Below are 57671 nucleotides of genomic sequence, written 5' to 3' on the forward strand. Positions count from 1 at the left end.
TTTAATATAGAGCCAGAACATTACTATTATCAAGTACCTACTAAAAAAATATTAGTAGATTATGAAATTGATGATTTAGCCGCTTTCGCGAAAGCGAATTCCATCAACTATAAAATTTTAAAAATTCATAATCCATGGCTGAGAGAAAATAAATTGAATAACAAATCTGGAAAATTATACGAAATTGAAATTCCAGAAAATGGTTACTACGACTAGTTATGTTAGAATGGGTTCTTAGCAATTGGTTTTTAAGCCTGCTTATTATCAATTATGTGGTTGCATTAAGTGCAGCATTCTTTTTGATACGTAGTAATCAGAACCCACGTAAAACCGTATCTTCTCTTCTTTTTTTGGTCGCTTTACCTTTCTTGGGATTAGGCATTTATTATTTTTTTGGTCTTGAGTATCGCAAGTCTAAAATCTTTAAACGTAAAGACCTTAATGCAAATGAATTAATCCAAAACTGGAACAAACGGTTACATATATCAAACGATGATCTAGATAAGTATGAAGAGACTTTTCTAATAGATCGTCTTAAAATGGTAAAATTATTAAGACACAACCAGGCAGCGCCGTTAACCTTGCGCAATAATTTAGAAGTTTTAATAAACGGGAGATCAAAATTTGATCGTGTTTTTGAAGACATTAAAAAAGCACAAAATCATATCCATCTAGAGTATTTTATACTTTGTGACGATCACATAGGAACTGATGTTATCAATGCGTTGATAAAAGCCGCACAGCGCGGTATTGAAGTTAAGATAATTTATGATTCTGTAGGAAGTTCCATTTCTAATGCTACTAAAAAAAGAATGACAACTGCTGGTATCGAGTACGAGGCATTTATGCCTGTACTATTTTCAAAATTTACACGCAAGGCAAACTATAGGGATCACCGTAAAATCTTCATTATAGATGGTAGCATAGGTTATATAGGTGGTGTTAATATTAGTGATGACTATGTGAATGAACCTATTAACCATAATGATCAATACTGGCGTGATACACACTTACGTATAGAAGGACATGCGGTTAAAAGTCTTCAAGCGCAATGGTTGTTGAATTGGTACTTTGTGAAACGACAAGATGAAAACTATGAAATTCCATCGAGTTATTTTCCTGAGATTGATTGCCCTGAAAATAAAGCCGTTCAAATAGCTGCTAGCGGTCCAGATACGGACTGGGCAAACATTATGGAGGCCTTATTTATTGCAATTAATACAGCAGAAAAAAGTATCTATATCACTACACCATATTTTATCCCAAATGAAGCTATTTTAACTAGCTTAAAAAGTGCTGCACGCAGTGGTGTAGAAATACACATTATGGTCCCCAAAAAAGGAGATAGCTGGGCTGCACGATATGCGTCTAGATCATACTTTCAAGATTTGTTAGAAAGTGGCATATATGTGCACTGGTATCATAGAGGTATGTTACATGCAAAGACAATGGTAGTAGATGATATGTTTTGTACCATAGGTACTTCAAATATGGATTACCGCAGTTTTGACATAAATTTTGAGATTAACGCATTGATTTATGATGAAGAAATTTCAAAAGAATTAAACGTTCAGTTCCAGAAAGATTTAAAATACTGTGAGGAAGTATTATTAGATCTATGGATAAAAAGAGATAAAGTAAATAAGTTTAAAGAGTCTTTTTGTAGATTGTGGGCTCCTTTATTATAACTATGAAACCAAAAAAAAAAATGACATTAGAAATTATTTTACTCTTATTGCTATTAGGGTTATTAGCAGGATTCTTAAGCGGTAGTGTAGGAGTAGGTGGTGGCGTTATTATGGTACCACTAGCAATATGGTTTTTAGGTTATAGTCAACATCAAGCTCAAGGATTGAGTCTTGCTGTACTAGCAGTTCCGGTCACTTTTCTTGCAGCATATACTTATCACAAAAATGGTCATGAACTAGACTGGCGATATGCGTTAGTGATCGCTGTAGCTTTTGTATTCGGTGGTTATTTTGGAACCAAACTAGCCATAAGTATAAATCAACAATTATTAAAAAAGATTTTTGGAGTCATTTTGATAATTGTTGCTTTAAAAATGATTTTCTTCTCGAGCGCCAAAGCGTAATGTATTAAGAAAATCCTAACAATAGATCACCTATAAATTCTGTTTATTTACAATTAAATTAATTCAATTTTTTCAATTATGAAATACACATTACTAGCATTTATGTCCTTATTTGTAGCTACAACTCTTACAGCGCAAATAGAAGCTCCACAACCTAGTCCTAGTGCTATGGTTAAACAAACTGTAGGACTTACAGAAGTAACACTGGAATACTCCAGGCCAGCTATGAGAGATAGAGATATCTTTGGCGATTTAGTACCATTTGATAAGATGTGGAGAACTGGCGCAAATGCTAACTCTACGGTTTCTTTCTCTGATGACGTCATGGTTGCTGGTAAAGAATTAAAAGCTGGTACTTATGCAGTATTTACTAAGCCAAGTAAAAAAGAATGGGAAGTCTATTTCTATACAGATCATTCAAACTGGGGAACACCTAGAGAATGGGATGAGTCTAAAGTTGCTGCAATGGTAAAAGTACCTGTAAGCACATTAAAAAATACACAAGAGAGCTTTACCATGGCTATTAATGAAATAAATATGGAAGGTGCTCATTTACAAATCATGTGGGCTAACACGATGGTTGCAGTGCCTTTCTCTGTTCCTACCAAAGCAAAAACAGAAGCCAGCATTGATAAAGTAATGGCAGGTCCTAGCGCAAATGATTACTATTCTGCAGCATCTTTTTATCTTGATGCAGATAAAGATCTAAAAAAAGCACAAGAATGGATTACTAAGGCAACAGAGCTGAGTCCTAAAGCCTTTTGGATGTTCCGTAAAAAATCTCTTATAGAAGCAAAGTTAGGCAATACGAGTGCAGCTATTGCATCTGCAAAGCAGTCTCTAGCATTAGCTACTGCTGCAGGTAATGCTGACTATGTAAAAATGAATAAAGATAGCCTTAAAGAATGGGGCGTTAAGATGTAACAATTATAAATCACATCGCTTTCGCGAAAGCGTATTAAAAAAGCCACTTAAGAAATTAAGTGGCTTTTTATATTTTTAAAATGAAAATGTCATTAACTGGACGGCGCCGAAAATAAATCTAATCATCAAGATTACTGAGATAATAATCCCGATGACTTTAAGAGTTCTATCCTGAATACTTAAAGCGATTAACAACGGTAAGACAGCTGATATTAAGTTAATTACTCCCATAATAATGTATTGATTATTAGAAGAATAACTATAACTAAAAACAGCGCTAACTATAGCATTTAATAACATGGTAGTGAACCATATTATAAGAGATGCAATCAATAATTTATCACTTGATGACTTCTGGGTCGCCGGTCTTAAATTAGTTTGCTTTTGGAAGGTCACATTTTGAACAGCTGCGGCGGGCTTTTTGAATAAAACATCTAATTCTGCAATGCTGGAGGCGGTTGCAACAAAACTTTTATTTTCAGTTCTAATCTTAAAATCAGGACGTAATGCCTTTTCTTTTAACTCATTTAGATTAAATGGGCCAAACTCATTTATGCCGTCTGAGTAATAATAATGTATCATATGATTTTAAAATTTAAACGTCTTGAAAATGTGTAATTTCTTCTGTATCATTTTTAGAACCACTAGATTCTATCAACCATGCTAGTCCTACAGTAATCAATGCGCCCAACGGATTCAACCATAAGAATGGTAATAATTTCACATCAGGAACAAACTCATCTACACAATAGAATGCTATCACAATAGCTTCTGAAATCAACGCGGCAATAAATATAGAACGACCACGTACTTTTTTCAAATAGAAAGCCACTAAGAAAATACCAAGGATAGTTCCATAAAACAGCGAACCTATAATATTTACCAGCTGTATCAAATTATCAAATAACGATACAACACTAGCAAATATAATAGCTATGATTCCCCACATAAGAGTAAACCATTTGCTCATGCGCACATAATGATCATCATCCTTATTATCATTGTGATTAAAACGCTTATAGATATCTATGGCAGTTGTGGAGCTCAAGGCATTCAACTCTGACGCTGTTGAACTCATTGCAGCACTTAAAATTACGGCAAGTAAAAGACCTATTAAACCTTTAGGTAAATGATGTAAAATAAAATGGATAAAGACAAAATCCTTATCGTTAGTTTCGATTCCATCGTCTGCTTTTGCTATTAATTGTCTAGCAGCTTCTCTGTTTTCTTCTTCTGCCTGACGGAAATAATCTAGACGTGTCTCTAATTTATCCTCAGGTGCCAGGTATTGATTATTCAGCTTTTTTGCATAGTTCTCTTGCATGGTTTGCTTTTCGTGCAGGATAGAGTAGTGGCGTTCTTGTAAGGCTTCATAATCTGCTGCATATTCACTTTCCATAACAGCTTTTTCGGCAGCAGGATTAAAGTTCAAAGGTGTATCATTAAATTGATAGAATATAAAAACCATGACACCTACCATAAGAATAAAAAACTGCATCGGTACCTTAAGCAATCCATTAAATAATAAACCAATACGCATTTGTTTAATAGATTTACCAGACAGGTAACGTTGTACTTGCGATTGATCAGTACCAAAATAACTTAACATTAAAAAACTAGCTCCAAAAATGGCACTCCATACATTATAACGATCATTTAATGAAAAATCAAAATCTAGAATTTTCATCTTATCTGCGCTACCAGCCATGGTTAATGCATTGTCAAAGCTTACGTTATCTGGCAATTGTGTAACAATTAGAACAAATGCGGTAATCATACCAGCCATAATAATAATCATTTGCTGTTTTTGGGTAACATTCACCGCTTTAGTTCCACCAGATACCGTGTAAATAATTACTAATATTCCTATAATTACATTGAGATATTTTAGTTCCCAATCTAGTACGGCACTCAGTATAATAGCTGGTGCATAAATGGTAATTCCTGCGGCTAGTCCACGTTGTATAAGAAATAGGATAGAGGCAAGTGATCTGGTTTGAACATCAAATCGCTTTTCTAAAAATTCATAAGCAGTGTATACCTTAAGCTTATGGTATATAGGAATGAATGTGACACAAATTATGATAATCGCAATAGGCAGACCAAAATAAAATTGTACAAATTCTAATCCGTCTGTATATGCCTGTCCTGGTGTACTTAAAAATGTTATGGCACTTGCCTGTGTTGCCATTACCGATAGTCCTACCGTCCACCATCTTGCATCACCACCTTTAATGTATTCTTCGCTAGTTTGCTTACCACGCGTTTTGTAAACTCCATACAACACTATAAAGGCTAGTGTAGATGTAAGAATGGTCCAATCAATTATTTCCATAAACAGCAGTAATTAAGTAAAATACAGCTGCAAAAAATAGATTTGCAACAATGACAAGTATGTAAACACGATTCCATTTTTTAGAACTTTTCATTGCTTTTATTTTTAACCGGTTGATCATCTACACCTATGCTTATCATATTAGCTAACAATTTATATGCTCCAGAAACACCAGCAGGCAATTCTCTAAAAAGGCTCAAACCGGTATAAATGATATGACCATTACCATATCTAGCAACTATTAAACTACCATTAGTCATTTCCTCACCACTATCATTCATTCCTAAAATAGGTGTGAAGGCTGGATCCCATTTTTCTGGAAAGTATAATCCACGTTCTTGTACCCAATTTTCAAAATCAGTACTTGTAATTTTATTAGGCTTATTTAAAATCGCATGGTCAGGTTCTAATAAAGTTACAGCCGCATCTTCATCGGTGACACGCTTTCGCGAAAGCGTAATAGATAAAGGACCTAGTGCATCTGGATCTATGCGTCTACTTGTATTATACTGCATCATTAAGGTTCCACCATTTTTTACATAAGTATCTAAACGTTCCTGTAGCGCAGCCATTTCAACTGGAGCGACGTTAAATGCTCTAATACCTACCACGACAGCATCATATTTTAATAAATCACTAGGAACCTCGCTAGGTTCAAAACGGAATACTTTAGAGCCTATCGCTTCAATTGCTGTTGCAACATCATCGCCAGCGCCGTTAATATATGCAACGGTAGTGGCTTTGTTTTTAAGGTTAGGTTTAACGACTTGAGCCTTATTATTACGCACTAATTGTTGATCTGGTATATGATCATAATCTATAGAAATAACTTCTTGAGAGTAAGAGTTTGCACCTATTTTAACCAGACCACTTACCATTCCACGGGAAGCATTTTTAGGTGGCACAACTTGAAAATTATAAGTGCGTACCGTACCTGTTGATAAAGCATCAAATTTTATTGTAGAAGGTTCAATTGTCCAATCATTAGGGCCACAAAGCTCTATTGTTCCAGCTTTTAAATTTGTATTTGCTGTCATGCTTACCTGTATCATTTGAGGATTCTCATTAAAAATATAAACAGGATTTTGAACACTTACAGATACGGCAGGTACAACATTTAATGGCTCATGTATCTCACCTCGTACAGGATCAGTTGATTTAAATTGAATTTTTAATTCTCTATAGATTTTTATATTCTGTATGGTTACGACTGCCTTTACTGCAAATGGAGATTCAAGTTCTGGTAGGCCTCTTTCATTCATAGCCTTAACAGTATACATACCTAGGGATGCTGGTTCATTAAGGTAATAAGGAGAAGTAGCTTGAAAATATTGAGGTATGGACAGTGTACCTTTTATAATTGCGCTTGAGTTAGGTGTTGTAGTAAGGTCAGATCGTTCTAACTTAATCATACTATTTGCTATTAAAGAAACATCAATAGATTGACTAGATCGATTAGTTACCTCGATATCAATAGGTGTTTTTGCACCATCAGTAATAAATTGCTTATTTGTACTTGCTGCTAGATAAACACCAGTGATTTGTAGTATGATATTTTCTAGTTCCTTTAATTTAATATTCTTCCAGTGCTTATCCTTAAGTGTAGAAATGGATTGATGTAAGGCAGCTAGCGCTGGTAGACTGGCTTCTGGATTTTTAAAATCATAACTCGATAGAATTTTATTGAGTTGAGTTTGAATTTTTGATCCACCAGACACACGAGTCCATGTGGTATTAATGCCAGAGAATAAATCTGACTTATCAGTAGGGAATGACCCATCTAGATATTCTAGATATTCTATTTGTGAACCTCTGGAGCCACTATTACCAAATCCTTGAGATTTATGCTCACTGCGACTTAAGGCGGCGATTTCACTGTTAGATAAACCATTCCATGGATAATATGTACCAGCATCTATTTCTAGCAAATTGGTTTTGTCTGCATTTTCAAAGGCTTCTTCACTTCCATAAAACCACCAGCTAGTATTAAAAAATATGCGTTGAGGTTGCCATGTGTCTAGGCGATTTAACTGACTCGCATATGCTGTTTTAAGTGCGGCACTTTTATAAGCTGTCATGCTTAACATAGCACTAGTAGTATGATGTCCATGCGTGGTGCCAGGCGTGCGATGATTAAAACGATTGATGATGACATCTGGTTTAAACCTTCTTATAATTTGCACCATGTCTTCAAGAACTTCTTGTTGATTCCATATCTCAAGTGTCTCATCAGGATGTTTTGAATAACCAAAGTCATTTGCTCTTGTAAAGAATTGCTCGCCGCCATCTCGATGTCTCGCTTCTAGCAATTCTTGAGTACGTATCATCCCTAGTTGTTCACGTAATTCAGGTCCTATAAGATTTTGACCACCATCACCTCTGGTAAGTGATAAGTAACCAGTACGCGCCATTTTATCATTAGCAAGCCATGATATCAAACGTGTGTTCTCGTCATCTGGATGAGCTGCAATGTATAGTGCCGTACCTAGAAATCCCAGCTTTTCTAGATTGTGATATATCTCACTGGTATTGGGTTGAGTAGGGAATAGTCTGTTTTCTTGAGCCGTAGCGTGACCTATGAATAAAAAGGACGCAATGAATGTAAAAATTTGTTTCTTCATATTGCGTGTGAAGATAGAATTTTCAATTCTTAAAAAATTGTGAAGATTTATAACTTCTTTATCACTACTAGACGTATTTGAGAATGTTCTGATTTATAATCTTTGAACTATCAATGTCTTAATAAATCTTACTAGTAGGATTATATACGCTTTCGCGAAAGCGTATATTCAAATTCTAATAGCGATCGATTCTAGTATCAGGTGAGTAGTAGTTGATTATTTTCTCAAATGTTTCAATATTATAGTTTATAGAGTTTACCAAAAAGCTGTAAGAGTCTTTTGACTGGTCCTTATTTTGATAAGTGATCATATAATCGTGATAGGGAATACCCATCAGTTTTACTTCGGGTTTAGAAAGTCTAACACTAATGATGTCTTGTAATTTTATTTTAATAGTCTCACTTTGATAGCTTAGATATAAGTATTCAGAATCATAATATGCATTAGCATATTTATTATAAGAACGCTTTGCAAATAAATAGCCTATGATCACTGTGATTAGAATCATAGGGCCCAAGATAAATAAGTAGTTTTTAAGCGCGGCAATGAGTATCAAACAACCTATAAAGGTTAGTAGAAGAGGTAATAAGCTTTTATAGAATCTATGGTTAGGTGCAAGATCTTTCATAGCTTTATCGTATAGGGATATTCCTATACTTTGAACTTAGAATTAAAAAAAGGCCATAGAATAGTACGCCAGTTGAAATTAGGCCCATGATGACTGCTCCATATTCCACATGCATAAATGCAAAGGCAGCGTCTGCTCCTTTGGGTAAATTCTTCATATCATAAAATGCAGACCTGGCTAATATATATGCAAAAACCGCAAATACAATCCCACGACTAAATCTACCGATGCGACCTAATAGCATAAGATATCTGTACTGATGATCAGTCAGGTTTCTTTATGTGTCATTTTATCCATCATTGTAGAAAAAGATATCCACCATTCATTTATAGCGCTTACAGCAAGTCCTAGTGCTATAATAAGTACAATAATTTTACCCCATATAGACTGTAAAATCTTGATTTTCCATCCAGGATTGCCATCATCATCAGGCATTCCAAAAAGTAATTTTAAACATGTAAATAATAGTAGACAGTATCCTATACCGTTTATAAAATATGCCGCTCTACGGAAAGCTGGTTTACCAGTATCTCCATCATAGTCCTGTTTATTGAAAGTGAGAAAAAATCTGGAGAAAATATAACCTGCTAGACCTATAGACATTAATAAAATTAAAAACCACCCAAAACTTAAATGAGATATCCATTTTAAAACTTCATCACCACTTTTAAGCGCATAGGTAAGCTGAAAAGCTGTAATCAATGCCGTTAATCCCATTAATAGAAATACAGCACCTTTAGTAGCGATTCCAATTCTAGCAAATCTTCTGTAATTTTTCAATAGTTATTTTTGAGAGTATCAAAAATAATATTGAATAGATTGCCACTTGCAGTATGTAACAAAACTTTAGTTGTTTTATTAATTAATCACTTCTATGATCTTTTCCCACATTTCATCATGAAAAGTAACAGGTACTAAACTACCAGATGGTTCATTACCCATTCTTATCACTACCATATTTAAACTAGGTACTACATCTATCATTTGCCCATTTTTTCCTAGAGCACTTATCATATCTGCTGGTCCAGAAGGCGTCAGTGAAGAAGGTACGGTCACTGTCGATCCTGGAAATCTTAAGGAACTTTTACCATTTAACCACCATAGATAACCATAAGATTCGTTAATGGATTGAGAGGTGTTGCTCATCTCATTAAAATAGTTCATATCACCTAATACAGTAGTACCATCCCAATTTCCTTGATTTAAGGTTAGTAATCCAAATCGCGCTGCACTTCTCGCATCACTAAAATATACATTACTGGATTGTGCGGTATTGGACCAGAATCCAGACATGCCTATCTTATTTGCAATAGCACTATTAGTATATTGATTATTTGTAACACCTGTAGCGGCTTCAAGAATATCATGAACGATTAAATAAGTTGCATTATGATAGTACCACTCATCACCAGCATCGTTAAGATAATTTAAACATGAAGGGTCATAACACTCTTGATTTGTCACATTATAATCTATTCCTGTGGTGAATGTTAAATGATTTTTTATAGTTATTAAATCTTCTTTAGCTTGTGGCATATTAGTCCATCCATTTCCTAAATAATCAGAACTTTTATCGTCGATATTTAACAATCCTTCTTCTTGTGCAATGCCTACTAGCGTACTGGTTAAAGATTTTCCAGCGCTTGCCCAGTACCAGGTACTATTTACATCAAACGGTTGACCTAATAAATCAGTATTCCAATATTCTTCTACTACAATTTTACCATCTACCAAGACAATAAATGCTCGAGTTTCATTAGTTTCTAAAAAACTGTTCAATTGGGCTAGTTGTTGAGTATCCCATTGAAGATCGGTAGGAGAGGTGGTTTCCCAGGTATCACCACTCAATGGTGGGAAATACATCTCATTAGTAGGCTCTGTAGGGTTATCGTCATCATTTGATGAGGTACAAGATGAAAAGAAAACTGTTAATAGGGCTAAAGTAAAATAACAATATTTCATTGTGGTTGATTTTAGATTACAAGAATAATGTTTTGACTATAAATAAATGCAAAAGTTTAATTACAATGCATCATACTACGTTATCGATTTCGTAATTTTGCAAACCATAAAATGAGATAATCATAATGCAAGATCAAACTCCATACGTTCCAGTTAATAAAGTAAGAATAGTAACGGCTGCCAGTCTTTTTGACGGGCATGATGCTGCTATTAACATCATGCGTCGCATCATTCAATCTACCGGTTGTGAAGTTATTCATTTAGGTCACGATAGAAGTGTAGAAGAAGTGGTAAACACTGCTATTCAGGAAGATGCAAACGGTATTGCCATGACTTCTTATCAAGGTGGACACAATGAGTATTTTAAATACATGCGTGATTTACTGGTAGAAAAAGGAGCTGGCCACATCAAGATTTTTGGTGGTGGTGGTGGAGTGATTCTTCCTTCAGAGATTCAAGAATTGATGGATTATGGAATCACACGTATTTATTCACCAGATGATGGCCGTGAAATGGGATTGCAGGGAATGATTAATGATTTAGTAAAGCAGTGTGATGTTCCTGTTCCCGCTTTCGCGAAAGCAGAATTAAACGGAGAATTGCTAGAAAATCATGTTCCTACCATTGCAAGATTAATCTCGCTGGCAGAAAACAGACACGATGACTTTGAAAAGCACTTTGCTGAAGCCGATAAAACACCAAAACAAGCACCTGTACTAGGAATCACAGGAACTGGTGGAGCTGGTAAATCATCATTAGTAGATGAATTGATACGTCGTTTTTTAATAGATTTTCCAGAGAAAAATATAGGTATCATATCTGTAGATCCATCAAAACGTAAAACAGGTGGAGCACTTTTAGGTGATAGGATACGTATGAATGCGATTAATAATGATCGCGTTTACATGAGATCTCTTGCAACGAGACAGTCTAATCTCGCACTTTCTAAGCATGTTCAAGAAGCAGTAGATGTTTTAAAAGCAGCAGACTATGATTTAATCATTTTAGAAACCAGCGGAATAGGGCAGAGCGATACTGAAATCTTAGAACACAGTGATGTGTCTTTATATGTAATGACTCCAGAGTTTGGTGCAGCTACACAGCTAGAGAAAATCGACATGCTCGATTTTGCCGATGTGGTAGCGATCAACAAGTTTGACAAACGTGGTTCACTTGATGCATTACGCGATGTAAAAAAACAATACCAGCGCAATCATAACTTATGGGAAGCAGATCCTGCAACGCTACCAGTTTATGGAACCATCGCCAGCCAATTCAACGATCCAGGAATGAATGCGTTGTATGAAGCGCTAATGGCTGAGGTTACAGAAAAAACAGGTGTAGATTTAAGTTCGCAAAACGAACTCAATAAAGCACAAAGTGAGAAAATCTTTGTGATTCCGCCATCGAGAACACGTTATTTAAGTGAGATTGCTGAAAGTAATAGAGCTTATGATAACACAGCAGCAGCTCAATCTAAAGTGGCTCAAACCCTTTATGGAATTTATAAAACTATTGAATCCTTAACTGATGTCAGTCTGAGCTTGTCGAAGACGGGAATCGAAGGAGAAGGACTTCGACAGGCTCAGTCTGACACTGACAATCAAATTATAGATATGTTGTTGGGTCAGTTTGATCGCGTTAAAATGGATCTAGATCCCTACAACTGGGAAATCATCACCACTTGGGATGACAAAGTAAATAAGTACAAGCAGCCTATTTATGAGTTTCAAGTACGTGATAAAGTCATTAAAATTGAAACCCATACAGAGTCGCTATCTCATAAAATGATTCCTAAAGTAGCGTTACCTAAGTACAGCGCTTGGGGCGATATTTTAAAATGGTGTTTGCAAGAAAATGTACCAGGAGAATTTCCATATACCGCAGGATTATATCCGTTTAAAAGAACAGGTGAAGATCCTACCAGAATGTTTGCTGGTGAAGGTGGACCAGAACGTACTAATAAGCGTTTCCACTACGTAAGTCTGGGAATGCCTGCAAAACGTTTGAGTACGGCATTTGATAGTGTGACACTTTACGGTAACGATCCAGGATTGCGTCCAGATATTTATGGGAAAATCGGTAATGCTGGTGTGAGTATTTGCTGTCTGGATGATGCTAAGAAACTATACTCTGGATTTGATTTGTCTCATCCCATGACATCGGTTTCTATGACTATTAACGGTCCAGCGCCTATGTTATTAGGATTCTTTATGAACGCTGCGATTGACCAGAACTGTGAACGTTTTATTACAGAAAACGGACTAGGTGATAAGGTAGAGGCAAAGCTTAAAGAAATCTATGATGACAATAATCTAGAACGTCCTTCTTATTTAAACGCTCAAGGCGAAAAAGTATATTCTAAAAACGGACAGGTTGATACCAGCAAACTGCCTGAAGGTAATGACGGTTTAGGTTTGATGCTTTTAGGGTTAACAGGAGATCAAATCTTAGATCCAGCAGACTATGCTCGTATCAAGCAAGAAACACTAGCACAAGTGCGTGGTACGGTACAAGCTGATATTTTAAAAGAAGATCAAGCACAAAATACTTGTATTTTCTCTACAGAATTTGCACTGCGTTTAATGGGTGATGTACAGCAGTATTTCATTGAAGAAAAAGTGCGTAATTTTTATAGTGTGTCCATCTCAGGATATCACATCGCAGAGGCTGGAGCAAATCCGATTACACAATTGGCCTTTACATTAGCAAACGGATTCACTTATGTAGAGTATTACTTAAGTCGCGGAATGGATATCAATAAATTTGGTCCTAACCTGAGTTTCTTCTTTTCAAACGGTATCGATCCAGAATATTCTGTGATTGGTCGTGTGGCGAGAAAGATTTGGGCCAAAGCCATGAAAAACAAATACGGAGCAAATTCTCGTGCACAAATGTTGAAATACCACATTCAAACCAGTGGTCGTTCGCTACATGCACAAGAAATAGATTTTAATGATATCCGTACGACATTGCAAGCACTGTATGCGATTAATGATAATTGTAACTCGTTGCATACTAATGCTTATGACGAGGCAATCACTACACCTACAGAAGAATCTGTAAGACGTGCGATGGCTATCCAACTGATCATCAATAAGGAATTAGGTCTTGCCAAGAACGAAAATCCTATCCAAGGAGCATTCATTATTGAAGAGTTGACAGATCTTGTAGAGACAGCTGTTCTAGAAGAATTTGATAGAATTACAGAACGTGGTGGTGTTCTAGGAGCCATGGAAACCATGTACCAGCGCAGTAAGATTCAAGAAGAATCGATGCATTACGAGATGTTAAAGCATACAGGCGAGTTCCCTATCATAGGAGTAAACACTTTCTTAAGTTCAAAAGGAAGCCCAACAGTCTTACCAGCTGAGGTAATACGTGCGACGGAAGAAGAGAAACAAGCACAAATTAGTACAAAAGATAATTTGCATTCCGCTTTCGCGAAAGCACAACAAGAACAATTATCTAACATACAACAAGCCGCTGTGAAACAAGACAACATCTTTGAACACTTAATGGAAGCAACAAAGATTTGTACACTAGGACAGATTACTGAGGCGTTATTTGAAGTAGGAGGACAGTATAGGAGAAATATGTAAGCAAGTCGCACGCAGCTTTGCTGCGTTGCAGACTGCTTACACTGAGCTTGTCGAAGTGTTTTCGTTCACTGTGCTCGTAAATTTATATTTTCAAAAAGCGCAAACCGAGAGGTTTGCGCTTTTTTTGTTTAAACGCTGTCATTACGAGGTGAGCAATGACGAAGTAATCTATTCATCGTATGCACAAATGCAGATTGCCATGCTGTGCTCGCAATGACGTTGTACTAGTCAATCCGCTGCAGAGCGGATGCGCTCAATACTAATCTAAAATGTCAGTTCGAGCGCAGTCGAGAACAGTTAACTAGAACAACTGCTCTTACAAATCAACAATTCCTCGAAAACTCTTCCTTCATTATTAATTTGATCTGTTTTTTCCTTTTCTTTGTAGGAAATAATTGATTATGAGAAAATTGATACTTTTTGCAGTAATACTTTATTCTTGCTTAAGTTTTGGGCAGTGTACATATAATTTAGACATATCAAAAAGCTCGACAACACCAGACTGGAGTCCATCAACTAATATAGAGGTTAAAATCAATGGGGTGAGCAGTTTTTTCACTCTTCCATCTGGAGTTGACTATCAAAATTTTCCAATTTCTATTAATGATAATGATTTAGTTGAAATCTATAAACATATAGATACTGCTGATGCGACGAATAACAATGTTGGAGTAAGTTTTGTTACTTCAAATGGTATTTATTTGGTAGACGAAAGATTGAAATTTCCACAATCTAGTCTAGTGTATAGTAGCAATTTATTTTGTGCTACTACATGTGATTTTGTTGATTTACCTACAAGTTTTGTGGATCCCACATCAACTACAGAAATTTTCGTTGATGTTTATTCCTTTAATTTTAGTAGTACTACATGGTTATTTGAATATGATACAGTAGCTAGTTTTGATTCTAGTAATTTGGTTACAAGTACAATTACAAACACATCGCTTACACTTAGTAATTTGTCGCCTGATACTCTTTATTATTTGAGATTTACTGAGGTTTGTGCAACAGGAAATCCTTATCAAGTGGTTTTTTCAGCAAGAACGTTATTTAATGGTTGCAGAGATGTCTGGTCTGTGAATGTGATGCCAGTAACTGTAGTTGAGGCTAAAGTCAATTTTGCAGCAGGTGATACAGAGACAATATGGGATGTTGAGTATGGAATAGCTCCTTATACTCAAGGAACTGGCGGAAATAGTTTCACAATTAATAATTCATCTGAGTTTTCAATGAATAATTTAAATATTGGAGATAGTTATGATATCTACATTAGATCGCAATGCTCAACAACGAGTTTTGGAAATTGGGTTTCTTATAATTATACTCATTCCGATTTTGTAATTAATTTTCCGGATCCAATATTAAAAGCATCGTTGATTTCTCAGAATGTTGTTGATACAAATGGAGATGATATTTTAGATTCTAATGTTGACTTGAATTCAGACGGAGAAATTACAGCAACGGAAGCTATACAAACGACAAATTTAGATTTGAGCACTTATGATATAACAGATTTAACAGGAATTAGAAATTTTCTAAATGTCACAAATTTAACTTTAAATCAAAATGATTTTATAAATGCAGATTTAAGTGATATGTCTGCAATTGAAATATTGGATATAGGACGAGGTTCCATGCATGAAACAATTGATATTTCAGGATGTATCAATTTAAAGGAGTTATACTTACGATCAGGACATATTAATAGTCTAGAAGTATCAGATTGTATAAATTTAGAAATTTTAGAAATAAATTCTTCAGACATACAACAATTAGATTTGAGTCAGAATATTAACTTGAGAATATTTGATGCTGAATTTGCAGCTATCTCAAATTTGGATTTCAGTAACAATATTTTGCTTGAATCTATTTACTTAGATTATACTACAAATTGGAATACAATGACAACTATTAACCTTTCAAACTTATCTTTAGTCGAATCAATTGTTATTAAAGATTCTTTAATAAATTTTTTAAATACAGATTCTTGCGTCAATTTAGAGCTTTTAAACTTGTTTAATTCACAATTATTTGGTGTTAATACCACTATGAACCCTAATTTAAGAGAACTTATTCTTAGAGGGAATAGGATGTCAAACTTAGATGTCTCGCAAAATTTAGCACTGGAGTATCTTTCCTATTCTAGTGACAATCTATCATCTCCAACGGATTTATCAAATAATATAAATTTAAAATACTTAATAATTAATGATACACCTCAAAATATCTTAAATGTAAGTAGTAATATTAATTTAGAAACACTTTATCTAGACAATTTACCAATCTCAAATATTGATTTGACTACAAATGTAAATTTAGAAAATATAAGATTGAAAGATGTTAATTTAACTAATCTAGATGTTACGAATAATATTAATCTTAAGGATTTAGAAATTGATAATTCTTTGATAACAACTTTTGATTTATCAAATAATTTAATTTTAGAGAGGTTGTATTTTAGAAATACAACTTTTAATAATCTTGACTTGACGCCAAATGTAAATTTGAAATCTTTTGGGGTAGTTAATTCAACTTGTAATAATTGCCCAACTGAGAATCTTACTGATCTTAGTCAAAATACTAATCTGGAAATCTTCAATGTACAGTCTAATAATTCAATACAAAAAATTCGTTTAGATCAGCATCCTAAATTGGAATATCTGGGGTTGTTTGAGCTACCTGCTCTTCAACAGATAAACATAAAGTCTAATATTATAAATCCAGCAAATTTTGCAACTGGAATTATTTATAACACTAATCCTGATTACGTATGTTCGGATAATAGTCTACTACCATATCTGACACAACAGTTTACAGCTGTAAATATTAATAATGTAGTTTTTAACACATATTGTTCCTTTAATCCTGGAGGTAATTTCAATGAAATTGAGGGAAATATTTCAATAGATATTGATAATAATGGCTGTGATCCTACAGATCCAGTTTTCCCAAATTTCAATTTTACAGCAACAGATGGAATAAATACTGGAACAATATCTTCAAATCAAGCAGGAGAATATTACGTACCAGTCGCAGATGGCCAGCACACCATCACCCCAAACCCAGAAAACCCAACCTACTGGAACATCTCACCACCAAACGTAGTCGTAGATTTCCCAACACAAGCCAGTCCATTTACCCAAGACTTTTGTGTCACAGCAAATGGAACAGTTGAAGATCTAGAAGTTATTGTTGTTCCATTAGAACAAGCAAGACCAGGATTTGATACAGATTATAAAGTAGTGGTAAAAAACAAAGGAAATCAAACGGCGAGTGGTGCTGTTACTTTAGATTTTGAAGAAGATTTTATGACGTTGCTTTCTACTAATCCAACAGCAGGAAATACACCTAGTAATCAGTTGAGTTGGTCATTTACTGGTTTACAACCTTTCCAAATGGAAGAGTATGAGTTCACAATGACTTTAAATACACCTACTCAAACAACAAATCCTTTAAACAGCAATGATATTCTAACTTTTACAGGAACTGTCACAGGAACAGGAACAGATGCCATGCCAGCAGATAATGTGATGGTGTTTGATCAAACGGTAGTTAATAGTTATGATCCTAACGATAAAACCTGTCTAGAAGGAGAAACCATCGATCCAGCAGATGTAGGAGAATATGTGCATTATATGATCCGTTTTGAGAATACAGGAACGGCAAGTGCTATTAATGTGGTGATTAAAGATGAAATTGATTTAAGTCAGTTTGATATTACAACTTTGATTCCGCTAGGTGGTAGTCATGATTATTACACGAGAATTAGAGAAGGAAACGTGGTAGAATTCATTCACGAGGACATCAACCTAGACTTTAATGATGCGACTAATGATGGTCATGTATTGTTCAAAATCAAGACACTAAATACTCTGGTAGCAGGAGATACTTTTGATAATACCGCAGAGATTTTCTTTGACTTCAATTTCCCTATTATCACAAATATGGAATCTGTAACGGTAATGAGTACCGCAAGCATAGGAGAAACGACAGATTCTAGTATCAAATTATATCCTAATCCTGCGAAAAGTTTCATCAATTTTTCTGCTACAAATAGCCTTGAAAGCGTGACGATTATGGATATAAACGGTAGAACTTTATCCCAAACCAACTTTACTGGGAATTCAACTAATCAACGCATTTCTTTAGAAAATTTGAGCTCTGGAATTTACTTTGTAACAGTTAAAAGTGACCTTGGGCAGAAGGTAGAAAAGTTGATTGTGAAGTAAATTTCAATTTACTGACAACTTAAAAAAAGCGCAAACCGATAGGTTTGCGCTTTTTTTGTTTAAACTCAAAATGTTAATATTTTCTAAAAAATAAGTTCAAACAATCTCAATTCAAATAATCTTCTTTAATTGTAGGAAATATTTGATTATGAGAAGATTAATACTAATAACATTTCTGTTTTCAGGGTTTTCAATATTCGCTCAAAACGAAGGCAATTTTTGGTATTTTGGAGAAAATGCTGGATTAGATTTTTCAACTTCTCCACCAACAGCATTAAGTAATAGTGCTATGAGTACCGTTGCAGGCTGTAGTACAGTGAGTGATTCTAATGGTAACTTGCTTTTCTATACAAATGGCAGGTTAGTTTGGAATAGAAATCATGTTCTTATGAGCAACTCTCCAAGTTATGGTTCAACTGATACTTATAGTCAGCAGTTGATTGTAAAAGATCCAAGTTCTACAAATACTTATTTTATTTTAAGAACGTTTTGGTCGGATTTGGTGCCAGGCCCAGCATTAGATTATCAAATAGTGGATATGAGCTTAGATAATGGTTTAGGTGATATTATACCTATTCAGAATTATAATCATAATGTACAATTTGCTACTCAGGAAAAGGTAACTGCTTTTATAAATTCGAATGGCAATTCAAATTGGGTGGTAACTACTTATTTTGATTATCCAACATTACGCATTTACTCGATTAAAATCCAAAATGGAATAATCGACACTACTACAAGAGTAACTAGTAATTTTACTTCTGTTCCAAATTATTTATTATCAGGACAAGATGGTATTTTAAAAATATCTAAAGATGGTACTAAATTAATTTTAACTGATGGATTTAAAGCAGCTTTATTTGATTTTAATATAAATACAGGTATGGTAACAAACCCAATAAGATTATCTACAAATAGTATTTATAGCAGATTTTATGGTGCTGAATTTTCGCCAGACTCAAGTTTATTATATATCAATGGTAACACTGATACATCGGGTTTAGATTGTAATACTGCTAACCAACGAGCAGTACTTCAATACGATTTATCAATGCCAGCAGGTTGGGAAGCAAATCCAATCGTGTTAAACAATTCAATACTCAATAACGTAAGGCATGGAGATTTACAGCTAGCTCAAGATGGTAAAATTTATGCTGCAAAAAACTGTCAAGCGAGTTTAGGAGCAATTCAAAACCCGGATATTTTAGGTCAAGGAGCAAATTACACGGATAATGCCATAATGCTAGCTCCAGGAACAACAAGCCGTACAGGTTTACCTAATCTAATTCTTCCATCTCAAGCCACAGCAAGTGGTACAGATAATTCTTCTTTAGTAATTCATATGTTTCCTAACCCTGCAAGTAGCTTCATCAACTTAAGTGCTTCAAACCATTTAGTAAGTGCAACGATTTTAGACATTAATGGAAGAATGCTATCGCAAACTAACTTTACAGGAAACACAATAGAACAACAAATCTCATTAGAGAACTTAAGCTCAGGAATTTACTTTGTTACTATTAAAAGTGAAGTAGGGCAAAAGGTAGAGAAGTTGATTGTTGAATAACTTACAGTCTTTATTTAACTTTGAAGAGCCTCTCGTTAAGAAGATGCTTTTTTTATATTTTGATTGTAGCAAAACATGTTTTATAAAACTTAAAGAAAACTTAAAATATTAATGATGGTATGCTTAAGAATATAGGATTAATATATTTGTTTTTTACCCTTAAAATTATAGTTTGAAGTCTATTTTATTATCCCTTCTCTTTCTATCCATAAGTTCTCTAGCTACTGCTCAAGATAGTATTCCTGAGGTCAAAACTACTAATTGGGCATCCTGGGGAAGAGTTAGTTTTTTATTTAATCAAAGTGCTTTTAATGACGACTGGCAAGGTGGTGGTGTTACTAATGTATCAGGTAACCTAGGGATCAGTTATGACATACAATATAAGCGTAAGAAGTTATCGTGGGATACTAAACTGATTAGTGATTTTGGACTTTCTCAAGTAAAAGATCAACGCTACTTGCGCAAGACTACAGATCGTCTAGAATTGAATAGTATACTAGGAAATCAAATTAATCAAAGCTACTGGAATTATAGTACGATTTTTAATTTTAGATCGCAATTTATTTCTGGATATGAATTCTTTACAGAAGAAGAAACAGGTGATGATGGCGTTACCAGACCTATTCAAAAGCGACGCGAGACCTCAGGCGGATTTTCACCATCATATTTTCAATTAGGACTGGGATTTTTATGGAAAAAATCTAAAAACTTCAATTTTAACATTGCACCTGCTACTACTAGGTTAATCACCGTTTCATCTAACTTTACAGATGTTGATATGAATGATCCAGTTGCTGTGGATGATTATACACCGTTTTTTGGAGTAGAGGCTAATAAAACAGCGAGATGGGAAGTAGGCGCGTCTTTCCGTGGTTATACAAAATTTGAGGTTGCTCAAAACATTCATATGGAAAACATACTTAGTCTCTATAGTGACTATCTAGCAGATCCAGAAAATATTGATATAGATTATAACCTCAATCTTTTTTTAAAGGTAAATAAATATATCAGTGGTAACTTTGAATTTCAGGCGATATATGATGATAACACAACTAGAGGTTTTCAAATACGACAGGTCATAGGTCTTGGATTTAAATATGATCTAGGAGAACGTCCTACTAAAAAGGCTTAATATTAATGTAGTAAGTATTTTTATTTATGCTTTCGCGAAAGCGTAGATCAAATACCTTTACGTTTATTATATCTATTTCTATTAAAACGTTTTTGGGCTAATTATTTGTCTGATTATACATTCTTAACAGAAATTTACCGTGGCTAATTATGTTAAATCATTGAACTTTTATCAATTTGCACTCTGTTAAGAACTTAAGGTTATATTCCGAAAAATAGGTGCAAAAACAAAAATCACAAACTTCTATAAAATCACCATACAGATGGCTGCGCAGATTTGGACGTACCATGTTAGGCATCCTTATTTTTCTCTTTTTACTTCTTCTTTTTATACGCAGTCCATGGGGTCAAAATATTATCGTAGGTCAGGCCATAGATTATGTTCAAGATAAAACTGGTACTGAGGTAAAATTAGAACGCGCATTTGTAACCTTTGATGGCAATGTTCAAATTGATGGATTATATCTGGGCGATTTTAAGAATGACACACTTATTTATTCTCATAGTCTAGAGGCAGATTTAGCGCTATGGCCGCTTATTAATGGTACAGGTATCGATATTGATTACCTTGAATGGGATGGACTTACTGCTAGAGTAATCAGACAGGACTCCATAAAAGGGTTTAATTATCAATTTTTAATGGATGCCTTTGCTACAGCACCTGATACAACCGCTAGTCAACCTTTAAATCTTCATATAGGTGAGTTCCGTCTTACTAATTTTGATGTCGTTTACAAGGATCAAGTAGGTGAGATGGATGCTACCGCATTATTTGATGAACTTGTACTGGAAATGAATGAATTGGATCTTGAACAAATGATTGTTGATGTCGAAAATCTTTCATTAAAAAATGCGGTTATCAATTATGAACAAGATGTCGTTACTTCACTGGCAAAAGCAGAAAAAGATCATTTTCCTAATCAAGATACAAATCTAGCTGAGGCCATTACTGATGATGCAAATGATTCTCAGTTACCTTTATTAAAGGCAAATAATATAAATCTAACAAACGTAAAACTCAACTATAATTCTGAGCCAGACGGTATTGCGCTGCGTACAAACATTGGGACGCTAGAATCTTCTATTCCTATGGCTGACGTTCAAAACAATCAGTACGAAATCAGTAAATTTAAATTACATAGCAGTACAGTTGAGCTCTTAATAGAAGATGAATCTACTGTAGTGACCACAACAACTAGTGAACCTATAGTAATAGAATGGCCAGATTTCAATATCAAGCTGGATCACTTAAGTTTCAATGAAAATAATTTCTTGTATCGATTAAATGATGCTCCACTTTCTTCTGTTCAACTATCACCAGATGCTCTTTTATTAACTAAAATAAATATTGAACTGCACGATTTTAATCTTGCAAATCAAAAGGCTAGCGTAGTGCTAGATCAGATATCTCTTAGAGAACACTCTGGGATTGATGTTAAACAGCTATCTGGTGTTATTCAATTAACTGATAAAAATTTTAATATTGAAAAATTGAACGGTCAGATCAATAATAGCGCTATAAACGGTTCTATAGCTTTAGGTTATCAAGGCATTAATCAGCTGGTTAATCATCCAGAGTTATTAAAATTAAATGCGAGTATACCTGTCTATAAATTAGATTTAAAAGATCTATATCGTTTTCAGCCCGATTTAGCGAGTAACAGTTATGTTAGGCAAATAGCTAAACAACCTTTAACGGGACGAATAATAGTAAGTGGTAGTACTGATAATTTACAAGTTGATGGCTTTAATATAAATTGGGGACAGAACTCAGCAACTGCAAATGGAACTTTAACACATGTAACAGATGTGAACCGATTAACCTTTGAGTTTCCTAATATTAATGTTAGTGCCTATAGAACTTCACTGCTGCCTTTTATAAATGAAAAAGATCTAGGGATTACTTTGCCACAAAAAGCACAGTTAATAGCAAATTTATCTGGTAATGTCAATAAAATAAAAGGAAAAGCAGATCTAACAACCAGCTATGGTTTCATGACAATTGATGGGAATTTTAATAATGGTTCAAAAATCCAATTTGAATCAACAGTAGATATAGAGGAATTAGAACTGTCTAAAATGCTTTCTATGCCAGAATTGGGAAACTTAAGCTTACAACTACAAACTAGTGGTAGTGGTTCTAACGTTGAAGATCTAGATGCTAGTATGGATGGTACCATAACTAGTTTTGCCTACAACAACTACCCATTAACTAATATCCCGATTAAAGGAAGTATGAATAATGGATCTGGGATAATTACTTCAAAATTCAAGGATGATAATGTAAATATAGCTTTAGCCTCAAACTTTAAATTAGATCAACAGCTTACTATTGTTGATGCTGCTGTAGATGTTATAGGTATTGATTTAAGAGCTTTTGGTATTACCTCTCAAAATGTAAAAGCAGCTGGTAAGATAGATATGTCTTATGCTGGAAATGGTACTGATTATCAAATTAAAACTACTGTAGATGATGGAATCGCGGTCTTTGATGAACAATCGTATTTATTAGGTCAGTTGAATATGGATGCATTTGTAACTGCAGACTCTACCTCTTTAGATATTAAAAATAAAATGTTAGATCTAGAATTAAGATCTAATACAGGTCCACAAAATATAGCTACAGCACTGCAAAGACACATAGACAGATACCTGACGACTAGTCAACAAATGGACACCATACAGCCTGTAGTGATGAAAATTAATGGTAATGTAAGACCAGCACCTATTTTGCGCGATGTTATTTTACCACGGTTACAATCTTTAGACACGATCAATATTGCAGTGGATTTTAACGAAAAAGAGCGCAAATTAGATAGTGATATTAAAGTAGATTACGTCAAATATGCAGACAGTGAGATTGATAGTTTAGTCATATCATCTCAGTCTGACGCTCAAAATTTACAATTTCAACTAGGATTTAAAAATATTGCTGCAGGACCTATAAATATTAAGCGCACAGCTTTGACAGGTATCGTTGCAGAGAATAAACTGAACATTGATTTCACTTCTTATGATGATGAAGAAAGATTAATTCATTTTGCGAGCACGCTTTCGCGAAAGCGTGATATCGACGGAATTGAAAACCTAATTTTTAATTTATCGATTGATGATCTTATTCTCAATAAGCAGCCATGGTTCATACCAGATTCTAATGAAATAGCGGTAGGTGAACGGCAATTTTTATTTAAAGATTTTAAATTAACTAATGGAAATCAAAGCATAGAATTAAGAAGTGACCTACCTGATACTGATAATGATCACCTAGCTCTTTTACTAGATAATTTTAGACTCCAAGGGTTATTAAGTTATTTAAATTCTGATGAAAAACTAGCAACAGGAATTGTAAATGGTAAATTTATTTTAGATGATATTTATGGCGCTACTGGTATTCTAGCAGACTTGCAGATTAAAGATTTACATGCATTGGAAGTTCCTTTGGGTCAATTAAACCTAGATGCAAAATCATTAGATGGGTCAAGATATGATATGAATCTTGCTATTAAAGGAGCAAATGTAGATTTTGAACTTAAAGGTGATTATGAAGCAACAGATACAGCAGCAAATCTTAATCTAGATTTAAATATTAATCAAGTTAATGTATCCACAATAGCAGGTCTATCAGACGATTTCTTTAAAGACGGTAGTGGTTCTCTAAACGGAAAGTTTAAAGTCACAGGAACTACTATAGATCCCAATTATAGTGGTGAACTTAGATTTAATAATGCTAGTATTAATGTAGCAATGCTTGACACAAATTTTACTTTAAAAGATGAAAAAATAGCAATAGATAATGCTGGCATTACTTTAAATAAGTTGCGTATTGCAGATGCTCAAGGAGATATTTTTACATTAAATGGAAGTATTGGAACTGAGAATATTTTAGTACCAACATTTGATTTAAAATTGAAAGCCAAGGATTTTACAGCCTTGAACAGTACTGCAAAAGATAATGATCTTTACTATGGTAGAGCTACCTTTGACGCAAATGCATCTATAACGGGTAATCTTACTATTCCAGTTATTAATCTAGACTTAACCATTAAGGATGTGACAGATGTAACCTATGTCGTTCCTGCAACTGAATTAGATGTAGTGCAACGTGATGGTATTGTCCAGTTTGTCAATAAACAAAATCCAGATGCAATTTTAACTCAGACTGAAGAGGCATCAGCAACACTTACCGGATTTGATATTACAGCCGATTTTAAAATTAGAGACGATGCAAAATTGAAAATCATCATTGATCCTAGCACCGGTGATAATTTACAAGTGGCTGGTAGTGGTGATCTTAGATACAGAATGACGCCTAATGGCAGAATGACGCTAACAGGACGATATGAAATCGATAATGGCTATTATCAACTTAACCTTTATGAAATTGTCTCTAGACGATTTGATCTTGCTAAAGGTGGAAGCATTACATGGTCTGGAGATCCATTTGATGCAAATTTAGATGTAAGTGCTATTTATAAGGTAGAGACCAGTGCTAGTGCTTTAATGGCTAGTCAAACTAGTGGTGCAGATTTAAGTACTAAAAACAGTTTCCGTCAGCAATTACCTTTCTTAGTGTATTTAAATGTGGATGGTGAATTAATGCAACCAGAGATCAGTTTTAAAATAGACCTACCTAATGATGAACAAGGTGCTGTAGGTGGACAGGTCTATGGTAGACTACAACAACTTAATAATCAAGATCAAGAATTGAATAAACAAGTTTTTTCTCTTCTAGTACTTAATCGCTTTTTCCCTACTTCTGGAACAGATGGAAGCAATGGTGGTACAGCAACTATTGCCAGAGACAATTTAAACCAAGCCTTGAGTGATCAATTAAATCAATATGGAGGTAAATTACTAGGTAAGACTGGTATCGACTTTAGTTTTGGTGTAGATAGCTATACAGATTATCAAGGTACAAGTACACAAGAACGTACACAACTAGATGTAACAGCTAGTAAAAAATTACTCAATGATCGTCTAGTGGTAAGTGTAGGTAGTGAGGTCGATATTCAAGGATCTGCACAAGAAGGTGAAGAAACTCCAGTGATAGGTAATGTAAGTATTGAGTACTTACTTTCTCAAACTGGTCAATGGCGTCTAAAAGGTTTCCGTAGGAATCAGTATGATAATGTCATCGATGGTCAGTTGATTGTTAGTGGTATATCATTGATATTTACTAAAGAGTTTAATGAGTTTAAAAACTTATTTGCTAAAACGGTCCTTGAAGAAAATCAAAAGGCTCGCAAAGAGGAAGAAGAAGAGCGGCAAGAAGACGAAAAATCAACAGAATCAGATAACAAGTAAATCAGACTATTGAAAGCAAACAATTATATACGCAGTCTAATAACCTTGAGTTTATTCTTAATCATAACATCTTGTGCTGTAAAAAAGTATGTGCCCGAAGATGAATTGCTTCTCAATGAGACCTATGTGGATATCAAACTAGATTCACTAACAGATGTAAAAGATGTCGCTGCGTTAAAAGCTCAATTAGATCTCACTATATCGCCGCAACCTAATAGTACTTTTTTAGGAATGAGACCAGGCTTGCATTACTATTATAAGGTTAAAAGGGATAGTGGCGGCTTTATAGCGCGATTTATGAATAGAAAGATAGGAGAGAAGCCTGTCTATTTATCTGATGTAGAACAAGAGGCAACAAAGGATCTATTGCGCAATAGATTAGAAAATAGAGGTTTTTTCTTCAGTAATATAACTTCAAAAACAATTGAAAATGAAAAGCAAAAGGAAGCTAATGTGACCTATGAAGTAACTTTACCTAATCCGTATAGATTAAAAACCTATCAGGTTGATAATGATTCTATACCATTTTATAAAGTTCTAGAAAATCAACTAAAAGACTCTCCAATTAAACCAGGATTACGCTTTGATCTGTCGGCCTTAACACAAGAGCGAGAGCGTATAGATAGCAACCTGAAAGGTAAAGGCTATTATAATTTTAATTCTGGGTTTTTAATATTTCAAGCAGATACTAATCAGTATGATAATAGAAGGTTTGATTTATTTCTTAAACTCAAAAAAGATGTACCTACTAAGGCTATAAAACCCTATCAAATAAAAGCTGTAAAGGTTTACCCATACAACGTTACTGGTAATGATTCTACTGTTATGGATAGTGTGCGTTATGCAGGTAAGGATTATTTACAAGAATCGGATTTTTTTAGACCAGATCGATTAGACCCATTTATTTTATTAGAACCAGGAGATTTATATAATCCATCTAAATCTAGGTCTACTAGTAGACGCTTAGGCTCTATAGGAGCATATAAATTTGTGAATATTGAATATAAAGAGTTACAAGAATCTAATGATAGCCTTAACTACCTAGAGGCAAACATCTATCTTTCTCCCTTAAATAAAAGAGCCCTAAGAGCAGAATTACAAGCGGTCACTAAATCTAATGATTTCACAGGACCTAGTTTAGGACTTACATTTTCTAACCGCAATCTTTTTAAAGGTGGAGAAGTTCTTAATATAAAAGCTACCGGTACCTATGAAGTGCAAGTTGCTGGTAATAGTGATGCTGGTCAGACCAGTACAGAGTTTAGTCTAGGAGCAGATTTAATCTTTCCACGCATGTTAGCACCTATTAACGTGGATAGTGATTATTTCGAATATGCAATTCCTAAGACCAAAACCAGTCTAAGCGCAACTATTTTAAATAGAAGTCAACTATATAGCTTACTCACCTTTTCAGGTAGTTTTGGTTATACTTGGCAAGCAAATCGATATGTAACACACGAGTTCAATCCTATTTCTATTAACTATGTAAATCTGTTGAATACGTCTACAGAATTTGAAGAAATACTAGATGAGAATACCTTTTTACAAAACAGTTTTGAGCAGCAATTCATTTCTGGATTAACTTATTCATTTACTTATAACGAGCTTATTGACGAGCGTAAGAAGGCTTTGTTTTATGTGAATAGCACTCTAGACATAGCTGGTAATAGCATCAGCTTATTAAGCAAAGAAAATGATGAAGGAAAGAATGAATTTCTAGGACTAGAATATGCACAATATGCAAAGGCAGATGTAGACTTTAGATTTCACTATTTATTGAATAAAGATTCTCGTATCGCCACCCGATTTTTTGCTGGTTATGGCTTACCCTATGGTAATAGCGATGTGTTGCCATTTAGTAAACAATACTCTTCAGGTGGCGCTTATAGCGTTCGTGCTTTTAGAACGAGATCATTAGGTCCAGGTGTTTATAGTCCAGCGGATGATGACGATCGTTCCTTCTTTGATCAATCAGGTAATGTTCGATTAGAAGCAAACATTGAATATCGTTTCCCTATCTATAGCTATTTTAAAGGAGCTTTGTTTATCGATGCTGGTAATGTATGGAGCACAGCTGGTAATGGATTACCTGGTGGTAATTTTTCTAGTAATTTCTATAACGAATTAGGGATAGGAGCAGGACTAGGAATGCGTGTTGATGTACAGGGATTTGTGATACGTTTTGATCTCGCTGCACCATGGCATGATCCATCTATGCCATCTGGTGATCGATGGAATTTTGATGTAGAAAACCCAGTATTTAATTTTGCCATAGGTTATCCGTTTTAAAAAAGTCAGGTTAGGTAACGCTTTCGCGAAAGCGTAATCAAAAAAATCTTACAATTCATTATTATTTTTAATAAAATAAGTGCTTAAATTGCTTGCTTAAATTTAACATATGGAAACCAATAACCAACCCCAAAACACAGAAGTACGCTCACGTCGTGAGAGAGAACCATTTATGCCAGAATCCAATGGAATGACCATGATGGAAGCAGTAAAATCGGTTTTTAATAAATATACTGATTTTACAGGTCGTGCAAGAAGATCAGAATACTGGTACTGGCAATTATTTAATTTTATTGTATTTATAATCTTGTATGTACCTATGATTATAGGAGCAGCTACAGAGAATGAGGTGATAGCAATTCCATTTGGAATTCTTATGTTATTATATGTTCTAGCTACTATCATACCATCACTAGCTGTTATTGTAAGACGATTACATGATACTGGTCGTAGTGGTTGGTTTTATTTTATGGGACTTATTCCTTTTATAGGTGGTATTATTCTACTTATATTTTGCGTTGAGGACAGTAAACATGGTGCTAATCAATGGGGACCTAATCCTAAAGGAATAGGAAATGATGATTTTAATCGCAATCAATTTTAAGTAAATCTTAAAATTTAACAAATTACCTTAAATTTTCCTCAACATTTAACTGTTAAAGATATAAACTAGTTATCTTTAAAAATAAAGGTTTATGTGGAGGAAAATTTTTCAGGTTTTAGGCTTAATTGCTGCATTATTAAGTTTATTACCTCTTATAGCTGCAGATTATTGGTGGATACGCATCTTTGATTTTCCACACTTACAACTTACCGCATTTACACTAATAGCCATATTACTTTATTTCTTTACGTTTAAGCCTAAATGGGTAAATGACTATGCCTATATAAGCATCTTAATAGGTTGTTTTATTTTTCAATTTGTAAAATTTATAGATTACACACCATTTGTGGATGTAGAGGTTAAAGACAGTTCTGCTCATGTAAATAATGATTCTACAATTGCTATTTACACTGCTAATGTTTTACAAAAAAACAAAAATGGCGATAACCTCTTTCAAGAAATTAAAGAGAAACAACCTGATTTAATCGTTTTTACAGAAACTAATCAACGCTGGAGTACAGCGATTAATAAACAAATAGGAAAGGATTATCCCTATAAGGTTGAACAACCGCAAGATAATACCTATGGTATGTTGGTTTATTCAAAGATGGCGCTAAAGGATACTAAAATTAAATTTAAAGTAGATCCTAATATACCTTCCATAGAGGCTAAAGTGATGATGAGAAATGGTCATCTATTTCAGTTATACGCGATTCATCCTACACCACCCATGCCACAGCATAACCCTATGAGTACAGATCGAGATAAGGAATTGATTTTAACGGCTATGGCAAGCTATAAATCAGACTTACCTGTGATTGTTTTAGGTGATTTTAATGATGTAGCCTGGTCTGCTAGCACACAACTTACTAAAACGATAGGGAAGCTTTTAGACTTAAGAATAGGTAGAGGTTTTTATAATACTTATCATGCTCAATATCCTTTAATGCGATGGTCGCTTGACCACATCCTTATATCTCCAGAATTTAGACTAAAAGATGCTGGTACTGGTGTCAATTTTGATAGCGATCACTTTCCTTCTTGGGCGGTTTTAACTTTTGAGCCCGATCTAGCATCGCAGCAACAACCTAATGAACCATCTGAAGATGACTGGAAAAAAGTAAAAAAACAGATGAAAAAATCTGGAATTGAAAGTCTGGTAGACTTACCAAACATGATTGACAATGCAGGAGACGAGCTAGCAGATTAATTATCTTTATCTCGATCTATTATTAGATGTGGATAATTTGAGAGATTATATTCTAGCACTAATCCACCGGCAAGATCATTTGTTACCACTGGGCCATACAATAAATCACATAAGTACATAGCAGCCTCAAAGGAGCGCGCACCACCAGCACTGGTAATAACCTTACCATCATGTACAAACCATACATTTTCTCTGATGTCTAAGCTGGGAAATCTGTCTCTCATCATATGGATATCACTAGGGAAAGTGGTTGATACCACATTATCAAGTAAACCTGCTTGAGCAAGAATAAATGCACCATCACAATGGGAAGTTATATAAATCGCTTTGTTCCCTATTTTTTCAACCCAATTTATTAATTCTTTGTTCTCTAAATCACTGTCTAGATGATGCTCTGCACTTGGTACAACAAGGATATCAATATGTGGTGCATTTTCAAAACTATAATCTGGTTGCAATTGCAAACCTTCAAATGTCGTAATCATTTTTGTAGACTGGGCTACGGTAAATGTGTTCATCGCTTTTACGCTTTCGCGAAAGCGAGTATGTTGAAATATATCAAATGGTGCTGTCAGTTCTGTATTATATGTTCCATCCATTACTAAAAAGCCTACATTATAGGCATCTGGAAGTAGAGTAGGAGTTTGACTTTTTATGCTTACGGTGTCATCACTGATAGATTTCTGGTTTTGCTGACATGAAAGTAACGTTATGATGCACAAAAAAGCTATAGTTATCTTCATTTGTTAGGCAATTTGTTTTCCTAGATGGTATGCACAGTAAACTGCAATGTATCCTAATATGATTGTTAAAAATAAATATAACAAGGCGCCAGTATAATTAGTCTCATTAGTAAGTTTAAAGAGATCTACAGAAAAGGTAGAAAAGGTAGTTAAACCACCACAAAAACCGATACCTAATAAAATATAGCCATGACTGTCTAAAATATTTTTATGAGAAAATGATAGAAATAATCCTAATAAAAAACAGCCTAAAACGTTTGCCATAATCGTAGGTAACCATTTGATTTGATCTGTATTCATCCATACGGAAAAAAGAAATCTTATGACACAACCTAAGCCACCACCAATAAAAACAAGTAAAAGTTGTTTAATCATTTTCTAGAACGGGTAAGTAAATCTCTGTTACATTATCTGCTGGATTAGGAGTTAATGCAGGATCTGTTTTGTAGATTTCAAATGGTGCTTGTAAACCAGATATATATCCTTGTTGTGCCATAAACAGCTGGCCTTTTTCCCAGGCTTCTTGTAAATGATCATAGGTACCTTTTAAAGTTACTTTTACAGCTCTTGTAGGCTCTATATAAGTACATAAAACAGGTGCGTCACTTGCAGGAATTACCCGATCCCTTACAGGTACAGCAGCTGAAAATATGACACTATTATTGTTGTAGTCAAACTTTTCATAAATACTCATAGGCATACCATACATAGATATTTTTTCTTCAGTCATGTACTTCATGATATCTTGTAACATTACTGCCATTTCATCAGAAAATTGATCCATGGTAGTTGAAGTAGTTTTATAAAGAATATAACCACCACCATAATCTACTAAACCAGGATTACTGATTTCGTATTTTTTCATTTCAATTAATAAATACTCTTCTATATTATTAAGCCCTTTTTTATACATAGGTCTAATTTCTTCTTCTAAATCTAATCCAAAAATAAAATTCATAACCTTATTTTTGAGGCCATCTTCACCTTTAATATTCCATACTACTTCTGTCCCTTCAGGTACTGGATTTAATGTCATTGTTACGACACTTTTTGAATCAGAAATACTAGTATGATATTCCATTTTTGACTCTATACTTTTGTTGGGTTCTAAAGAAGTAATTGTCATAGAACCATTACCGTATTCATCTTTAAAACTATAGTTTCCATTAATACCTGTTGTTATTTCACCTAACGTATTAGTTACATCAGTAGAATTAGTCCATGGATTCCAATGATTCCAGTTTTTAAAATCTGATATTTCTTCATATATCAATTCTGGAGGAGCTTTTATCGTTTTCTTTTCTGTGATGTAATAAGTACCGTCTTGTAATGAAAAATATACAGCCGCACCTATGAAAATGACTAGTAAGAAGAGAAAGAGATATTTAAGGACTTTCATTTAGGGAAATTTATTTTCTCAAATATACGATTATGCATAAAAAAAACGGTCGGAAAAGAATTCCGACCGTAAATGAGAAAGTCTTATCAGGACTTCCTTCCCCCTAAAATTATTGTAAAAGGAATTAAATTCCTATTCAATTTTTATTTAACAATTCAAATTTAGAGTAGTTTATGATTTAATGAAATACCCTTTAACGGGTATATTTATTCTAATTTAAAGGTAAAAGCTGAAATTGGATTAACAATTGTGAATCACTTGTAATGTTGATGCTTTTGTAAAGCATATCTTAATAATTCTCCTTTACCTTGTAATCCTAACTTCTGTATTATGTTTTTGCGGTGCTTTATTATGGTACTGACAGCAGTAAATCTAATTTCAGCTATTTCTGATGATGTTTTTCCTTGTGCGATAAGTTTTAAAATTTTGCTTTCACTAGGAGATAGTATCGTATTATTATTTGAGGTCTCACTGCGTTCAATCTCTTGTAAATTAATAGAAGCATCAAAGTAGCGTTGTCCCTTACTAGCTTTAATGATTGCTGTTTTAACTTCTTGCAAATTACTGGTTTTTAATATATACCCATAAGCGCCAGCTTTGATCATTTCACGTATGGCTTCTTCATCGTTAAACATTGAAAAGGCTATGACTTTCATATCGGGTTGAACTGATAATGCTTTTTTGCATAATTCTACGCCGTTCATTCGCGGCATACTAATATCAGTTAGTAGAATGTCGGGCTTCTTATATTTTAATTTCTCAAGAAGTTCCTTACCATCTTTTGCTGTACCTACGACCTCAATATCTTGGTCATTATTAAATAGAAGTAAGAGACCATCGATGAGCGATTGATGATCTTCGGCTATTAGTAATCGTATCATTGTAAGGGAATATCTAGATTAACAGTTGTACCATGATTAATATGAGAATCGATTTCCATGGAGCCATCTAAACCTTCTATTCTCTTTTCTATATTAAGTAAACCTATACCAGAAGCTTTAGATTTTGTATCTGCTTGAAAACCTATACCATCATCTTCAACCATAATATTAATGCTGTCTTCGTATGCCGTAAGGCTAATTACGGCATTTGTCGCGTTTGCATGTTTAATTATATTACTTAATAACTCTTGTAATATTCTAAAGATAGTAAGTTCTAAGCTATTTTCTAAGGATTGATCCAGACCGTGATGTAAAACTTCTACTTTCACTTTTCCACCTTGAGAAATTTTTTGTGCTAGCGATTCTAATGCAGGAATCAATCCCTTACTGGCCATAATACCACTATTTCTTGTATGAGACATTAGTCGTATTTTTTCATAGGCTTCATCCAGTAGATTCTCTGTTCTATTAAAAACTACTTGTGATTTTTCTTCACTGAATTGTTCTTTTAGATTTTCAAAGTATAGTCTAACAGTGGTTAATGTGCTACCTAAATCATCATGGAGTTCTTCGGCTAATTTTTTACGTTCTTTTTCTTGTCCAGTTATCATAGCATCAATGGTAGCTAATTCTTGATTTTTAAGAATAGTATCTGCACGACCTTTTTCAAGTTCTTGTTCTTTTTGAGCCAGTAATTTTTTCTTGCGCTGATTGTTGTAGAAAAATAATCCTCCCAAGAATAAAATTATAGTTCCACCAGACAATGCAATAATTTGAGAACGTTGTTTTTCTTTATCAGCTTTAAGTTCTAGGTTTTCTTTTTCTTTTTGTGAAGTTTGATATTTTACTTCTAGTTCTTCTAAAGACCTTGCCGAGGCGATAGTTTTTAAAGAATCTGATATTTTTATTTTATCACGATATAACGTAGCACTTTCTTCATAATTTTTATTAAGATAATATGTCTCGGCTAGGTTTCTAGTTACCATCACCATTTTCTCTTGATTATCAATAGGGTAGTAGTCGTTTAAAGCTTTGTTGTAGTAAATTATCGCTTCATCATATCTTTTGGATTGCTTTAAAGTTTGTGCTTTACTATTGTATAAATCTTTAAGAGTTTCAAAATCTTTTTGCTGTTCATAATAAGGGATTAATGAATTAAAATAATATAAAGCAGAGTCTTTATTGTTAGCGAGGTCGTGTACAATTCCTAGATTTAATTCAATGCTTTTAACCATTTCTATTAAATCATTTTCTTTAGCGATGTATTTAGAATGATGTAACCTCTTTATGGATCGCTTTATACTAGCAATGGTTTCATAATCTTCATTATATATATAATAAAAGTCACAATTGACTAGCATTTTAGCATCTTGTGTGAGATGGGCAATATCACAATTTTCTTGGACTAAATCTTCAAATGGTAGCGCGTTTTCAATAGTAGAAAGATAAGTATAGATAAGCTCATCGTTAATCTTAAACCTAAGCTGTAGAGAGTCTGCAGGAACCTTTTTTTTGGCTTTCAGTAATAGTTTATATGAACGTATTAAATCAGACGATGTATTAGATTCTATTATAGCATTTTCATAATAATATCTTGCCTTTTCAGTATTTGAAAAAGCAAGAGTATCCATGGTTTTTATTAGTTCTTTTGACTCTACAAAATTAGATGCAGCATTTAACTTTGCTAACGACTCTAATTGGGTAGATTGGGAATTCCCTATCTGAGTAAAGCACAAAATCAAGCTTATATATAGAAAAAATCTAGTTCCCACTACTCAAACTAGGTCTTTTAAATGAATGACCTTTTTTAAGAGGTATGAAAATGAGCATACTATCCTTTTCACACTGTAGTCCTTCTTCATTAATATCGATAATGGTTTTAAAACTCTTTTTAGGTTTTAAGTCATTAAGAACAGGTGATTTTATCGATGTTAAAACATCACCATCTCCAGGTGCTTTATGTAATACAATTTCTAAAACATAATCTCCCTCTATATCTTTAAAAGTAGCTGTTTTAACATTTTTGAAGTCATTTTTAGATTCAAAATCGATTTGAGAGATGACCATTGTATTGACATCCATGTATATCATGGCACTTAAACCTACATTACTATTGATACCTGTTTCTGCTATATGATAGGTTTCCATATCTGTACTAGCTAATTGTATTTCAGATTCTAATATTTCGCAGTAAGCATACATTTCTTGTTCAACAGCGCTAGATGTTTCATTTTTAAGTTCAGTATCGACCGCTTTATTATCTTCTTTCACTTCATCTTTACAGGAAGTCATAATTATAATTAAAGCACATAATATTGATAATTTAAATTTCATAAGGAATGGTTTTAAGGTTAGTTAAATATGGTGAAATCAGGTATTATATAACATACCCCATATAGGGTATTTATTATAACAACTTTTAAAGTAACTGTTTTTTCAACCAACAAACAAGTAAGAATAGAAAAAGCCTGTTCAATACGAACAGGCTTTTCTATTATTTAATTATTTTAAACTATCTAAAAACACCGCTAGGGAAACTGACCATACTTTCTATTCCATTTTCACCTACGGCTGCAACTCCAAAAAACGAATTATCTATTACTATTTCTCTTAGTGTATACTCAGTAATATTACCTATATATCGAGAATTATCCCATGTAGGACTGGTTGTATCACGCCAGTAGATTTTATACCCTACAGCATCTTTAACTGGATCCCATTTTAATTTCACATCAGCTTCTACAATCCCACCTATTTTTACATTTATAGGTCGGGTAGGAGCCCATGCTAATTGTGCCAGATTAATAGCATTTACAGCTGTTAATTTTCTAGCATACGGAAAGTTTACGTGCTCAACTACATCACCGTAGTTTATTCCATTCTCTGTTCTAATATCTTGATGTTGCTGTGTATAATTTTCATGTGCCTCCATGATACGTATGCCTGGAAAACCTAAATCTGCAAATGGCCTGTGATGTCCACCGCGACCAAAACGATCTAATCTATATACCATCATAGGTTTCATCTCAGGCATATATTTTTTTACAGATTTGTATATGTAACGGGCTAGTTGTCTAGAAATACCATCTACTTCACCACCATAGAACCTGCGTCCATTGCGCTCGCGTTCAGTCTCAGTAGGATCTGTAGGTTCTGAGAATATTCTGAACTCTCTGTTGTCAATGACTCCATCTACACCTTTAATATTTCCTATCATATCATTATTTAAAAAACCTATGACATTCCATTCTTTCTTCTTGGCATATTCAGCAAGTCCTTTACCGCCAAAAAGGCCTTGTTCCTCACCACTTAATCCTACATAGACTATACTGTTTTTAAATTTGCGCTTGCTTAAAACTCTTGCAGCTTCTAGAGTACCAGCCATACCACTTGCGTTATCATTTGCGCCAGGAGCATCTGTTGTAAAATCCATTGTATCGCTAGCTCTAGAATCTATATCGCCACTCATCATGACCATATCATTAGGATTAGATGTGCCGCGCTGGATAGCCACAACATTTACGACCCAAGCATCTTTAGGAATACGGGTTCCCATGTCAGTAGATACAAAGTCTTTTTGATAAAAAACCTCGAGACAATTACCACATTCTTTAGATATTTTATCAAACTCTGCCTTGATCCATCTTCTCGCAGCACCTATACCGCGTGTATTAGATACTGTGTCTGAAAATGTATTTCTGGTACCAAATCCCGCTAACTTTTTTACGTCTTTTTCAATTCTATCAGCACTTACTTCATCAATAATTTTGTATAAATCTTGTTGCTGTGCGCTAGGTAGTTGTGCCGCAGTAAACATACTGACGAATAGCATTAAAAGAAAACTTTGTTTCATAATTGATAATTTTGCCCTAAGATAATACCTAGAACATTACAAACATTTAGTAAATTGTTAAAGGAGTGATGATGTTTTACGCTTTCGCGAAAGCGTAACCATAAAAAAAGCCCCAATTTACATTGAGGCCTTTAGTTGATAAAAGTATGGTTTAAGCTTCTTTCTGAATTTCTACTGCATGAGGATAAGGAATTTCTATTTTCTCTTTATCTAGAGTTAATTTTGTATTTTCAATAGTCCAGAAATAAACGTCCCAATAGTCTTCTGGCTTACAGTAAGGTCTTACCGCAAGATTTACTGAACTGTCTGCGAGTTCACTAACATTAACAGATGGCGCAGGATCTTTTAGTACCTTAGGATTAGATTCTAACATAGAAAGAAGAGCTTCTTTGGCTTGTTTCATATTTTCACCATATCCTATTCCTACAGTGGTATCAACTCTCATTTTTCCTTCGGCGGTATAGTTAACTATATTTCCATTTGCCATGGGACCGTTAGGGATAATTGCTAGTTTATTTGCTGGTGTTATTAATTTAGTAACTAAAATATCAATTTCTTTTACAGCACCTAGTTCACCTTGCGCTTCTATTAAATCACCAATTTTGTAGGGCTTAAAGATGAGAATAAGTACTCCACCTGCAAAATTTGATAAAGAACCTTGTAACGCTAAACCTATTGCAAGACCAGCTGCAGCAAGTATGGCAGCAAAACTAGCCGTTTCTATACCCAATGTGCCAGCAACTGTAACAATAAGTAGAATAGTAAGCACCCATTTCACTAGATTAGTGAGAAACTTTTTAAGGGTTAAATCATAATCCCTTTTATCCATTAACTTATTAATTACTTTAACAAGTTTTTTAATGATAAATGCACCTATGATATAAATCAGTATGGCCTTCAATAAAGGTACTCCATATTCTAGGGCATAGCCTGTTAGGTTCTCAATACTGAAACCACTAGGGTCAATGTTAACGTCTACGTTTTTTGCTTCTACAATTGGTTCTTGCATCATTTTAAATTCTGTTTAATTATTATTTAACAAATTTATATTTGATAAAGCTAAATTGTGAAATTGTATAGGATTATGTAATCACTATGTTGTTTATCGTTTAAAAATTACCTGTAATCAATAGTAGACCTACAAAAAAGTCACTTTACAAAAGTGGCTTATTTATAAAAAAAATCTTATTCTTATTTCTGTATTTCTACCTGATGAGGATATGGTATTTCTACACCTATGGCGTCTAGGGTAGGTTTAAAGTTTTGTTGTAAATACCAGTGTACTGTCCATACATCATCTGTTAGTGTATATGGTCGTACATGTATGTTAATGGAGCTATCAGCATTTGCCGCAACAACAATCTGTGGTGCCGGATCTTCTAGGACTAATGGATGATCTGTGGCTAACTTACGTAAGGCCTCTATGGTTTTAGGAATATCTGCATCATAACTTACACCTATAGTGGTGTCACATCTTAGAATTCCTTCAGTATTAAAATTGATAATATTACCATTTAGTAATGGTCCATTAGGTATGATAGCTAGTTTGCGTTGTGGGGTTATAATTTTTGTTTGTAGTATATCAATCTCCTTAATTGTGCCTACAATACCTTGAGCCTCAATAGTATCACCAACCTTGAAAGGTTTAAATAAAAGTAATAAAACACCACCAGCAAAGTTAGATAAGGATCCCTGTAATGCTAGACCTATTGCAAGTCCTGCAGCACCTATTATGGCGGCAAAACTGGTCGTCTGTATTCCTAATGTACCAACAATTGAAACGATTAATAGAATCCAAAGTCCCCACTTAATTAAGTTCAACAAAAACTTTTCTAATGTGATATCATACTTTCTTAAAAGCATGAATTTTTGTGTAACTCTTAGAACTTTATTAATAAGCCATCGACCTATTATATAAATTAATATAGCCTTTACTAATGGGATACCGTATTCTAGGATTAGTTCAAATCCTTTCTCTAAATTAAAATTTTCTAGTATTTCTTTCATAGGGCACAAATGTAAAATATGGATTGATGATCCTTGTTTATGATTTGTTAATACTTACTAGAATATTTATATAAAAAACCGCTATCAGCAAAGACTGATAGCGGTTCCAACTTAACTTAATCTAACTTAACTAACAGTTATGACATGGTAAAAGGATATTTATTTTCTCCAGTTACTTTGTCAGCTACAACGTTACGTAGCTCAATAATATTAGGGAGATTAGTATACTTAGTGAAACGTTTAAGTCCCATAAGCATCATACGTTGTTCATCTCCTTCTGCAAAGCTTGAAATACCTTCTTCAGCTCTGTTTTGAATAATTTTTACAGCATTATAAAGATATAGTTGCGACATTGCAATCTGTTCTTTTTGCTCTTCAACACTAGTACGTGCGATATTCTTTTGTGTTCTAAGTATAGCACTTTCTGCCATGTATATTTCAATAAGAATATCTGATGCAGCGATAAGCAATTGTTGGTTTTCTTCTAATGCTGGCCCGAATTTTTGAACAGCACTTCCCGCAACCATTAAAAATACTTTTTTCAGTTTTTTAATCATATCCATTTCTTCAGATAAAGGTTCTGAAAAGTCTGGAGTGTCAAAAGAAGGAATAGAAGTCAACTCATTTCCTACTGCCATCGCTGGCACAAGTAAGTTTACATGACCTTTCATAGCTTTTTTAACCAGCATTCCTACTGCAAGCATACGGTTGATCTCATTAGTTCCTTCATAGATACGTGAAATACGAGCGTCACGCCATGCAGCTTCCATAGGTGCATCAGCACTGAATCCCATACCACCGTAAATCTGGATACCTTCATCACTACAGTTTTGCATATCTTCAGATACAGCTACTTTAAGAATAGAACATTCAATTGCAAATTCTTCAACACCTTTCAATTCTGCCTCGGCAAATGTTGCTCCTTCTTCTTGACGTAAGTGTATTCTATTTTCAATATCCTTTGCAGCTCTATAAGATGCACTTTCACCTACATAGGCGTTAGTAGCCATCTCAGCAAGTTTTTTTCTAATCGCACCAAACTTTGCAATAGGCGTTTTAAATTGCTCACGCTCATTTGCATAATTAGTAGCTAGAGTGATCACACGACGTTGAGCGTCTAGACAGGCAGCAGCTAATTTGATACGACCTACATTTAATGCATTCATGGCGATTTTAAATCCTTCACCACGGCCGGCAAGCATGTTTTCTACTGGAACTAAACAGTCATTGAAGAATACCTGACGAGTAGAAGAGGAGTGTATACCCAACTTGTGTTCTTCTTCACCCATTGAGATTCCATTACTCGGGTCATTTTCAACAATAAACCCAGTTATATTTTTATCATCTTCTAATCGTGCAAAAACAACAAACACATTACAGAAACCTGCATTTGAGATCCACATTTTTTGACCATTGATCTTGTAGTGTTTACCATCTTCAGTAAGTTCTGCTTTTGTTTTTCCAGAATTTGCATCAGATCCTGCACCAGGCTCTGTTAAACAATACGCTCCAAACCACTCACCTGTAGCTAGTTTAGGAACATATTTTTTCTTTTGCTCTTCGGTACCATAAAGTGTAATAGGCATCGTACCTATTCCTGTATGAGCACCAAATGCTGTTGCTATAGATCCAGTTGCTCCAGATATATAATCACAAACTAACATAGTAGAGACAAAGCCCATACCTAATCCATCAAATTCTTCAGGAACTGCGATTCCTAAGAATCCCATTTCTCCAGCTTTGCGCATTACTTCTTCAGTAAGCGCATAGTCCTTCTTTTCAAAACGTTCTTTATGAGGAACGATCTCTTTATCCACAAACTCAGTTACGGATTCACGCATCATTTTTTGCTCATCAGAAAAATCTTCTGGAGTAAAAATATCTGCAGGATTTGATTCTTTTACGATGAATTGTCCACCGCGTATAATTTCTGTTTTATTTTCTGTTGACATAATATCTAATATGTATTGTTATTTCGCTTTCGCGAAAGCGTAATTTTTAATTTAAAAACTCAAATATACCAGCGGCACCTTGTCCTGTACCTACACACATGGTTACCATACAGTGTTTTCCTTGATTGCCTCTTTTGCGCATTTCATCAAAGATTTGTACAGATAGTTTTGCTCCTGAACAACCTAGTGGATGACCTAATGCGATGGCACCACCGTTAACGTTGACAATGTCTTTATTAAGTCCTAGTTCTCTTACCACAGCTACAGATTGGCTCGCAAAAGCTTCATTTAACTCAATAAGAGCCATATCTTCTTTTTGAAGTCCAGCTTGTTTTAAAGCTTTAGGAATAGCTTCAATAGGTGCTATACCCATAATTCTAGGTTCTACAGCGGCAACAGCAAAACTTACTAGTTTTGCTATAGGCTTAATGCCCAATTCATTGACCATTTCTTCACTCATCACCAGTGTGAAAGCTGCGCCATCACTAGTTTGTGATGAGTTACCTGCTGTTACACTACCACCAGCAGCAAATACTGGTCGCAGTCTTGCTAGTGCTTCTAGACTCGTACCTTTTCTAGGACCTTCATCTTTAGTTACGGTATAAGTTCTCGTTTTTTTCTTTCCGTCCTCATCAAGATAGGTTTCCTCTACATCTATAGGTACTATTTGATCTTGGAAACGATTTTCTGCTTGTGCTTTTAATGCTTTCATATGCGAGTCATAAGCAAATTGATCTTGCTCTTCTCTAGAAACATTATATTCATTAGCAACCTCTTCGGCAGTTAAACCCATTCCCCAGTAGTAGTCTTCATGACCTTGTTGAGCTAGACTATATGCTGGTGTAGGTTTATAACCACCCATAGGCACATAACTCATACTTTCAACACCACCAGCTACTATACATTGAGCCATTCCAGATTGAATTCTTGCAACTGCTGCTCCAATAGCATCTAGACCAGATGCGCACCATCTATTAATACTAATACCTGGAATATCAACTCTTTCTAGTGCTAAAAGTGATATCTGACGTGCCATGTTAAGTCCTTGTTCAGCCTCAGGCATGGCGTTACCTATAATCATGTCGTCAATACGACCTTTATCAAAATCAGGAAGATCTTTTAACATTCCCTGAATTGTTTCTGCTGCTAGCTCGTCTGGTCTTTTAAATCTAAAAACACCACGACCTGATTTTCCTACTGCCGTTCTTTTTGCGGCAACTATATATGCATTTGTCATTTTCTTAGTTTCTTAAAGGTTTACCTTTCTGGATCATGTGTTGAAGTCTTTCAAGTGTTTTTCTTTCTCCTGTAAGACTTAAGAACGCCTCACGTTCTAGATCCAATAAATATTGCTCAGACACTAGAGTAGGAGCACTTAAATCTCCACCAGCCATTACATAAGCAAGTTTATTTGCAATTTTTAAGTCGTGCTCACTAATGTATTTACCAGCTTTCATTGCATCTGTTCCTACTAAAAACATCCCTAAAGCTTGTTTACCTAGTACTTTAATATCCTTGCGCATAGGTGGTTGACTATAGCCTTTGTCTGCAAGTAATCGTGCTTGTGCTTTTGCAAAAGCAATACGTCTGTTATCATTTACAACAACATGATCTACACCTTTTCTCAAGATACCTAGATCGTATGCTTCATAAGCACTAGTTGCTACTTTAGCTGTTCCTATAGTAAGGAAGTATTCTCTAAGTCTATTTAGCTCTACGTCGTTTTTCTCAAATGTGTCACTAGCTCTTAGTGCCATTTCTTTAGAACCACCACCACCTGGAATCACACCTACACCAAATTCTACTAGACCTATATAAGTCTCAGCACTTGCAACTGCGACATCACTATGCATAGTCATCTCACATCCACCACCTAAGGCCATTTGATGTGGTGCTACTACGGTAGGTATACTACTGTAACGCAGCCTCATTACAGTGTTTTGGAATTGTTTGATGGCCATGTTCAACTCGTCATATTCTTGCTCTACAGCCATCATAAATATCATACCGATGTTTGCTCCTACAGAGAAGTTAGCTCCATTATTTGCTACAACAAGACCGTCAAAACGATCTTCGGCAATATCGATAGCTTTGTTCATTCCAGCTAGAACATCACCACCTATAGAATTCATTTTAGAGGTAAATTCTACATTTAAGATTCCATCACCTATATCGTGGACTGTTACACCAGAATTTTTAAATACTGGAGTGTTTGCTCTTAAGTTGTCTAGAATGATAAATCCATCCTGTCCTGGTTTCTTTACATAATCTTTATCTGGGATAGAGTAGTAGTATGTTGCTCCATCTTTTACAGTATAGAAAGAGTCAAATCCTTTTTCTAGCATTTCTGTAACCCAAGCTGCTGGTTTTTTACCAATAGCTTCCATTAATTCCACACCTTTTGCAACTCCAACAGCATCCCAAACTTGATAAGGTCCGTGCTCCCAACCAAAACCTGCACTCATCGCATCATCTATACGGTACAATTCATCAGATATTTCAGGAATTCTATGTTGTACATATGCAAATAAAGATGCAAATGATTTTCTATAAAAATCACCAGCTTTATCTTTTCCTTTAATTAATACAGGAAAACGATCAGCAACGTTATCTATTGATTTAGTTAATTCTAGAGTAGCAAACTTAGCACGTGGCTGATTTACATACTCCATAGAATCTAAATCTAACGCTAGGATTTCTTTTTTACCATCGGCAGTGACATTCTTTTTATAGAAACCTTGTCCAGTTTTAGATCCCAACCACTTATTCTCCATCATCGTGTTGATGAAGTCTGGTAATTTAAAGGTGTCTTTGTGCTCATCTTCTGGGCAATTTTCATAGACACCATTTGCAACATGTACAAGAGTATCTAATCCTACTACATCCACAGTTCTAAAGGTGGCAGACTTAGCACGTCCTATAATAGGACCAGTAAGTTTATCAACTTCAGATACAGTAAGTCCCATTTCTTTAACCGTGTGGAACAAACTCTGAATAGAGAATATACCGATACGGTTTCCTATAAATGCAGGAGTATCTTTTGCAAGAACTGATGTCTTACCTAAAAATTTCTCTCCATATTCCATTAAAAAGTCAGTAACCGCTGGATCGCAATTAGGACCAGGAACAACTTCAAATAATTTCAGATATCGCGGCGGATTGAAAAAGTGAGTTACCGCAAAGTGCTTTTGGAAATCTTCACTACGTCCTTCATTCATAAAAGAGATAGGAATACCAGAAGTATTAGATGTAATCAAAGTACCAGGTTTACGGTATTTTTCAATTTGTTCAAAAACAGATTTCTTAATGTCTAATCTTTCAACAACTACTTCGATAATCCAGTCTGTATCTTTTATTTTAGATAAGTCATCTGTTAAATTCCCAGTAGAAATTCTGTCAGCAAATGAATTATTGTATAAAGGTGCTGGTTTGCTCTTAATAGATGCAGCAAGATTATCATTAACCATACGATTACGTACAGCTTTATCTTCTAGAGTAAGACCTTTAGCCTTTTCTTTATCAGTTAGTTCTCTAGGAACTATGTCTAATAGGAGTACTTCACAACCTATGTTTGCAAAATGGCAAGCGATACCGCTTCCCATAATTCCGGAACCTATTACGGTTACATGTTTAATTCTACGTTTTCCCATATTATTTATCAGCTATGGCTTCTTGTTTAAAAATATTTTTTTGACCTACTAGATCGTTGATTTGATAAGCAACTTCTAGAAAGGTATTCAACTTTTCTGGTTCAATGTTTTCCTTTACAACGGTATCAAATGATTTTACTACACTTTTAGAAAAGTCTCTCATCTCTTTTCCAAAATCTGTTAAGTGTATTAGGACACTACGTCCATCTTCTGGATTTTTTCTTCTTGAGATAAGACCTTTTTCCTCCATGGTCTTTAAAGTACGGGATAGGGAAGTAGCTTCCATACCCATTTTAGGTCCTAGTGCAGTACTAGGAGTACCTTCTATAGGATCAATGCTTATTAATGCAAATCCAGTAGCCATTGTGCTACCTTTAACAGCGGCTTGTTCATTATACATTTTAGAGATAGACATCCATGTCGCTCTTAGTATATAATCTATTGTTTTATCTCTCATTTAATAAAGTTACATCCAAAGATAGTAAATAAATACTATGCATGCATAATAAAATGATAAAATTTACAACGATTTCGTATTATGAAAATAATACTTTTTACGCTTTCGCGAAAGCGTAATAAAAAAGCCTCAGTAATTAAACTGAGGCTTTAAATCAATTAATAAATTATAGACTAGTAATTTATATAAACCCAACTAGCAGTGTCTTCTTCATCTTGATCGTTATATTGAATCACGTAGAAGTAAGTTCCTACTGGTAGTAAACCATCACCTGCTAGAGCACCTTTATTAGGGATTCCTGCAAATTCTTCATAATTACTTGCGCTAGTTTCATAAACTACTGTACCATTACGGTTAAATATTTGTAATGTAAAGTTGTTATACTGTTCAGCAAGTCCTGGGATAGAGAACGTATCATTAATTCCATCGTTATTAGGAGAGAAACCTTCTGGGAATACAATCTCACAACGTTCAAATATAATTGTGAATTGAGAGGTGTTAAAACATCCTGTTGTATTATTCTCTAATCTTGCAAATAATAAATCTGTCGTTACACCAGACTGGAATGGAACTGTATAGCTTAATGGTAATGCATTTGTTGCATTTTGTGCATCACTATCAGTTGTGTAGTAACTAATCGTATAGTCTGCTGGATTAAGTCCATTTAAAACGGCAGTATCTTGGACAGATAATTCAAAAAGATTTTGATTTAAATCTACTGAACCATCACAGATGTTTGTTAAATCTGGTGCATTACCTATCGCCGGCGCTGCTTGTACAGTAATGTCAAAGCTAGTTGTGCCAGAACATCCTGCGTCATTCACAAATCTTGCATAAATTGTTTCTGTACCACTTACCGTATAAACATTAGGAAGTGCTGCAGCACCACTTTCAGCATCTGCTTGTGTAGCGTGGTAGGTTACGATTCCCGTTGAACCATTTGCAACTGTAGCGTCTTGATCTGATAATGTGAAGTCAGAACTTCCATCTAAAGGTGCATCATCACAAACTTCTATATTAGCTACTGTTCCTAAAGTTGGAGCATTTAATACTACAAGATTGAATGGAGCAGTTCCAAAACAGTCTATATCATTAATGTTTTGCAGTCTTACATAAAGTACTTGTGGAGACATCGTATTAGTATAAGGAACTGTAGTATCAATAGCTCCCATATTCATATCAGCATCTGCTTGAGACTCATGGATTGTGTAATCTACATCTACTGGGTTACCGGCTTGTGCTGCTATGGTAGGTAAGAAACTAGCTAAATCAAAATCTTCTACACCATCCTGACTTACATCATCACATATTTCATAATCTGGTATGTTACTAACTGTAGGCACAGAACTCACAGTTAACACGAAAGAGCCAATTGCAGAACAACCATCATTAATAGGTGATGTGTTGTTTTCAATGCGTACCCAAATGGTATTAGAACCTAAAGTAGCATTGTAATTTAGTGGTAATGGATTCTGACCAGCGTCTGCATCAACAGAGTTTGCATAGTACGAAATATTAAAAGTTGCAGCGTCTTGAGTACCTAATACATCAGATGTGAATTGTGATAAATCAACGATTTCATCACCAGAGTTGTCATCATCACAGTAGTCTAATAAAGTAACATCTACTGGATCTACAATTCCGTTTTCATAAATAGTAATATCTTGAGTAAAATCTCTAACATCTCCAGAAACATTTGTTACGTTTACAGTAACAGTAAAAGTACCTGCTGAGGCATAAGTATTAGTCACAATACCAGGACCAGTAACCATTCGTGTATTACCATCACCAAAATCCCAATTCGATGCCGCAACCTGAGGTAAACAAGCAAGTACAAATTCTGTAGCATCACCTTGACATTGATCATTTACGGTAAACGAACTAGCAAAACTAGATTGAACAAATACAGGTAAACCTTGTTGAGCTTGACCTGGAGAAATATCAATTGCTGTAGGATTATAAACAGGATTAGCTGTTTCTGGATTGATAGATCCTAACCAAGATTGATCCCAACGGGTAACATAAATAATACCGTCTCTACCTAATTGCAATGTACCTCTTGAACCACCAGTTATATCGGCAAATTCATTTCTTGAGGAAATTATATTTGCTTGATCACATAAATCATATTGTACTAATTTTCTATTACTAGTTGCTGTTGGACTAAAAGAGCTACTAATATCATGATACAAATACTGGGACGAAGGAGAAAACTCTACACCATAAACAGGTCCATTGTCTAATTGAAGCCCAGCACCACTGAATTGACCATTACCAGGATTAAAGTCATATAAGAATAAACCTTGATTTGTTAAGTTTTGAGTACCTATCGCTAGTTTAGTTCCATCAGGTGAAACTCTCAACATACCACGGTCTCCATTGGTTGCAGCTAGTGGAGTAGAAAAATATGGTAAACCACCATTTGCAGATTGTGCAATAGGAGCTGGTAGTACAAATGATACGTTAGGACCAGCGATACCTCTTACTTCCCAAGCAAATAACGCATTGTTATCACCAGAACCTGTAGAAACACTCGTTGCATTAGATCTACCAAAAGTCATTACATACGCATTGTTGCTTCCTGTTTGAATAGTAGCGGCTAACTTTTCAGAAGAAGCCGCTAAAAGAACGATGTTTTTAACACCTGGAACAACATCTCCTAAGCCTCCATTCAATGCCATTTCGACTCTTGAATATACCATAGGCGAGGTGTTTCCATTTCCAGCAGTAAAAACAAAGTATACACCAGCTGTTTCAGGAGCTTTAATAATAATTGCTGCTTGCGTTGCTGATGTTCCACCTAAAAGTCCTGTACCATTAGGCATTGGATCACCATTTCTGTTAAAAATTGTTTGGCCATCTGTGAAGAATAAAAGATTGCCGTTTTCATCGGATATTGTACCTACTCCTTCATCCTGATCAATTGTAGAGTTAGCAATAAGAGGTAATGCAGATCGATTTTGAGGATTAGGTGTAAATTCAATAGCAGCTCTTCTTCCAAAAACCCACCAGGATGATTCTTCTTGAGCTGTGACGCTAAATGAAATTACTAATGTCAGTAATAAGAGTATTGCTTTTTTCATAATGTACTTGATTAGGAGTAGAGTTATTTAGGGTTGTTAGTTTTCTAATTTAAATAAACATATCCAGCAATGGGTTTTAAACCAGGCTCGTTAAATTCTATAATATAAAAATAAGTTCCAGTAGGTAGTCTTTTGCTTGAATTATGTGCTAGTCCACGGTTACTGGTTCCATCCCAAGAAGGAGTATAATTATCACCTTCCCAAATCTTCATACCATATCTGGTAAATATAAAAATTTTATGTTTATCATATACGTCTCTCAATCCAGAAACGATGAACGTATCATTTATCCCATCATCGTCAGGTGTAAGGACATTGAACACTTTAACAGGGCAGTTTTCTACGTTAATGTTAAAAGAAGTGATGTCATAACAATTTGTATTACTTACTCTTACATACAATGTCTGTGGAGAACTTATATTTTGATACGGTAGATTTGTGTTTATGGGATCAATATTAAGGGTTGCCTGCTCTAGAGTTTCATGGATAGAAACTACTTGATTTAAACTTGAATTCACTTGATTTTCTATAAGTGATAAATCAAAATTTGCAGTGTCAAAACCTTCATCACATAACTCGATATCCATAGGAACTGCATCGATAATCGCTGGTTCAAATACTGTAATTTCTATAGTCTCTGTAAAGCTGGATACAAGTGTTTCAACATTTGCTGTGACCGTATAAGTTCCTGGAGCACTAAAAATATGACTAGGATTTAAATCCATCGAGATGTTATTAGAACTGTTTATATCACCAAAGTCCCATAATATACTTTCAACTTGTGCACTTGTATTAAAAGTAAATGCTTGAGATTCTCCAAAACAATGGTCTACTGCATTTATATCTCCATTTAATAAAAATGATTGAACAAAAATAGGTAGCCCATAAATCGCTTGTGCTCCATTAGTTAAAGCAAAGTCATTATAGATATAATTAGATGCTGTACCGCCATCATCAGGATTATTAATGACACTTAAAAAACTTTCATTAATTCGGGAATGATAAATCCTATTGTCTAGACCTAACTGTAACGCACCTCTAAAAGGAGCTATCATATCTGTATGAACTACAGCTTTACTAGCGGCAATATTTGCTGCTGTTAGGTCATATTGTAAAATCTCTCCTCTTAAAAATTCATATATGATTGTTGTAGATGGTAACATATAGTCAGCCTCAGCATAAAGATATCTTCCATTACCAGAAAATTCTACTCCATAAAAGCTTGCACCATCTGCTCGAGTCATTAATGGTTGTGGATTAGAAACCACGCCGGTCGCATTATTAAAATCATATAAATACAACTCGCCACCTTGTGCATAAGCAAGACTACGCGCTTCTAGAACATTAGTGATTCCAGAAAATTCGGCCGTAGTGTTGTTTGAAAAATGAGCTGCTACTAATTTATCTCCTCGAGCATTGAGTTTAATATAACCTCTCATTGCAGCGACATCTACGTTAGTAATAGGAGTAGAAATCAACTCTATAAACGGACCTACAACACTTGTTACTGGCGCTAGGTTGAGACCAGCTGCCGTAATTTCATAAGCATAGTAGGTATCTTCAAATTGAGTTAGTACCCAGAAACCATCACCAGTTGCATTAGATATTGCAGTCAGTTTTTCTGACGTAAGCGGCAAGAGATTGATGTTTTTTTGTGAAGAAACAATATCACCAGTTCCTCCATTCAAAGACATATCCACAATAGAGTAGTGGAAACCTACATTCATGCGATATTGTTGATCGCTGGTGTCTACCGTAAAAATATAATATAAATCATCATTACCAGGTTGTGGAACGATGATCGCACTAGACGTACTTGAAGAATCACCTAATAGTCCTGTACCATTAGGCATTAAATTGTGTGTGGAATCGAATACTAACGATCCATCTGTATAGAATAGTAAATTACCTAAATCATCAGAAATTGTAGCACAACCTTCTCCAGTAACTAATTGTCCTATGCCGGTAGCCGTAGCGGTACCAGACGAGAAGTCGATTCCAGCAGTAACTCCAAAGTACCACTGGGATGATTCTAGTTGCGCTTTCGCGAAAGCGAAACTTAAAATTAAAATGCTTACTAAAAAATATCTCATTGCCTAATAGTAAAAATAGGCAATTTGAATTTATCTTTTTAAAGTGAAATGTGAGGAAAAGGTCGTTCCATCCATTAAAGTTGCAGTGAACCAGTAATCACTAGAAGGCATAGGGTTGCCATTGTAAGTTCCATCCCATCCTACACCATCTGCTGCGATTTGTTTTAATAACTTACCGTAGCGATCAAATATAAAAATTTGTGCGCCTGGCTCAAACGTGAATGATGTACCTATTAACTGCCAGTAATCATGATAGTTATCATTATTAGGCGTGAAATAACGTGGATAACCTATGATACTAAAATCTTGTTGTACTGTACCACATCCATTTTTATCTCTTACATATAAAGTGTAAAAACCTGGAGAGAGATCGTCAAACACAGGACTGTCTTGGAATGGTTCTTCAAGACTTACTCTATATTCATAATCGCCTAAACCACTCACATTTGCAGTTGCAGATCCATTACTTGAAGTGCCTGCATGTATCACGTCAATGCTATCAATGGTTGCGGTCTCGCTTATAATTACTGTTACCGTTCTATTGCTAGTACATCCATTAGCGTCTGTAACTGCTACCGTATAATCACCACCAGTAGTTACTTGTATACTAAAAGTGTTTTCTGAGGTACTCCATAAGTAAGTATAATCAGATGGAGCACCAGTTATAATACCTGCATCGATAGTAAGTGGTTGTGGATTATTACCACAGTAATCGATTAGTGCTACTGGTTCAATGATTGGTAAGTCATTAACAATAAGTTCTACTTCACTAATTCCAAAACAGTTTCCGTCAGGTGATTCTGCTCTTGCAAATATAATTTGACTATTTGGAGTTGTATTATCATAAGTGATTGGTAACACATTTTGTTCTGTTAACGCATCATTTAAGCTTGCATAATAATTTAATGTAACATTTGATGGCGCTGATATAAGTACAGAACTATCTGCATCAGTAAGGTTAAATGTGGTCATACCATCTGCAACACCATCATCATCACAACCAGTAAGTATAGTGTCTTGTGCATCGCTTGCACTAACCGATAAGGTAATTTGAGATGTGGTATAGCAACTAGTGGTATCATCTGTAACTCTCGCATATACAATTTGTAATGGAGTTGTATTTGTATAACTAGTATTATCTAATGGTGACTGGTTGTTGTCTGCATCATTTTGATTGATGTGATAGCTTACGGTAACACCAGTTGCGCTAGCGGTAATGGTTTCATCAAACTCAGATAAATTAAAAATTGTCCTGCTGTCTAGTGTACCATCTTCATCACATTGAAAAGCATTAGTATCATTTGCCACAGGTTTTGGATTAACAACTAAGTCAAAGCTAGTGGTGTCAACACAACTAGACTCACTATTATTTACAATTCTAGCAAATACAGTTTCATTAAATGCAGTTGAATTAGTATAATTTAAACTAAGTGGATTGTTACCAGAATCTGCATTTGCTTGAGAGTCGTGATAACTAACAGTAAAACCTGTGTTAGACTGACTATCTAGAATTAGAGGTGTTTGAAGGCTGAGATCAAATGATTGAAAACCGTCAAAATCATCATCACATACTTCTAGATTACTTACAGTATTTGCAATAGGTTGATCAAAGATTTCGATATCAAAGCTAGTGGTATCAAAACAATCTTCGTTATTATTATTACTAACACGAGCATATAATGTTTGAGTTGCTGTTGTAGCCATATAAGGTAGTGTTACAGGATTTGCACCATTGTCTGCATCTACCTGTGACAAATAGTATTCTACATTAAAAATGGTAGCATCTTGAGTTCCTAATATTTGTGGAGTTGCTGTTGATGTAAGATCAAAAGATTCTGAACCATCATTGTTGATATCACAAACATTTACATTAGTTGCAGCATTTGCTATTGGTGTATCAAAAATCTGAACACTTTTGCGATAGGTTCTTACAGATCCATTAATGGTTAAAGTAAGTACGACATTATATACACCAGGTGCTGCATAGACATGTGTAGGGCTTTCAACTGACGAGTTTGTTCCATCACCAAAATCCCAGTTTACTAATGTAGGTGGTGTGTCTGAGTCAAATTCAAAAGCAGTATTATCACCTAAGCAAGTAAATTCTACATCTATTAAAGCAAAGAAACTTTGTATAAATGGAGGCAAACCTTGAGCAGATAATCGTCCTGCTAGTGGTATTGCATCATGAACATAGTTACAACCTTGCCCTGCAACATTAGGATTATTAATGACTCCTAAAAAGCTACGACCGTCGTTATAAGTATCTGATAAAGCTCTGTAAATCTTTTTATCGATACCTAACTGTAAAGAACCTCTATAACCAGGTCTAGTATCTATAACAACTGTTGAAGAAGCTGGATTAGGGCTAGTCATGTCAAATTGGAATAGAGTAGAAGAGTGCGCCGATGGATCGTTACTATTTGCATCATTAGATGCTGTTACATATAATAAACTACTATCTGGTGAAAATTCTACACCATAACCACTTCTATTTTGACCTGTAAATTGTAGTTGTCTTTCATTACTAACTATTCCTGTTAACTGATCATAATCGTATAAAAAAGAACCAGATCCCATATTACAAGATACCATATACTGACCATCTGGTGAAATTTTAAGATTTCCACGTCTACCACCGTTATTAATAGGTGAAGCCACTTGCGACTTTACAGGTACGGGATCTACACCACTAGGGCTTACAGTAAATGTGTAGAATGTATCAAAAGCTGTACCTATTCCATTAAATTCTGCTAGAGCAGTGACTAAGATTTCATCATTAACACCATGGTTAATAGCGGTAATTTTTTCAGAACAAGTGTTTATTAAATTATTAGGGTTAGTAATGCTAGAGACTACAGCACCTTGATTAAGATTTGCAGTCATATCTACTTCATACCAGTGTAAACCACTATCCTGGCCACCTGTTGCTGCTGTATCTACAGTAAAGATGTAATAGGTGTCTGGATCCTGCGGTTTAGGTATAATAATGGCGCTTTGTGTACTAGAAGGATTACCTCTTAATCCTTGACCATTTTGCATGATTAGATGATTTCTATCAAAAACGGTAATACCATCTGTATAGAAAAGTAGATTACCATTAGAGTCAGATATGGAAGCACATCCTTCAAAGGTATCAAGTTGACCATTTGCAAGAGGAGTTACAGCGCCTGTTACAGGATCAAAAGTTATCCCAGCATTAAATCCAAAATACCAATTAGAAGCTTCTAATTGAGCGGTTGATAATTGAGATACAGCGAGTACTAGTAAAACTATTATCGCAACTATTTTCTTTTTCATAAAAATCATAGTTGCGAAAATAGTACATACTTATCACAATTTTATGCTAATTATAGGTCTCTACGTTTTAAGATTTTATAAGACCAAAATATAAACAAAAAGCTCCAAGCCATGGTTACTGCTATGTTTATAAAGCTAACGCCATAGTCTTTAATGTATTCACCTTGAGTTAATTGTTCAATTCCTCCTTGTACAATTGATATTTTTGTAAAGGGCTCTTTTATTAATAAACTTGCTGATTCTAATGGTAAAATATGTTGAAGAACATTCCATGTATCTAATTCATATTTAAAGTCTAAGAAAGAACTTATTCCTCTAATTACTAATTCTAATATCCACCACACACCAATTAAACCTAATGCAAAAGCACTACGTTTTACTAAAACACCTGCAAATAGGCAAAAACAGAAAAACATTAAATGGCTGATAAAAAAAGCAGGCAAATACTCCATTTTAGAGAATATAATACCCAATTCCAAATAATCTGAATGGAACAATCCTAAGATTAAAGATGCTATAAAAACAATCATCGTCGTAAGTAGAGCAAGAGTTATAGCAAGATATAATTTTGATAATATCAATTCTTTTTTACTTAAACCGTCTATAAGGTTTTGTTTCAACGTTCTATTGCTATATTCATTTGCGGTAAGAGAAACGATGACTATAGCTATAAAGATTTTTAAGAAACTTACCATGTAAGTACTTAAATGCCATATGTATGGAAAATTAAAAATTCCCAAGTCTGAAAGGCTTCCTTTAAATCCATTAATGTTTACCTGAATTAACCCAGTAAACATTAATAAAATAACAATTACTAAGTAAATTATAGTAAGAACTTTAGAGCTTTTACTGTACTTAAATTTATGGAATTCTATATCGAGTAATCTTTTCATGGCTAGTTGTGGTTAGTAAGTTGAATAAATTGATCTTCTAGGCTTTGCTTTTTAATATAAAGCTTGTTAAGAGAAATGTTTTGAGCAAAAGCTGCAGCATTAATCTTACCTAGGTCAACAGGCTGATTAAGTACAACTTTAAATCCTTCCATCTCCTCTTTAACAGATACCGCATAAGGCTGACCTTTTAAAAATTCAAAAAGATCATCTCTATTTGCAGCATCTAGATGTACCACGCCATAATTATGATTCATTTCATCAACGGCACCACAGTAAAGTGTTTTTCCTTGTCGCAATACGATTACATGAGAACAAACTTTTTCCACTTCATCCAGTAGGTGAGACGCTAGTAGTATTGTGGTTCCTGACTTTGCGATGTCCTGTATAATGTCTCTAATTTTACGTATACCTTGTGGATCTAAACCATTGGTAGGCTCATCTAAAATTAAAATTTCTGGATCATTTAAAAGAGCACTAGCGATAGCCAGTCGTTGCTTCATACCTAAAGAATAAGTACTGAATGGGCTATGTTTACGTGCAAGCAAATCTACCACAGCAAGTTTTTCTTCTATCTTATCCTTAGAAATATTTTTAATCTTACAGACTAATTCTAGATTTTGAACCGCTGTCATACTAGGATAGAAATTAGGTCTTTCTATAATCGCTCCTATACGTTTGAGTGCATCGTGATTACTAGTGGTCCCTTCAAACCATTCATAAGAACCAGAGGTAGGGTTTACAACGTTGAGTACCATTCCTAGTGTAGTAGATTTACCACTACCATTAGGACCTAGGATACCATAAACATGACCCTTTTCTATCTTAAAACTTACATTATCTACAGCTTTGAGACCGCTGTAGTTTTTAGAAAGGTTTTTTATTTCTAGAATAGTTTTCACAAGCGAGTTATTTTGGTTATTATGTATGACTGTAAAATAATAAAATTGTTACCGTAAAAAGGTACAAATCTATGATAGAAGAAAAATTACTTTCACGCAAAAAACCTACTTATCCTGTAAGTCAAGCACTTAATGCATATCTGAAAAGATATAATAGGCAAACTAGTATACAAGTGTCTTATGATGATCTATTAAGGTTTCAAGGTTGTATTACTGTTTACGATAAAAATGAGGAAGATACCTTATGGGTAAGATGTTATTACTCAGACTCAGAGCGTGATATTATAGATGCTGCCCTTAAAAAAGTCTATGATATTTTACATAGTGATGGTAGCGATGACCTACTAGATTATTTAAGTGTTGATGCTGTAGATTATTGCACCTTTGGTAATACAAAACCATTCCGCATTAAGATTAGAAATATTCTTAATGATGGTTTTACATATTTCTATGTAAAAAAAGCAGATGCTTCACGTGTTTATGGATTAGAGCTAGAACATTTATTGTCACCTCACCGTATCAATTTTCTTGTATATGATAATACGCTTATAGAAGAGCATATTGCTGGCATACCAGGTGATGAGTTTATAGCAGACTATATAAAGGATTGTACAGAGTCAGAGCTTACCCAAATAGCAAAAGAGTTTGTAAAATTTAATGAGCGCTGTTTTATTAGGCTTTTAGGTGATATGCGAGCTTATAATTATGTTGTGATTCCTACACATGATTTTGATCGTGTTAGCTATGCGATTAGAGCAATTGACTTTGATCAACAGTGTTATGAAGGTAGATTAAAAGTTTATCGACCGCAGTTCTTTAAAGAAAATCTGCCTATGGTTAAAAATGTTACCGATCGACTAAAAAATCAAAGTATCGATCAGTATAAAAAAGAAGAACGCGCTTTGATTTCTAAAAGATTAATCAATACACAAAGCCGCTATCGCAGTCTCATGAAATGCATGAGAGCAGATAAGGTAAGTACTCCAGAAAAGACAAAACAACTAGGTCGTGAGTTACATGAATTTACTAAAGATGTGAAGTTTAAAAGATCTCGCAACATGGGATCTGTGCTAGCAAACGTTTTAGACTTTGTGAAGCGTAATTATGAACACGTCCATAAGGTTTAAATAGCAATAAATTGTGATTATTACGCTTTCGCGAAAGCGTATAAAAAAAAGCCCAAAGCTATTAACGGCTTTGGGCTTTTTTATATACTTATTAATAGATTATTGTAATCGCTCCAGTAATTTCTCTGCAACGAGTTCTGATGACGCAGGATTTTGACCTGTAATCAATAAACCATCTTCAACGGCATAAGGATTCCAGTCATCTTTTTTAGAATAAATACCACCGTTACTTATCAACATATCTTCTACTAGGAAAGGTACCACATCTGTAAGCTGTACAGCATCTTCTTCACCGTTAGTAAAGCCGGTAACTTTTTTACCTTTTACTAATGGAGAACCATCTGTATTTTTAGTATTCTTAAAGATAGCAGGTGCGTGACATACAGCAGCAACTGTTTTATTGTTATTATAGAAGGACTCAATCAATTTGATAGAGTTTTCATCTTCTGCAAGGTCCCATAATGGTCCGTGACCACCAGGATAGAATACCGCATCATAGTCTGCTTGAGAAACGTCACTTAATTTGATTGTTTTAGAAATCTTATCCTGTGTTTCTTGATCCTCATAATACCTTTTTGTAGCAGGTGTTTGAAAATCTGGTTGTTCACTTTTAGGATCGATAGGTGGTTGTCCACCTTTAGGTGATGCAAGTGTAACATTCACACCTTTATCTGTGAGCAGGTAATATGGAGCAGCAAATTCTTCTACCCAAAAACCTGTTTTCTCACCAGTGTCTCCTAGTTCATCATGACTTGTTAATACAAATAATACATTTTTCATAGCTGTGTTTTTTATTTCTGTTGTCTCTTTATTTTCTACAAGATTATCTTTCTCTTGTG

Annotated in this window: 39 protein-coding genes (2 of these 39 running past the window's edge); 13 read left to right on the forward strand and 26 right to left on the reverse strand. The window is 34.6% G+C overall.

The window, feature by feature from the left end; genetic code table 11:
- The 4 genes from BST92_RS12650 to BST92_RS12665 all read left to right on the forward strand — a co-directional run.
- A protein-coding gene (locus BST92_RS12650) for a lytic transglycosylase domain-containing protein (RefSeq protein ID WP_170061757.1) crosses the window boundary here: on the forward strand, window positions 1–216 show its 3' end. 723 nt of this gene lie to the left of the window's left edge; the window shows 216 of its 939 coding nt (coding positions 724–939); its start codon lies beyond the left edge, outside the window; the stop codon is at window positions 214–216.
- Window positions 217–218: 2 nt separating this feature from the next.
- Window positions 219–1688, forward strand: coding sequence for a cardiolipin synthase (gene cls, locus BST92_RS12655; protein ID WP_105071782.1), 1470 nt, complete (start codon window positions 219–221; stop codon window positions 1686–1688).
- 20 nt (window positions 1689–1708) lie between these two features.
- The gene (locus BST92_RS12660) at window positions 1709–2092 is read left to right on the forward strand and encodes a sulfite exporter TauE/SafE family protein (protein ID WP_105072278.1); all 384 of its coding nucleotides are present in this window, start codon (window positions 1709–1711) and stop codon (window positions 2090–2092) included.
- A gap of 78 nt (window positions 2093–2170) precedes the next feature.
- On the forward strand, window positions 2171–3016 hold the full coding sequence (locus tag BST92_RS12665) for a DUF2911 domain-containing protein (protein ID WP_105071783.1): 846 nt from the start codon (window positions 2171–2173) through the stop codon (window positions 3014–3016).
- 75 nt (window positions 3017–3091) lie between these two features.
- Here the strand turns inward: BST92_RS12665 and BST92_RS12670 are convergent, their stop codons facing one another.
- The 7 genes from BST92_RS12670 to BST92_RS12695 all read right to left on the reverse strand — a co-directional run bounded on the left by BST92_RS12670 (window position 3092) and on the right by BST92_RS12695 (window position 10562).
- Window positions 3092–3598: a hypothetical protein gene (locus tag BST92_RS12670; protein ID WP_105071784.1), complete on the reverse strand. Its 507-nt coding sequence runs from the start codon at window positions 3596–3598 to the stop codon at window positions 3092–3094.
- A gap of 13 nt (window positions 3599–3611) precedes the next feature.
- Window positions 3612–5351 carry a sodium:solute symporter family protein gene (locus tag BST92_RS12675; RefSeq protein ID WP_105071785.1) on the reverse strand — a complete coding sequence of 580 codons (1740 nt, stop codon included), beginning with the start codon at window positions 5349–5351 and terminating at the stop codon, window positions 3612–3614.
- A gap of 80 nt (window positions 5352–5431) precedes the next feature.
- Window positions 5432–7972: a PIG-L family deacetylase gene (locus BST92_RS12680; protein ID WP_105071786.1), complete on the reverse strand. Its 2541-nt coding sequence runs from the start codon at window positions 7970–7972 to the stop codon at window positions 5432–5434.
- 175 nt (window positions 7973–8147) lie between these two features.
- Complete coding sequence (locus BST92_RS12685; RefSeq protein ID WP_105071787.1) at window positions 8148–8600, reverse strand: hypothetical protein; 453 nt, start codon at window positions 8598–8600, stop codon at window positions 8148–8150.
- Between the two features lie 4 nt (window positions 8601–8604).
- Window positions 8605–8844, reverse strand: coding sequence for a DUF1206 domain-containing protein (locus tag BST92_RS15170; protein WP_211292497.1), 240 nt, complete (start codon window positions 8842–8844; stop codon window positions 8605–8607).
- A 23-nt stretch (window positions 8845–8867) separates the two neighbouring features.
- Window positions 8868–9380: a DUF1206 domain-containing protein gene (locus BST92_RS12690; RefSeq protein WP_211292498.1), complete on the reverse strand. Its 513-nt coding sequence runs from the start codon at window positions 9378–9380 to the stop codon at window positions 8868–8870.
- Window positions 9381–9458: 78 nt separating this feature from the next.
- On the reverse strand, window positions 9459–10562 hold the full coding sequence (locus tag BST92_RS12695; protein ID WP_105071788.1) for a serine hydrolase domain-containing protein: 1104 nt from the start codon (window positions 10560–10562) through the stop codon (window positions 9459–9461).
- A gap of 125 nt (window positions 10563–10687) precedes the next feature.
- On the opposite strand from BST92_RS12695, the gene BST92_RS12700 reads away from it, so the two are divergent.
- From BST92_RS12700 to BST92_RS12735, 8 genes are all read left to right on the forward strand, one after another.
- Window positions 10688–14164, forward strand: a complete 3477-nt coding sequence (locus BST92_RS12700) for a methylmalonyl-CoA mutase family protein (protein WP_105071789.1) — start codon at window positions 10688–10690, stop codon at window positions 14162–14164.
- 401 nt (window positions 14165–14565) lie between these two features.
- Window positions 14566–18393, forward strand: a complete 3828-nt coding sequence (locus tag BST92_RS12705; RefSeq protein WP_245910933.1) for a T9SS type A sorting domain-containing protein — start codon at window positions 14566–14568, stop codon at window positions 18391–18393.
- 148 nt (window positions 18394–18541) lie between these two features.
- Window positions 18542–19957: a T9SS type A sorting domain-containing protein gene (locus BST92_RS12710; RefSeq protein WP_105071790.1), complete on the forward strand. Its 1416-nt coding sequence runs from the start codon at window positions 18542–18544 to the stop codon at window positions 19955–19957.
- A gap of 172 nt (window positions 19958–20129) precedes the next feature.
- On the forward strand, window positions 20130–21089 hold the full coding sequence (locus BST92_RS12715) for a DUF3078 domain-containing protein (protein ID WP_105071791.1): 960 nt from the start codon (window positions 20130–20132) through the stop codon (window positions 21087–21089).
- 218 nt (window positions 21090–21307) lie between these two features.
- Window positions 21308–26392, forward strand: a complete 5085-nt coding sequence (locus BST92_RS12720; protein WP_245910935.1) for a translocation/assembly module TamB domain-containing protein — start codon at window positions 21308–21310, stop codon at window positions 26390–26392.
- Between the two features lie 9 nt (window positions 26393–26401).
- Window positions 26402–28681 (forward strand): translocation and assembly module lipoprotein TamL, encoded by a 2280-nt coding sequence (gene tamL / locus BST92_RS12725; protein WP_105071792.1) that lies wholly within the window; start codon window positions 26402–26404, stop codon window positions 28679–28681.
- A gap of 109 nt (window positions 28682–28790) precedes the next feature.
- The gene (locus tag BST92_RS12730) at window positions 28791–29285 is read left to right on the forward strand and encodes a DUF805 domain-containing protein (RefSeq protein ID WP_245910937.1); all 495 of its coding nucleotides are present in this window, start codon (window positions 28791–28793) and stop codon (window positions 29283–29285) included.
- Between the two features lie 91 nt (window positions 29286–29376).
- Window positions 29377–30495, forward strand: a complete 1119-nt coding sequence (locus BST92_RS12735) for an endonuclease/exonuclease/phosphatase family protein (RefSeq protein ID WP_105071793.1) — start codon at window positions 29377–29379, stop codon at window positions 30493–30495.
- Here BST92_RS12735 and BST92_RS12740 read toward each other — a convergent pair.
- The 18 genes from BST92_RS12740 to BST92_RS12825 form a co-directional block, all read right to left on the reverse strand.
- Window positions 30492–31238: a DJ-1/PfpI family protein gene (locus BST92_RS12740; protein WP_105071794.1), complete on the reverse strand. Its 747-nt coding sequence runs from the start codon at window positions 31236–31238 to the stop codon at window positions 30492–30494. The two genes, BST92_RS12735 and BST92_RS12740, sit on opposite strands and share 4 nt — an antisense overlap.
- A 3-nt stretch (window positions 31239–31241) precedes the next feature.
- A complete protein-coding gene (crcB, locus tag BST92_RS12745; protein WP_105071795.1) occupies window positions 31242–31613 on the reverse strand; it encodes a fluoride efflux transporter CrcB in 372 nt (123 codons plus the stop codon).
- Window positions 31606–32637 carry an SRPBCC family protein gene (locus BST92_RS12750; protein WP_105071796.1) on the reverse strand — a complete coding sequence of 344 codons (1032 nt, stop codon included), beginning with the start codon at window positions 32635–32637 and terminating at the stop codon, window positions 31606–31608. The genes crcB and BST92_RS12750 overlap by 8 nt, the downstream gene beginning before the upstream one ends.
- Window positions 32638–32891: 254 nt before the next feature.
- A complete protein-coding gene (locus BST92_RS12755; protein WP_105071797.1) occupies window positions 32892–33518 on the reverse strand; it encodes a response regulator transcription factor in 627 nt (208 codons plus the stop codon).
- Entirely contained in the window at window positions 33515–35290 is a 1776-nt protein-coding gene (locus BST92_RS12760) for an ATP-binding protein (protein WP_146105161.1), read from the reverse strand. The genes BST92_RS12755 and BST92_RS12760 overlap by 4 nt, the downstream gene beginning before the upstream one ends.
- Window positions 35280–35810, reverse strand: a complete 531-nt coding sequence (locus BST92_RS12765; RefSeq protein WP_105071799.1) for a hypothetical protein — start codon at window positions 35808–35810, stop codon at window positions 35280–35282. Before BST92_RS12765 ends, BST92_RS12760 begins: the two co-directional genes overlap by 11 nt.
- Before the next feature lie 220 nt (window positions 35811–36030).
- The gene (locus tag BST92_RS12770; RefSeq protein ID WP_105071800.1) at window positions 36031–37371 is read right to left on the reverse strand and encodes a M28 family peptidase; all 1341 of its coding nucleotides are present in this window, start codon (window positions 37369–37371) and stop codon (window positions 36031–36033) included.
- Window positions 37372–37522: 151 nt separating this feature from the next.
- Window positions 37523–38383, reverse strand: a complete 861-nt coding sequence (locus BST92_RS12775) for a mechanosensitive ion channel family protein (protein WP_105071801.1) — start codon at window positions 38381–38383, stop codon at window positions 37523–37525.
- 179 nt (window positions 38384–38562) lie between these two features.
- Window positions 38563–39378: a mechanosensitive ion channel family protein gene (locus tag BST92_RS12780; RefSeq protein WP_105071802.1), complete on the reverse strand. Its 816-nt coding sequence runs from the start codon at window positions 39376–39378 to the stop codon at window positions 38563–38565.
- A 137-nt stretch (window positions 39379–39515) separates the two neighbouring features.
- Complete coding sequence (locus tag BST92_RS12785) at window positions 39516–41330, reverse strand: acyl-CoA dehydrogenase family protein (RefSeq protein ID WP_105071803.1); 1815 nt, start codon at window positions 41328–41330, stop codon at window positions 39516–39518.
- A 46-nt stretch (window positions 41331–41376) separates the two neighbouring features.
- Window positions 41377–42567, reverse strand: coding sequence for an acetyl-CoA C-acyltransferase (locus tag BST92_RS12790; RefSeq protein ID WP_105071804.1), 1191 nt, complete (start codon window positions 42565–42567; stop codon window positions 41377–41379).
- Between the two features lie 4 nt (window positions 42568–42571).
- Entirely contained in the window at window positions 42572–44980 is a 2409-nt protein-coding gene (locus BST92_RS12795) for a 3-hydroxyacyl-CoA dehydrogenase/enoyl-CoA hydratase family protein (protein ID WP_105071805.1), read from the reverse strand.
- 1 nt (window position 44981) lies between these two features.
- Entirely contained in the window at window positions 44982–45437 is a 456-nt protein-coding gene (locus BST92_RS12800; RefSeq protein ID WP_105071806.1) for a MarR family winged helix-turn-helix transcriptional regulator, read from the reverse strand.
- Window positions 45438–45610: 173 nt separating this feature from the next.
- On the reverse strand, window positions 45611–48520 hold the full coding sequence (locus tag BST92_RS12805) for a T9SS type B sorting domain-containing protein (RefSeq protein ID WP_105071807.1): 2910 nt from the start codon (window positions 48518–48520) through the stop codon (window positions 45611–45613).
- Between the two features lie 44 nt (window positions 48521–48564).
- Window positions 48565–50613: a T9SS type B sorting domain-containing protein gene (locus BST92_RS12810; protein ID WP_105071808.1), complete on the reverse strand. Its 2049-nt coding sequence runs from the start codon at window positions 50611–50613 to the stop codon at window positions 48565–48567.
- Window positions 50614–50643: 30 nt separating this feature from the next.
- A complete protein-coding gene (locus BST92_RS12815; RefSeq protein ID WP_105071809.1) occupies window positions 50644–53913 on the reverse strand; it encodes a T9SS type B sorting domain-containing protein in 3270 nt (1089 codons plus the stop codon).
- A 50-nt stretch (window positions 53914–53963) separates the two neighbouring features.
- Window positions 53964–54806 (reverse strand): ABC transporter permease, encoded by an 843-nt coding sequence (locus tag BST92_RS12820; protein WP_105071810.1) that lies wholly within the window; start codon window positions 54804–54806, stop codon window positions 53964–53966.
- A 2-nt stretch (window positions 54807–54808) separates the two neighbouring features.
- Window positions 54809–55705, reverse strand: a complete 897-nt coding sequence (locus BST92_RS12825; RefSeq protein ID WP_105071811.1) for an ABC transporter ATP-binding protein — start codon at window positions 55703–55705, stop codon at window positions 54809–54811.
- 71 nt (window positions 55706–55776) lie between these two features.
- Here BST92_RS12825 and BST92_RS12830 point away from each other — a divergent pair, with 71 nt between their 5' ends.
- Window positions 55777–56832, forward strand: coding sequence for a hypothetical protein (locus tag BST92_RS12830; protein ID WP_211292499.1), 1056 nt, complete (start codon window positions 55777–55779; stop codon window positions 56830–56832).
- A gap of 99 nt (window positions 56833–56931) precedes the next feature.
- On the opposite strand, the gene BST92_RS12835 is transcribed toward BST92_RS12830, so the two are convergent.
- A protein-coding gene (locus BST92_RS12835; RefSeq protein ID WP_105071812.1) for a type 1 glutamine amidotransferase domain-containing protein crosses the window boundary here: on the reverse strand, window positions 56932–57671 show its 3' portion. It continues 61 nt past the right edge of the window; 740 of the gene's 801 nt are visible here — the last part of the coding sequence; its start codon lies beyond the right edge, outside the window — the gene reads right to left on this strand; its stop codon occupies window positions 56932–56934.

Origin of the sequence: Nonlabens arenilitoris (assembly GCF_002954765.1) — a bacterium.
Lineage (GTDB): Bacteria > Bacteroidota > Bacteroidia > Flavobacteriales > Flavobacteriaceae > Nonlabens > Nonlabens arenilitoris.

Bases quoted from the DNA above. Each gene is read 5' to 3' on its own strand.
- cls (WP_105071782.1), top strand. From the start codon at position 219: ATGTTAGAATGGGTTCTTAGCAATTGGTTTTTAAGCCTGCTTATTATC.
- BST92_RS12660 (WP_105072278.1), top strand. From the start codon at position 1,709: ATGACATTAGAAATTATTTTACTCTTATTGCTATTAGGGTTATTAGCA.
- BST92_RS12665 (WP_105071783.1), top strand. From the start codon at position 2,171: ATGAAATACACATTACTAGCATTTATGTCCTTATTTGTAGCTACAACT.
- BST92_RS12670 (WP_105071784.1), bottom strand. From the start codon at position 3,598: ATGATACATTATTATTACTCAGACGGCATAAATGAGTTTGGCCCATTT.
- BST92_RS12675 (WP_105071785.1), bottom strand. From the start codon at position 5,351: ATGGAAATAATTGATTGGACCATTCTTACATCTACACTAGCCTTTATA.
- BST92_RS12680 (WP_105071786.1), bottom strand. From the start codon at position 7,972: ATGAAGAAACAAATTTTTACATTCATTGCGTCCTTTTTATTCATAGGT.
- BST92_RS12685 (WP_105071787.1), bottom strand. From the start codon at position 8,600: ATGAAAGATCTTGCACCTAACCATAGATTCTATAAAAGCTTATTACCT.
- BST92_RS15170 (WP_211292497.1), bottom strand. From the start codon at position 8,844: ATGCTATTAGGTCGCATCGGTAGATTTAGTCGTGGGATTGTATTTGCG.
- BST92_RS12695 (WP_105071788.1), bottom strand. From the start codon at position 10,562: ATGAAATATTGTTATTTTACTTTAGCCCTATTAACAGTTTTCTTTTCA.
- BST92_RS12700 (WP_105071789.1), top strand. From the start codon at position 10,688: ATGCAAGATCAAACTCCATACGTTCCAGTTAATAAAGTAAGAATAGTA.
- BST92_RS12705 (WP_245910933.1), top strand. From the start codon at position 14,566: ATGAGAAAATTGATACTTTTTGCAGTAATACTTTATTCTTGCTTAAGT.
- BST92_RS12710 (WP_105071790.1), top strand. From the start codon at position 18,542: ATGAGAAGATTAATACTAATAACATTTCTGTTTTCAGGGTTTTCAATA.
- BST92_RS12730 (WP_245910937.1), top strand. From the start codon at position 28,791: ATGGAAACCAATAACCAACCCCAAAACACAGAAGTACGCTCACGTCGT.
- BST92_RS12735 (WP_105071793.1), top strand. From the start codon at position 29,377: ATGTGGAGGAAAATTTTTCAGGTTTTAGGCTTAATTGCTGCATTATTA.
- BST92_RS12740 (WP_105071794.1), bottom strand. From the start codon at position 31,238: ATGAAGATAACTATAGCTTTTTTGTGCATCATAACGTTACTTTCATGT.
- crcB (WP_105071795.1), bottom strand. From the start codon at position 31,613: ATGATTAAACAACTTTTACTTGTTTTTATTGGTGGTGGCTTAGGTTGT.
- BST92_RS12750 (WP_105071796.1), bottom strand. From the start codon at position 32,637: ATGAAAGTCCTTAAATATCTCTTTCTCTTCTTACTAGTCATTTTCATA.
- BST92_RS12755 (WP_105071797.1), bottom strand. From the start codon at position 33,518: ATGATACGATTACTAATAGCCGAAGATCATCAATCGCTCATCGATGGT.
- BST92_RS12765 (WP_105071799.1), bottom strand. From the start codon at position 35,810: ATGACTTCCTGTAAAGATGAAGTGAAAGAAGATAATAAAGCGGTCGAT.
- BST92_RS12770 (WP_105071800.1), bottom strand. From the start codon at position 37,371: ATGAAACAAAGTTTTCTTTTAATGCTATTCGTCAGTATGTTTACTGCG.
- BST92_RS12775 (WP_105071801.1), bottom strand. From the start codon at position 38,383: ATGATGCAAGAACCAATTGTAGAAGCAAAAAACGTAGACGTTAACATT.
- BST92_RS12780 (WP_105071802.1), bottom strand. From the start codon at position 39,378: ATGAAAGAAATACTAGAAAATTTTAATTTAGAGAAAGGATTTGAACTA.
- BST92_RS12785 (WP_105071803.1), bottom strand. From the start codon at position 41,330: ATGTCAACAGAAAATAAAACAGAAATTATACGCGGTGGACAATTCATC.
- BST92_RS12790 (WP_105071804.1), bottom strand. From the start codon at position 42,567: ATGACAAATGCATATATAGTTGCCGCAAAAAGAACGGCAGTAGGAAAA.
- BST92_RS12795 (WP_105071805.1), bottom strand. From the start codon at position 44,980: ATGGGAAAACGTAGAATTAAACATGTAACCGTAATAGGTTCCGGAATT.
- BST92_RS12800 (WP_105071806.1), bottom strand. From the start codon at position 45,437: ATGAGAGATAAAACAATAGATTATATACTAAGAGCGACATGGATGTCT.
- BST92_RS12805 (WP_105071807.1), bottom strand. From the start codon at position 48,520: ATGAAAAAAGCAATACTCTTATTACTGACATTAGTAATTTCATTTAGC.
- BST92_RS12810 (WP_105071808.1), bottom strand. From the start codon at position 50,613: ATGAGATATTTTTTAGTAAGCATTTTAATTTTAAGTTTCGCTTTCGCG.
- BST92_RS12815 (WP_105071809.1), bottom strand. From the start codon at position 53,913: ATGAAAAAGAAAATAGTTGCGATAATAGTTTTACTAGTACTCGCTGTA.
- BST92_RS12820 (WP_105071810.1), bottom strand. From the start codon at position 54,806: ATGAAAAGATTACTCGATATAGAATTCCATAAATTTAAGTACAGTAAA.
- BST92_RS12830 (WP_211292499.1), top strand. From the start codon at position 55,777: ATGATAGAAGAAAAATTACTTTCACGCAAAAAACCTACTTATCCTGTA.